The sequence below is a fragment of the Pseudomonas fluorescens genome (assembly GCF_902497785.1).
GTDB lineage: Bacteria > Pseudomonadota > Gammaproteobacteria > Pseudomonadales > Pseudomonadaceae > Aquipseudomonas > Aquipseudomonas fluorescens_BO.
Genome location: NZ_CABVHK010000018.1, coordinates 1 through 57671, shown reverse-complemented (window position 1 = coordinate 57671; position 57671 = coordinate 1). Strand labels below are relative to the sequence as shown.

The window sequence follows — 57671 nt, the reverse complement described above, 5'->3', positions numbered from 1 at the left end:
GCGTCATCGAGATTCCGGCGTTCTATCTGGATTTCAAGGCCTTCCGTGCCGGCGATCCGGACTACAAGAGCACCACCCGCGACGTCAAGAAGCTGCTGACCGAGTTGCAGAAAGACAAAGTCGACGGCGTAGTCATCGACCTGCGCAACAACGGCGGCGGCTCCTTGCAGGAAGCCACCGAGCTGACCAGCCTGTTCATCGACAAAGGCCCGACTGTGCTCGTGCGTAATGCCGACGGTCGCGTTGACGTGCTGGAAGATGAAAACCCGGGCGCTTTCTACAAAGGCCCGATGGCGTTGCTGGTCAACCGCTTGTCCGCCTCGGCTTCGGAGATTTTTGCCGGCGCCATGCAGGATTACCACCGTGCGCTGATTATCGGCGGCCAGACCTTCGGTAAAGGCACCGTGCAGACCATTCAGCCGCTGAACCACGGCGAATTGAAGCTGACGCTGGCCAAGTTCTACCGGGTTTCCGGCCAGAGCACCCAGCATCAAGGCGTACTGCCGGACATCGATTACCCGTCGATCATCGACACCAAGGAAATCGGTGAAAGTGCCCTGCCGGAAGCCATGCCGTGGGACACCATCCGCGCGGCCATCAAGCCTGCACTGGATCCGTTCAAACCGTACATCGCCCAGCTCAAATCCGAGCACGACGTACGCTCGGCCAAGGATGCGGAGTTCGTGTTCATTCGCGACAAACTAGCCCTGGCGCAGAAGCTGATGGCGGAAAAAACCGTCAGCCTCAATGAAGCTGATCGCCGTGCCCAGCACGCGGATATCGAAGCCAAGCAATTGGCCATGGAAAACCTGCGTCGCAAGGCCAAGGGCGAAGAGCCACTCAAAGAGCTGAAGAAAGAAGACGAAGACGCCCTCGCGGCCGAGCCGGACAAGACCAAACCGGAAGACGATGCCTACCTGAGCGAGACCGGGCGGATTCTGTTGGACTACCTGAAACTCAACACCGCAGTGGCCAAGCACTAGTTGGTCAAAAGCAAGATGATGGCAATTTAGTGCTGACGCTCCCCGGAGCGTCATCAAACAGTCATCATTCTGTCGTGAAATAAAGGGCGGGGAGCACCTCTATCCAAAGAGTGCTCCCCGTCCTTTTTTTTATCGCCAGAGAAAGCCATGACCACGACAGAACAGCTGAGTGCCTTGAGTTCCATATTGGCTCAAAGCGGTTTGCACAGCCTGTTCCAACCGATCATTTCCCTCTCTGAACGACGAATTATCGGCTACGAAGCCCTCAGTCGCGGCCCCTCGAACAGCCCCCTGCACTCTCCCATCGCGTTGTTCGCCGTCGCTCGCCAGACGGGTCGTTTGAACGAACTGGAAATCGCTTGCCGCGAAAGTGCTTGCCGGCGTTTCAACGAACAGCAATTGCCCGGCAAACTGTTTCTCAACGTCTCTCCGGAATCCCTGCTCGAAGCCGCTCACCAACCGGGGCGAACCCTGCAATTGCTGGAGGATTTCGGCATACCGCCGAGCCAGGTGGTGATCGAGCTGACCGAGCAGACGCCAACCGACGACTTCCAGCTGCTGCAAAACGCACTGCATCACTATCGGGCGATGGGGTTTTCCATTGCGCTGGATGATTTGGGGGCGGGCTATTCGAGTTTGCGACTGTGGTCCGAATTGCGCCCGGACTACGTGAAGATCGACCGCCACTTCATCGACGGTATCCACCAGGACGCGGTCAAGCGTGAGTTTGTCGGGTCCATCATGCAGATCGCCAAAGCCTCCCGGGCACAGGTAATTGCTGAAGGGATCGAGCTGAGCGAAGAACTTGCGGTGCTGACTGACATGGGCGTCGATCTGGTTCAGGGCTATTTGCTGTGCAGGCCCCAGGAACATCCGCCCAGGGATGCGCGTAACCTGATGCCCAAGCACGACACCGCTGCTGTGCCTCTGAACGAGGAAGGCAGTGACCTCAGCGCCTTGCTCAACGACCAACCGGCGATGCCTCGCGATACGCCGACCGCCACCGTTCTGGAAGCCTTTCGCCGCCAGGCCAACCTGAACTCGCTGGCGGTGCTCGACGAGCAGGGCCATCCCTGCGGCATCGTCCATCGGCACTCGCTCTCGGACGTACTGCTCAAGCCGTTTGCCACCGACCTGTTCGCCCGCAAGCCGATCAGTCGCTTGATGAGCGATGACTTCCTCGCGGTCGAAATGAGTCAGTCGCTGCAGCAAGTGAGCCGGCTGATCACCAGTCGCGCCCGACAGCGCATTGAAGAAGATTTCATCATTACGCTCAATGGCGGGTATCTGGGGTTGGGCCGGGTGATCGACGTGCTCAAACTGATTACCGAACTGAAGATCCAGCAAGCCCGCTACGCCAACCCACTGACCCTGTTGCCGGGCAACGTGCCGATCCAGCAATGCCTGACGCGGTTGCTGCAGCAGCGGCGAGAATCGGTGATTTGCTACGTGGACATCGACAGCTTCAAACCTTTCAACGATATCTATGGCTACGGCCGCGGAGACGAAGTCCTGCTGTGCCTGGCGCAATGCCTGAATGACCGCGTCGACCCGTCCCGCGACTTTGTCGGCCATATCGGCGGCGATGACTTCCTGCTGGTGCTCGGTCCGGAAGACTGGCGCAAACGGCTGAACCAGTTGCTCGACGACTTCCAGAGCCAGTGCCGGCGTTTCTACCGCAGCGAACACCTGGAAGCCGGCTGCTTCATCGCGCCGAACCGCCAGGGTGTACGACAGGAATTTCCCCTACTGTCGTTGTCTATCGGCGTGGTGCATTTGCATCCACAGGCATGTGAGCGACTCGACGCGAGCCAGTTGGCGGAGATGGCATCGCAAGCCAAGCACCACGCGAAAAATGTGCCTGGGTATAGCGTGCATGTGATTGATAGTCTGGCGGTGGCCGGGCAAGAGAGTGAATGGCTAGTGGGCCAGCGGTGATTGCGCTGACGGCTTCGCGAGCAGGCTCGCTCCCACAGGGTTTTGTGCCGAAAGTGGATATTGCGAACGGCACAAAAACCTGTGGGAGCGAGCCTGCTCGCGAAGCCGTCAGATCAATCACCGCCGAGCGGCCCGTCGCAGCCTTATTCCCGACATCACACAAACCCTGTGGCGAGGGAGCTTGCTCCCGGTGGGCTGCGAAGCAGCCCCAAAACGGGACGACTGCTTCGCAGCCGAGCGGGAGCGAGCTCCCTCGCCACAAAAGCCGGCCCGCGCTACTCGCGAGACCGATCCCGCAACCTCTCCCTCACCGTATCCAGCAAATCACAGCCATCGCGCAGCGGAACGGCACAGAGCAAGGCAAAATCACTGAGGAGTAAAAGTGAAGCTATCAACGGCCTTCCTACAGGCTTGGGTGGCAGCTATACGCGGGGTAGGAATATCGAGACCAGAGAACTCGACCACACCGAAGCGTGCCCGCGCACAGCCGCCGCAACTGACCTTACGGACGCGCATTGGCGGCCGCAAATACAGGTGTGGATGCCAAAGCGCCTCTCTAGTCTTGAAGGGTTCCTACACCCCTTCACCGAATTTTCAGTGACCACCAGAGACTATCGATTGAACTCACTTCGCACCAGTTCATGGAAACCGCTAAAACTTGAAGGAAACTTCCGACGACCTTGCCCAGAAATTTTGGTGCTGGTTATCAGCAAAAGCCATCAAATACCGTTATCCAGTTTTTTAGCGATATGACGCAACCATATATCGCCCGATTCCCACTCATTCCAATAGCAGTAGTAACAGCTCAACTCTCTCAGTAAGTACTCCCGCAATTCCATTTCGCCCTTTCGCTGTTCAAGCAGAAGATCAAGCTCGTGCCGGACTAAAGCTAGATCTTCCGGGTCGGATTCGACTAAAAATGCATCAATCACTTGTTCCGCTGCATCATGTTCGACAGTCCAATCCTGATGAAAGTAGGCGCCGAAAAAATCGTGTAGCTCGGGAAATTTTGTACTCATATCTCTGGAAATCCTGTTAACAAAAAATATCCCTCAGGACGTCGGGTATCCTTGACCAAAACCAGCAATACCTTCGCAGCCGGCTCATGGGCACTACGTCCTTTAGGGATACTGACGCCAACGGGGTACGGAAATACATGAGTCACGGTTGTCTTACCTTTTCCTCCTTTTAGAAATTTTTCGATTTTTGTTTTATTAGCCTCCAATGCTCTCGCAGATGCCGACTCAGCAGTAGCTCTGTCAGGAAATGTTGACGCAGCAGGAATATTTGGCTCAGCTTTTAACCTTTTAGCTAATTGTGTGTCAGTTCGCCCCACATGTTTCTTAATGAGGTGCCCGCCTTGGGCCTCATGCGCAGCTAACCCCCCGCCTGGAACAATCTCGCTATACGGTCCATCAGCATCCAAATCACCAGGGCATGGGCTGCAAGCCAACCCCAACGGATCAACCCACCCCGTAGGATTCAGCGCATACCGGTACTGATTCAGCCCACCCGCCAGTTTCACCGGGTCCGGCGTCAGATACCTTCCGACTTCCGGATCATAGTACCGATGCCGGTTGTAATGCAGACCACTCTCGGGGTCGAAGTATTGGCCCTGGAACCGCAGCGGTTGTTCGAGTTGCTCGCCCCCGCCGTGCGTTAGCAGTGTGACTTTGCCGTAGGCGTTGTACTTCGCCGACCAGACGATTTCGCCGCTGTAGTCTGTCAGTTCCTGCGGGGTGCCGAGGTGGTCGAGTTGGTAGTAAAACGGGCAGGCCTTGCGTGGGCCTTTGCCGTCGAGCAGGGCCAGTGGGCGGCAGGTGCCCGGTTCGTAGACGTAGCTGCGGTAGTGCTCGCGGCTGCTTTCGGCGACGAGGTGGTCGCCTTGCCAGAAGAATTGCGTGGTGTGGCCGTCGACGGTTTTGGCGATGCGCCGGCCGAAGGCGTCGTAGCGGTAGCGGGCGCAGCGGCCGTCCGGGGTGGTGACGCCGGTCAGTCGGTGCTGGCAGTCGTAGGCATATTCGGTGACGAGCGTAGGACCCGTGCCGCGACGTTCGCGGACAAGGTTGCCGAAGGCGTCGTAGTCGTAGTCGTAGTGGCGGTCGCCTTGGCTGAGCAGGCGGTTGCCTTTGACGGTCGCGAGTCCGGGGCGATCCTGCATCAGCAGGTTGCCGGCCGGGTCGTGGGCGAAGCTTTGCGGTGGCTCGTCGCGGCTGTGGCGCACGCGGGTCAGGCGGTTGAGCGGGTCGTAGTAATAGCTGCGCTGGCCGTGACGGCTGTCGGCGATGGTTACGAGGTTGCCGTTGATCGCGTAGGCGTAGTGGCGCAGGTACAGCGGTCGGGTTTGCTGGTTAATGGCGTGGGCTTGCAGGCGGCCCTGATCGTCGTAGTGGTACTGGCTGGTGGCCTGACCTTGCTGGCGTTGCTGCTCGCGGCCGAAGGTGAATTGGTGGCTGGTGAGCCGCGCGCCGTTGAGGTCGATGGCGCTCAGCGCGCCGCCCTTTTCGTGGTGGTAGTCGAGCTTGCTGCCGTCGGGGAGGCGCATCCGGTTGAGCTGGCCGCAGGCGTCGTAGCCATAACGCAGCGTGCCCCAACCCTGATGCTCGGTGATCAGCCGGCCCTGTGTGTCGTACTGGAATTCCAGCGGGTGATCGTGACCGTCATCGACGCTGATCAGTCGACCGAGGCTGTCGTAGCAGTATTCAACCTTGCTGCGGTCGGGCAGGGTTTTGACCAACAGGCGGCCGGCGCTGTCGCGCTCGTACAGCGTGACGAGTTGCGAGCCGTCAGCGCCGAACTCGGTTTTCTCCAGCAGATGGCCGTTGAGGTCGTAGGCATACGCCGTGCGTTGGCCATCGAATCCGCTTTCCTGTCGGATCAAGCCATTGGGCGTGTAGTCCAGCTGATATTTGTCGCCGGATTCGTTTTCGATTTCCGTGAGGAACAGCTGGGCGTTGTCGTAGCGGTATTTGAGCTGGGTGCCGTCCGGATTGATCCGGCGACTGACGAGGTGCAGATCATCGACGTACTCATAACGCGTGACGTGGCCCAGCTCATCGCGTTCGGCGGTAATGTTGCCGTAGGCGTTGTAGCTGAAGGCCCGGTTAGCGCCCGTAGGAAGCGTCGTCTGGACCAGTCGTCCAACGGCGTCCCAGGCGTAACGCGTGACCGCACCGTGTTCGTCCTGCCGGGTAGTCTGCCGACCCAGTGCATCGTAGGAAAACCGCCGCAGGCCGCCGTCCGGCAATGTCTCTTCGAGCAACTGCCCCAAGGCATTCCAGACAAAGGTGTGGCGGCTGTGATCCGGGTAGCGGATCGACAGCAGCCGACCTTGCGCGTCGTAGTGAGAGTGGGTGACATGGCCGTCAGGATCGGTCGCCTCGGTGACATCGCCCTGAGCATTGCGCTGATACTTCCAGATGGCCTTGCCGCGATACCGCGCATGCAGGAAACCATTGCGGTATTCGTAGGACGTCGGCTCGTCCTGCGGCGGAATCAGCGCGACCAGGCGTCCGACTTCGTCGTAGTGGTATTCGGTGACGGTACCGAGCGGATCCTGCTCGGCAATCAAGCGGCCTTTGTCGTCGTAAGCCTTGAGCTGTTCGCCGCCATCCAGCCCGACCTTGCGCACCAGCCTTGCGCGGTCGTCGTGCTGGTAAACCTCCTGGCTGCCGTCGAGGTTGTGGACGGTAACGCTGCCCTCGTCATCCCAGACATACCGCGCCTCCATCTGCGCAAACGACGCCCAGTGCCGGACGCATCGTGCAGCCTTGCCGGACCTTTCCCACGCCCAGAAGAAACTCGCCCCACCGGCGAGTTGCCGCTGGAGGATGACGTGTTGATCGTCGTAGTCGTAGCGTTCGCTTTCACCGGCGGCATTGCTGGCTTCGATCAGTCGGGCGCGTTCGTCGTAGCGGTAACTGACCAGCGTCTGTTCGGTGACCCAAGCTTGTTCCAACGTGTCCGCCGGAATAAAAACCTGATAATCGACGGCGACCAGATGACGGCGGTCGTAGCGCAAGCGCAAGGCGCGGCCGGCGCCGTTATCCAGGCGTTGGAGGCGCTCCTGACGGTCGTGAGTGATGCGCAGACGGTTGTCGTAGGCGTCGCTGATCGCGGTCAACCGACCGTTGATGAAGTGATAAAAACGCGTGTCGTCGCCCGCCTGGGCGAGGATCAACTCTTCAAGATCGTCGCCAAGGAAAATCGCCGCCCGCGACAGGCTGTTGTGGATCGCCGGTCGCTCGGCAGTGGGCAATGGGAAAGCGGTGCGGCGGTTTTCGTGGTCGATCCAGATGACCTGATCGCCGGCGATTTCCAGGCGATGCGCGAGGCTGTGGCTCCAGCCGTAACCGAGTCCGCCGTCTATTTCAGCAGCGCTGGTGCGATAGAGTCGGGTGAAATCAAACGGCAAAATGCCGTCCAAACAACCGTCGGTGAGGGTCAGCAGCTCTTCGCCGGTGACCATCGACACCGGGCATTTGTTGGTGGCAGTGTTGGCGGCGGAATCAGCGCTGTCACCGTTGGGATTGGTGGCCTGCTGTGAAGCGTCGTCGCGGTGTTCGGTTTGCTGGAGGGTGGTGTTGCGTTTGGCATCCCAAGTCAGCGTCACTGTTCCATTTTTAACACCGGCCGCAATACCGCGTGCGGCAACTTTTTTGTAGTCATCAACATATTTAGTGAGCGTACTGAGAAGGTTAAAAGTTGCCTCAACGAAACGCATTGCCAGATCTGCCAGCACCGCTCCGTACTTAAGTCCCCGAGTAGTCAAATACGCTTTGGCGACAGGTAAACCGACTACCGTGAAAGCCAGTGCCGAAGCAATCAAGATGTCGATCAGCACAGAGGCAATGATTTGACTGGTCGCCGACACCGAATTACCCGCAATCACACTCGGCGGTAAAGCCAACAGCCAGATTCCAGCGGCACGAAACAGCAGCCAAAGCGCAGCCTCATCGCTGGCCAGCAACATGGCTTTTTCCATCGCTGCGGGTGATTGCTCCGCCAGGTCGACTAACCGCTGCGCACTGCTACCCAGCAGATCCAAGTGATCGCGGGGATTCTTGAGAATGTCAAAAACAAGACCCAGACCATCCCAAACGTCAATGATCGCGGCCCAACCTCCAGCGAGCATTCCGTTACCCGCAGCGACGTAAGCCGACTGCGGCCACTGGGGTTTGAACCCTTGCCACTCGCTTCGCAGCCAGGCTTCGAGCTGTCCGGTCAGGCTGTCGTAAGACTTGAAAAGCTCATCAACTTCATCCGAAGACACCGCGCTGTGGACGTGTGCGCGGTAAGACTTGCCGGCAAGCCCCCTGAATCTGCCTTTGCCGTATTGATCGAGTGTGACCGTGGTTTTTTCACCGCCATCAACCTCAATCACATCAACGGCGATGTTCCCCAGCGGAATGTCGTACGTTGATTCGAACTTGCTCTCAATCTCCAGAATCCCGTTCTTCGGGCACTGCGAGACGCTGGAGAAATGGCCGTCGTTGATACCGACGACTGTGGTGGTATTCCCAAATTTGAACTGGCGCTCCATGTTCATCAACGACGGCATATCCATCGCGTGACTGACCCGGTCCGCCGATTGACTTAAAAACCCCCGAAGTTGCTCGCGATACAAATCCAGCGTGTCTTTGAAACCATCGAGCTCCCGCTCAATGCGGGCGATAGAATCCATCAACGCACCGTACGGCAAGAAGAAAGCTGAAAAATCCGGTCAATCATGAGCAATCCCTCGCGCAAAAATGGGCGCGCGAGACTTTGCGGGGAATCAATCGAGAAAGAAGTCAGGAAAGTAGGATGAAGCTGTAGGGCAATTCCCTAAACAGCGCCCTCTGAATGACGAACAGGCTAAAACGCAAACGTGGCGTGAGGTTTCCCTCACGCCACGTGTGTTTACCGCACAACTATGGGGTTATTGCGTGGAGTCGCGGGAGGCCAGCTCTTTAAGTTTGAGCTCAGCCAACGGATGCCCTGCCTTCTCTGCCATTTCCCAGAATCGCGCGGCTTCATCAGGGTCCGGCGCTTTGCTCGCTGTCCCGGCCAGACTGATCACGCCCACCTGATACGCCGCCTTGCCATCGCCCGCCAACGCCGCCAGGCGCAACAAACGCACACCTTCCTCACGCGCCCCAAGCCCGACGCCGCGAAAGGTCAGGATGTGGCCATAGAAGCTTTGAGCGCGGACATCACCCAGGTTGGCCATGCGCGCGAATTGGCCCTCTAGCCAATTCCAGCCTCGCGGCTGCCGGACAAACCAGGACCAGTGAAACAGCCGGCGGGCGAGCCAGTAACCGGCCCGCGCCTTGAGCTTGAGAAACACTCAGGCTTCCGCCGATTCGGGGTATTCGTATTCGAACACTCGCACCACTTCCGAGGCGTGCCACGACGCTGCGGCGACACCATCGGACGGGCCGGAGAACCGCCCCAGTCGCTCGACACATTCGAAAAAACCGGTGCGCGGCAGGCGGCTGGCGCCCTGGCTGATCACCAGCGAACTGCGCAAGGGTTGCTCAGCCTTGGCGTCCAGCGCGGCCAGATGTTCGAGGGCCGCGGTCAGGGTTTGCATAGCCGGAGTGGGCAACTGCAAACGCTCAAGCAGCGCGCGATAAGTCAGCAGGTGCCGCTGGCGGCGCGCCTGATCCAGCTCGCCCAACAACCCGTCCCAATGTTGACGACTGATGCGTACGCTCACGATTCATCCCTCCACCCTGGCACCGTCAATTCCCAGGCCAGGCTGCGGCGAATCGCAGCGTCGGGTTGACGCTCGCCACTTTCAATCAAGGCCAGATAAGACGGGCTGATGCCTACCGTGCGGGCCAGCGCCTCGATGGCGATGCCCTTCCCTTCGCGCAAACTGCGTAGTTGATCCAGCCCAGGGAGAACCTGATCTGGTGTCGCCGCATGACGCACTGTTGCTTCGCGCGGCGGTTTTTGCTCGATGCCTGCTGCTTTCAGTAGAGCCTGATACTGAGCCCACGGCAGAACCGCATATTCGGGCTCGCCTTCGCGTGTGATTATCTGAATATCCATGACTTCCCCGTAGGACAACGACACTTAGCGAGTCGGCACTTTTCCCTCGAAGTGTAATCCTAACAGCGGCCAAGGTCGCGGGGGTATGAATAAAGGAAAGGCCCTGAATCAGCTCAGGTTTTTTTCGGGCGCTGAAGCTGAAGTTGCGCGGGGGTATCCGGCAGGCGCTCGACCACCGCGAGCTTCTCCGGTAACTGCCGTTTGCGCCAGGCACGAAAGGCATTGAGTTCGTCATCAAGCACTTTCATCAGCCAGGCGAGCACGGCGATATCATCGAGCATGCCAAACATCGGAATGAAATCCGGAATCGCATCCACCGGACTCAGAAAGTACATCAGGCCCGCCACTACCGAGATCAGCGCTTTCGGGCTGATGGCCCGGTACTCACCGCGCCAGTAGGCCAGGCACAACGCCTGCAACAGACGCAGGTCGTCTTTGAGCTTGCCCAACCGGTTGCCTTGACTGGCCCCTTTACTGGCCACCGCGAAGAGCAAAGTCGGCAAACGACCGCGAGCAAGAAGGCGTCCGGCCAATGGCAGGAACCGAGCGAAATTCCAGGGTGCTTTCATCTTTCCTCCCGCTGAAATGTTATCCACACAAATTGTGGATAACCTTGTGAACAGAGCCTTATTTCACGGCTGAAAGGCCCGTTTCATAAGGGCCCGGCTCAGATCGGGCGTTTTTTACTCACATAAAAAAACCCAATATTTCATTGACTTGGCGCTCTCGCGCGGCTAGTGCAGGCGCCCTCAATGGCTATGACTGCGGCCTGCAGCATCGGTTCGCTTTGTTTACCCTCGTCGGACGCCAGATGCAACAACGCCCCGCATAAGCGAGGCGTTGTTGTCAGATCAGACGCAGATTACTTGGCAGCGTCGTCTTGCTTGGCAGGATCTTTGATTGCCAGCAGTTCCAGGTCGAACACCAGCACCGAGTTGGCTGGAATCGCCGGGCTAGGGCTTTGGGCACCGTAGGCGAGTTCGCTAGGAATGTACAGTTTGTACTTCTCGCCAACGTGCATCAGTTGCAGACCTTCGACCCAACCTGGAATCACACCGCTGACCGGCAAATCGATCGGGCTGCCACGCTCGACGGAGCTGTCGAAAACGGTGCCGTTGCTCAGGGTGCCGGTGTAGTGAACAGTCACTACGTCGGTCGGCTTGGGCTGCGCGCCATCGGCCTTTTTGACCACTTCGTATTGCAGGCCGGAAGCGGTGGTGGTGACACCGGTTTTCTTGGCGTTGTCTTCGAGGAATTTCTTGCCAGCGGAGGCCGACTCTTCACTCATTTTGGCCATGCGCTCTTCAGCACGCTTTTGCAGTGCGGCGAAGGCTTCGACCAGCTCTTCGTCTTTCAGCTTCTGTTCTTTCTTGCCGACGGCGTCTTCAATGCCTTGAGCGACGGCTTTGGAGTCAAGATCATCCATGCCTTCCTGAGCCAGGCTCTTGCCCATGTTCAGGCCGATCCCGTAGGAAGCTTTTTGCGCCGGGGTTTTCAGCTCTACGCTGGTTTGCGAGTCACAACCCGCAAGTACCAGGCCAACCAGGGCCACCGCCGCCGCCAACCGATGCTGTTTCATGCTATTTCCTTGTTCATGCGCCTAAAGGGCAATCGAGTAAAGCCGCGAGCTTATCAGGCGGCCACGACCAATGGCTACCGGCATGAGAGCAGGAAACTTCTGATAAGTTCAGGTGTTTTAACGCATTTCCGGGATCGGACGATGAAGCTTCTGTCATCTTCGTCCCACATGACAGGCAATCTGCGGCAAGGGAGCTTGCTCTCGCAGGGTCGCAAAGGGGCCCCTGTCACAGGGACGATGCGGTGTTCCGGCGAAGCCCTCGCCGCCCTCTTGAAGAAAAACTCCAGACGAAAAAAAGCCCGCATAAGCGGGCTTTCCGTGGTGACCTGGCGTTCAGCGTTCCAGGTTACCAAATATGGCGCAGCGGACGGGACTCGAACCCGCGACCCCCGGCGTGACAGGCCGGTATTCTAACCGACTGAACTACCGCTGCGCGTAGCGTTGAACGTAAATGGTGGGTGATGACGGGATCGAACCGCCGACATTCTGCTTGTAAGGCAGACGCTCTCCCAGCTGAGCTAATCACCCTTTACCTTCGTTGCGGGGCGCATTGTGCCACAGTTTTTCATAACATGTTGATTTAATTGATAAATATCTCAAAAAAATCTGAAAACCAATGAAACGATGCAACCTGCAGGAACTTCAGGCAGAAAAAAACCCGCGTGAGCGGGCTTTTCCGTGGTGACCTGGCGTTCAGCGTTCCAGGTTACCGAATATGGCGCAGCGGACGGGACTCGAACCCGCGACCCCCGGCGTGACAGGCCGGTATTCTAACCGACTGAACTACCGCTGCGCGTAACACTTGAAGCGAATGGTGGGTGATGACGGGATCGAACCGCCGACATTCTGCTTGTAAGGCAGACGCTCTCCCAGCTGAGCTAATCACCCTTCACTTTCGGTGTGGCGCGCATTCTACGGAGCGACCTCACCTCTGGCAAGCACTTTCTTAAATAATTTTTTCAGGCCTTCCAAAGGCTTAGAGAAGGGTTGGCCTATGGCGCCACGAAGAGAATAATGCCCCACTTTGTATAAAGGAGAGACTCGCCCCATGTGGTTCAAAAACCTGCTTATCTATCGCCTGACCCAAGATCTGCCTTTTGATGCCGAGGCGTTGGAAACTGCACTGGCCACCAAACTGGCGCGTCCCTGTGCAAGCCAGGAGTTGACCACCTACGGTTTCGTCGCGCCATTTGGCAAAGGCGAAGATGCACCTCTGGTGCACGTCAGCGGCGACTTCCTGCTGATCTCCGCTCGCAAGGAAGAGCGCATCTTGCCGGGCAGCGTTGTGCGTGACGCGGTCAAGGAAAAGGTCGACGAGATCGAAGCCGAACAAATGCGCAAGGTCTACAAAAAGGAACGCGACCAGATCAAGGATGAAATCATCCAGGCCTTCTTGCCTCGCGCCTTTATCCGTCGCTCGTCGACCTTCGCCGCCATTGCCCCGAAACAAGGTCTGATCCTGGTCAACTCGGCCAGCCCGAAACGTGCCGAAGACTTGCTGTCTACGCTGCGCGAAGTGATTGGCACGCTGCCGGTACGCCCGCTGACCGTAAAAATGTCCCCGACCGCGACCATGACCGAATGGGTCACCACTCAGAAAGCCGCGGACGATTTCTTCGTGCTGGACGAGTGCGAACTGCGCGACACCCACGAAGACGGCGGCATCGTGCGCTGCAAGCGTCAGGACCTGACCAGCGAAGAAATCCAGCTGCATTTGAGCACCGGCAAAGTGGTGACTCAACTGTCCCTGGCGTGGCAGGACAAACTGTCTTTCGTCCTCGACGACAAGATGGTGGTCAAGCGTCTGAAGTTTGAAGACCTGCTACAGGATCAGGCGGAACAGGACGGCGGCGAAGAAGCCCTCGGCCAGCTGGACGCCAGCTTTACCCTGATGATGCTGACCTTCGGCGATTTCCTGCCGGCGCTGGTTGAAGCGTTGGGCGGTGAAGAGCTGCCGCAAGGGATCTAAAGGCAGGTGATCTCTACTGTAGGAGCGAGCTCGCTCGCGATGAACTTGAGAGCGACGTGTTTCTCCAGACAGCAGCGCGCCATCCTTCACGTTTTTCGCGAGCGAGCTCGCTCCTACAGGTTTTTGTGGTGCTACTTAAAATAAGGATCAGGCCATGCGTGCACTGGCTGCATTAAGTCGCTTCGTCGGCAACACCTTCGCTTACTGGGTACTGATTTTCGCCGTCGTGGCATTCCTGCAACCGGCATGGTTCATCGGCCTGAAAGGCGCCATCGTACCGTTGCTGGGCCTAGTGATGTTCGGCATGGGCCTGACCCTCAAACTCGAAGACTTCGCCGAAGTCGCTCGCCACCCATGGCGTGTCGCGCTCGGCGTCATCGCCCAGTTCGTAATCATGCCTGGCATGGCCTGGTTGCTATGCCAGGTATTCAGCCTGCCACCGGAAATAGCTGTCGGGGTGATTCTGGTCGGCTGCTGCCCAAGTGGCACCTCATCCAACGTCATGACCTGGCTGGCGCGAGGGGACCTTGCCTTGGCGGTAGCCATCTCTGCCATCACCACGTTGCTCGCCCCTCTGCTGACCCCGGCGCTGATCTGGCTGCTCGCATCGGCCTGGCTGCCCGTCTCGTTCATGGACTTGTTCTGGTCGATTCTACAGATCGTTCTGCTACCCATCGTGCTGGGCTTAGTCGCGCAGCGCGTGCTGGGTGCCCGGGCTCGATACGCCGTCGAGGTTTTGCCACTGGTTTCGGTGGTGAGCATCGTGATCATCGTGGCAGCGGTGGTCGCCGCCAGTCAGGCGAAGATTGCCGAATCCGGGCTGCTGATCATGGCCGTGGTGATGCTGCATAACAGCTTTGGTTACCTGCTGGGCTATCTCACCGGACACCTGTTCAAATTACCACTGGCCCAGCGCAAAACCCTGGCCCTGGAAGTCGGGATGCAAAACTCCGGATTAGGCGCTGCGCTGGCCAGCGCGCACTTCTCACCGCTGGCGGCGGTGCCAAGTGCGTTGTTCAGCGTGTGGCACAACATTTCCGGGGCCTTGCTTTCGACGTATTTCCGCCGGATGAGCGAGAAAGAAGATCGGGAAACCGCGGCGCGGCAGGTCACTGACTGATTCGCCAACTTGATCGCCGGTTTAATGATGGGCACTATGTTGCGCAATGCGTGGACGACCTCGCTGCTCGTTCGAGCCATTAATCCGGGGACGACCCCGTCAATCGATGGAGGTCTCTCTTGTCCTGGATCATTCTGTTTTTTGCCGGCCTGTTTGAAGTGGGCTGGGCTGTCGGCCTGAAATACACCGACGGCTTCAGCCGCCCTCTCCCTACCGCATTGACCGTTGGCGCCATGATCATCAGCCTGGGTCTGCTCGGGCTTGCCATGAAGGAGTTGCCGCTGGGCACCGCCTACGCCATCTGGACAGGCGTGGGTGCAGTCGGCACGGTCATCGCCGGGATCATTCTGTTTGGTGAATCCATGGCGCTGTTCAGGCTCGCCAGTGTGGCGCTGATCATTGCCGGGCTGATTGGACTGAAAGTCAGCACCTGATTACCGGCAGTCGATACGAAAAAGCCCGCTCCCCTGGCGTTACCGGGGAAGCGGGCTTTTTTATGCGGTGAACAACGGATCAGCTTTCAGCCAGCGCCATGCGTTCACGCGCGACCGGGGCCTTTTCCGCATGCTCGAGCTGCATGCAGCGTTCCAGGAACAGGAACATGTAGTCGTAGCTTTTGCAAACGGCCTGACGCAGCTCCACCTGCAGGGATTTACTCGGGTTCATCCCCGCCAGCGTGCAGATGATTTCCAGTGCTTCCCATGGATGGGCATCGTCGTACTGGGCGTGCATCTTAAGCCACTTCATGGCGCGCTTGCGATCTTCCTCGGGGAACGCTGCCGCGTACACACCCGTGGAGCAAACCACCGCTGACCATTCGCCGGTCGCACCTTCAATGGCGTAGTTGGTAGCCGCGATGGCAACGATCAGCGAATCCGAGGAACTGGTGTGCCAGCACCAGTGGCTCAAGGCATGCAACTCCGGGGCGACCTGTTGCGCTTGCAGATCTTCCAGGCTCACGCCATGAGCACGGCTCCAATGCACCCAATAATCGGCGTGGTTCAATTCCACGCGGATGTTGCGCATCAACCAGCGACGCGCCATGTCCTCGCCGGGATGGCGGGCAAAGCGCGTCTTGGTCAGGTTTTGTGCCATATACAACGCGAACTGTTCGACCACTGGCCAGCCACCAATCAGGTACTGACGCATGGTCTTGGCACTAAGCTTGTTATCGCGCATGCGCCGATACAGTTCATGTTCGACAACCCGGCGTTTACTCTCGCTGCAATCCTGAATGAGCTGTTGAGCCCAGGCGGGATAACTTGCAGCTTCCATGAGGGGTCCGGTTCGGTTGAATGAGTCGATCACTGTCGGGTTCCTTTTGATTGTGATTGTAAGGATCAGCAAGAGATTTCAACGGAATGTGCCAGGCGCCTTGAATAACAAGGGTTGAGGCCTGGCAGGACGACTTTGCAAACTTTCGCAGGTAAACAGACTTGGCCGCTCAATGACATAGCCTTGAGCGTAATCCACCCCTATCTCCAGCAATGCCTGCTCAATCTGGGGTGTTTCAACAAACTCTGCAATCGTTCGCTTACCCATGACATGACCGATGTGATTGATCACTTCGACCATGGCTCGGTTAATCGGGTCGTCCAGCATATCCTTTACGAAACTCCCGTCGATCTTCAGGAAGTCTACAGGCAAATGTTTCAAGTAAGCGAACGAGGACATTCCGGCGCAAAAGTCGTCTAGCGAAAAATGGCAACCTAAGCCTTTGAGCTCATTAATAAATCTGATTGCACTGCCCAGATTGGAAATGGCGCTGGTTTCAGTGATTTCAAAACAAATCATTTCAGGAGGAATGGCATAAGTTATGAACTGTTCACGAAGGAAGTCCAGAAACGCTTCATCTCCGATAGTAGTGCCTGACAGATTAATCGCACACATCGCCAAAGGCCCTTTGCGCTTTTCAGCGATACATTGGGCAATGATCTTGAATACGTTCTGCACGACCCAGCGATCCAGCGACGTCATCAGCCCATAACGCTCTGCCGCAGGAATAAAGCTGTCGGGCAGAATCATGCGCCCGGCCTCGTCATGCAGGCGCAATAGAATTTCGATATGCCCGCCACCCGGGTCAACATGACCAATGGCCGCAATTTCCTGGGAGTACAGACAAAAGCGGTCTTCCTCTAGCGCCATGTGCAAGCGCTGCACCCACGCCATTTCGCCGAAGCGCAGGGACAGTTCCGAGTCATCGGCGTGATAGACCTGCACCCGGTTGCGGCCCTTTTCCTTGGCCATGTAGCAGGCCATATCGGCAGCGCGCAGGGATGTTTCAAGGGTGGTCGGCTGTTGGTTTACATGCACCAGCCCGATGCTCACGGTGGTCACGAACGGCCGCCCCTTCCAGACAAAGTGCAGGTTCTGCACGGTCTGACGCAGGCCTTCGGCGATTTTTTCCGAGGCTTCCGGCGAGCAATTCTCCAGCAGGATGCCAAATTCGTCACCGCCCAGCCGGGCCAGGGTATCGCCCTCGCGCAAACCCGATTGCAACAGCGCGCAGATATGGCGCAGCAACTCGTCACCCGCCGCGTGGCCGCAGGTATCGTTGACCAGTTTGAACTGATCCAGATCGAGGAACATCAGCGCGTGACGCCCCGGCTGCCGGGTCAGGTTGTGCAGGACCTGTTCGAGGCGATACTCGAACTCGCGGCGGTTGGCGAGGCCGGTCAAGGCGTCGTGAGTCGCCTGCCAGGACAGATTGGCGATGTATTGCCGCTCCTGGGTCATGTCGTGCAGGACCAGCACGGTGCCGCTGACTTTGCCGGCATTGCGGATCGGCGCGCCGACCAGCGTGACCGACACCGTGCTGCCATCCAGCCGCTGAATCAGTTTTGAATGTTCGCTGCCGCCGCTGAGCTGACCGCTCAAAATGTGCTCGATCAGCGTAAAGCCATCGGTCTGGGCGTTCTCGTCCAGCAGATTGAACAACGCGGCCAGGGGCAGGCCCGTCGCCTGTTCCGCTTTCCAGTGCGTCAACGCTTCCGCCGCTGGATTCATGTAGGCGATTGCGCCTTCGACGTCCGTAGTGATCACGCCATCGCCAATCGACTGCAGGGTAATTTGCGCCCGGTCTTTCTCCAACTGCAGCGCATCGGCAAAGGCGTGACGCTGCTTGAGCAATTTGTGCGTGCGCATCAGGGCCAGGACAATCAGGCCCAGCGCGGTGGCGAGGTTCGTCACCAGCAGCAGGCGCAGAATGACCCGCGAACCTTCGCCCAAGGCATCACTGAAGGCCTTCGCTGCCGGCGTCACTTCATCGTTGATGGCGAAAATCTGATTCTTCCAGCGTTTGATATCGCTCTCGGAGGCCTGGCTGGCCGAGATGCGCTGGTGCATGTCCCGAGCGACATCATCCAGACGCACCAGATACCCGTCGCCCACCGTCCACAGATCGATGGCTTTCTCGAGGTAAGTGAAGTGTCGGAAGTTAAGGTACAGCCAGATCAGGCTGGAGACGTCGTCGGGGTGGTTGCCGCCCTTGAGAATTGCCTGGCGAGCGGCGCCGATATCCGGCGGCTGTTGATCGAGTGCCAGCCGCAACTCATGACCACCCTGGGGGACGGCGATCGAATTGCGGTATTGGTTGAAAATCGTCTCATCGCGGCTGTCGGCGTAGAGATTGAGGTAATAGATGGCGTCTTTCTGGCCCTTTGACCAAAGACTTTCACCTGCCACGTAGCCCCGCACCGCCGACAAAACGTACAGGCTGACACCACCCAACAGGGCTTGAAACAGCACTACGGCGATAAATGGCCAGACGATGCCCAGCAACCGTGGCGTTCCGAGAGTCCGCGTTTGATTCATGAGGTCCCTATTTTTAGCACTGCTTGATCGTCGTCCGGACGAAATCGCTAAGGCTAGCCTAGGATGGGTTATCACTCTAGGCAAGCCAGGAAAGCTTGTACCCGAAACCAGCATAGTAACAGCGTCGCGTGGCGCAACCGGGTGATCGGGCACACACTTTTGAACAGACCTTGAGCCTGCTGCACCGTTCACTTTGCTTACGTGGGGAGGCGGACTTAGATCTGCTGCAAATGCCCATAGAGTTTGGCGTATAAACCACCCTCGGCGATCAATTGCTGATGGTCGCCGTCCTCGGCAATTTTCCCGCCGTCGAACACCAGCACCCGGTCTGCCTGCTTAACCGCAGACAACCGGTGCGCAATGATCAGCGTCGTGCGATTGCTCAGGAATCGCGCCAGCGCCTGGTGCAGGTTGTATTCGGTCGCCGCATCCAGCGCTGAAGTGGCCTCGTCGAGGATCACCACTTTCGGCTCGGCCAGCACCATCCGCGCAATGGCGAGGCGTTGGCGCTGGCCGCCGGACAAACGCACGCCGGAACGGCCGACGATGCTGTCGAGGCCGTTGGGCAGTTCGCTGACCGTCTGGTGCAACTGGGCAATTTCCAGCGCCGCCCAGCAGGCATCGTCACTGCGCTCACGGCCCATGGTCAGGTTGGCGCGAATGGTGTCGTTGAACAGCGCGGGATGCTGCAGGACCACGGCGACATTTTCCCGAACGGTCTCCAGCCCGATTTCCTCCTGGGTCGAACCGCCGAAGCGGATCGTCCCGGCGAGCGGCGTATACAACCCCAGCAGCAACTGCACCAGGGTACTTTTGCCACCGCCGCTGGCACCGACGATCGCGACTTTTTCACCGGGCGCAATCGACAGGTCCATCTGATTCAACACCAGTTCGTCACCGTAGCCGAAACTCAACCCCTGAACTTCGATGCCCACGGTTTCGCGACCGTTAAACGGGTCGATACCGCCCGGGTATTCGGGCTCGTCGGCGCGGGCCAGCAATTCGTTGATCCGCGACAGTGCACCACTGGCGGCGTAATAGGCGTATTGCAGGTTCAGCAACTGTTCCACCGGACCGATCATGAACCACAGGTAGCTGAACACCGCGAGCATCTGGCCGATGGACAGGTCGGAAAACAACACGGTGAGCATCGCCGCCGCACGAAAAATGTCGATACCGAACTGGAACAGCAAGCCGCTGGCACGGTTTGAGGCATCGGTTTTCCACTGCGAGGTCACCGCATAATCGCGGACCTCACGCGCCCGTTGGCCAAGACGACCGAGGAAAAAGCCCTGACGGTTGCCGGCGCGTACTTCCTGAATCGAGTCGAGGGTTTCGGTGAGTGCCTGGGTGAAGCGCGAGGTGCTGTCGTTCTCGAGTTTCTTCAGGTGCTTGACCCGCTTGCCGAGCAACACCGTGGCATAGATCACCAGCGGATTGAACAGCATGATCAGCAGCGCCAGCTTCCAGTGCATCCACATCAGAATGCTCGCAGTGCCGACCAGCGTGAGCATGGCGACGAGGAATCGGCTGAGGGTTTCGCCGACAAATTTGTCCACGGTGTCCAGGTCGGTGACCAGGTGCGTGGTCACCGTGCCGCTGCCCAGGCTTTCGTATTCACCCAGCGAGATGCGCTTGAGCCGTTCGATCAGTCGTGTGCGAATGCGGTACACGATGTCCTTGGCCAACGCCGCAAACAGCTTGGCCTGCACCACGTTGAACAACAACGCACCGCAGCGCAGCAACAAGGTCACCAGCAACATCAGGCCGATGTAACCCGCCGCTTTCTGCCAGTGCTCGGGCAGCGCGTGGTTCATGACCTTGAGCGCGGTGTCGCCGTTGCCCAGCAGCACTTCGTCCACCAGCAGCGGCAGCAACAAGGGAATCGGCACGCTGCACAAGGTCGCCAGCACGGCCACACCGTTGGCGATCCACAGGGCTTTTTTGTGATGCAGGGCCAGGCGACGGATTTCCGCCCAGCTCAGACGGTCGACACGGGGAGCGGTTGAGACGTCGTCCGGCAGGTCATGCACAGGCAGCGCGCTCCAGCCAGCGGCCGAGCAACGGTGAGAGGACACTCAGGGGCTGATAGCCATTGGTCAACAAGGCCAATTGGCCGTCACGTTCTGCCAGCAACGTGGGGAAACCGGCGATGCCGAGGTCCTGTACCCAGGTGAAATCGGCCGCCGTCGCGGCGTGCTGATCGGCGCGGTCGTACGCGGCGGCGAATTCGATGCGCGGCACACCGGCCTGCTCCGCCAGCTCGACGAGCACACTGGCGTGCGTCACATCGCGACCTTCAGCGTAAAACGCATGCTGAATCAAACCCAACAGTGTCCACGCGCAATCTGGTGCCAGGCTACGCGCAGTGACCAACGCCCGACAGGCGGGTTCGGTGTCGTAGACGAAGCCTTCAGGCAACGCGCCCTCGATTTTGAACGGTTGGCCGGTGGCCTCGGTGACCGCCTGCCAATGTTCAAGAATGTAGCGCCGGGTGGTCGGCTCCAGCGCCGATCCGCTGCCGGTGCGCAAACCGCCCACCACCAGATGCACCTCCACGCCCGCCGCCTGCGCCTGCTCGACCAGCGCGTTGGCCACCGGCGCAAAGCCCCAGCACCAGGAACACATCGGGTCCATCACATAGAGCAGGCGGCGCACTGACATGGTTCAAGCCTCGGAAGGAGTTTGCTTGTAGTTGTAGCCGATCGGGTGAGGCATGTTGCGCGCCTTGGCCAGTTCGATCTGCTTCTGCCGGTCGATGGCGCTGCGACGGGTCTTCTCGCTCAGCTTATCCCAGCAATGCGGGCAACTGATGCCGGCCACATAGTGCTCGGACGCGCGGTCTTCGACGCTCACCGGGGTGCGGCAGGCATGGCATTGATCGTAGTCGCCTTCGCTGAGGTCATGGCGCACGGTCACCCGGTTATCAAACACGAAGCAGTCGCCCTGCCACTTGGTCTCTTCCTGCGGCACCTCTTCGAGGTACTTGAGGATGCCGCCCTTGAGGTGATAGACCTCGTCGAAACCCTGGCTGAGCATGTAGCTCGAAGCCTTTTCGCATCGAATGCCGCCGGTGCAGAACATCGCGACTTTCTTGTGCACGGCCGGGTCGAAGTTGGCTTTGATGTAATCGGGGAATTCGCGAAAACTGGTGGTCTTCGGGTCGATGGCGCCTTCGAAGGTGCCGATCGAGACTTCGTAGTCGTTGCGGGTGTCGATCAACAGCACTTCGGGATCGCTGATCAGCGCGTTCCAGTTCTCCGGATCAACGTAGGTACCGACCTTTTTGTTCGGGTCCACGCCTTCGACGCCGAGGGTGACGATTTCTTTTTTGAGTTTGACTTTGGTGCGGTAGAACGGCTGCTCGTCGCAGTACGACTCTTTGTGGTCGATGTCGTCCATGCGCGGGTCGTTCTTGAGCCAGGCCATCAGCCCGTCGATGCCTTCACGGCTGCCGGAGACGGTGCCGTTGATGCCTTCTTCGGCGATCAGCAGCGTGCCTTTGATGCCGTTGTCGACCATCGCCTGCAGCAAGGGCTCGCGCAGGGCGACGTAATCTTCCAGGGTGACGAACTTATACAGTGCCGCCACGACAATCTGTTGTGTCATGGGTGATTCTCCAGGTGGCTACCCTCGTAAAGGGTGAACCGGATGCGAAAAAAAACGCGCCGGGTGAGCGGCGCGTTGCGGATTCTAGCAAAAAAGATCGCAGCCTGCGGCAGCTCCTACACGCATTCCAACGTAGGAGCTGCCGCAGGCTGCGATCTTTTGCTTTTAATGCGAGCTGCCGCCAGCACAGGTCGGCGAGGCCGGAGCCGCGTCGAGCTGTGCCCATTCTTCCGGCGTGTAGGTATGCAGCGCCAACGCATGGAACTCGCCCATCAGCTCGCCGAGCGTGCCGTAGACTTTCTGGTGGCGCTTGACGCGGTTAAGCCCTTCGAATTGCTGGCTGACCACCACGGCCTTGTAATGGGTTTGCAACCCACGACTGTGCATATGGCTTTCATCCAGCACTTGCAGGTGCTCAGGCTGTAACAGGCCCAGCGTCGATTCGATGCGTTGTTGCATGGTCATACCGAACTCCGCTTAAGGCTTTTTCTGGGCAGGAGCAGCGGCTTTAGCCTTTGGATCCAGCTCGTTGGTCATGTCAGCCAGCAGTTTGTTGACCACAGGCACCGCGCTTTCCAGCTTGGCTTGGGTCATCTGGGCCGATTGCTGGGTCAGCTGCGGCATTTTTTCCAGGACTTTCTTGCCCAGTGGCGACTGGTAGAACGCGACCAGGTCTTTGAGCTCGGATTCGCTGAAATTGGTGGTGTAGAGCTTGACCATGTCCGGCTTCAGTTTCTTCCAGCCAATGGCCTGGTCCAGAGCGGCGTTGGCTTTGGCCTGGTAGGTTTCCAGCAAGGCTTTCTTCGATTCAGGGGCTTTGGTCTGTTCAAAGCGTTGAGCGAACATTTGCTGCACTTGCATGTACACCGGAGTGCCCAATTTGTCAGCGTGCGCCAGGGTCAGGAAAGCCTCGGCACTGGCATTGTGGCTGGCGGTATCGGCAAAAACAGGGCCGCTGGCGCAAACCAGTGCAACCGCGGTACAGATGGCACGAAGACGAGTCATCGAGTTTCCTTTTCTAGCAGGCGAGGTAAAACCCCAAGGGCGTCCATTCTGCGCCTAAAAAACTGTGTCACTCAACCCCAAGCCTTGTCTGGCCTGAATTAGAGGGGTTGAATGGTCAAAATGCAGACCGATGGAACCACGGCCGGCGATGACGGCCTAAACTGCGCAATCAGACTGACAGGAGTGTGCACGATGAGCCGTATCGAAACCGACAGCCTTGGCCAGGTGGAAGTCCCGGATGAGGCCTACTGGGGTGCTCAGACGCAACGCTCGCTGATTAACTTCGCCATCGGCGAGGAACGCATGCCGCTGGCGGTACTGCATGCACTGGCGCTGATCAAGAAAGCGGCAGCGCGGGTCAATGATCGCAATGGCGACGTGCCCGCCGACATTGCCCGGCTGATCGAACAGGCCGCCGACGAAGTGCTCGACGGCAGCCATGACGACCAGTTCCCGCTGGTGGTCTGGCAGACCGGCAGCGGCACCCAGAGCAACATGAACGTCAACGAAGTGATCGCCGGGCGCGCCAACGAACTGGCCGGCAACCCGCGCGGCGGCAAGTCGCCGGTGCACCCCAACGATCACGTCAATCGCTCCCAGAGCTCCAATGACTGCTTCCCCACCGCCATGCACATCGCCGCCGCCCAGGCCGTGCAACAACAGTTGCTGCCGGCGATCAACGAATTGTCCGGCGGGTTGGCGGAGTTGTCCGCGCGGCACATGAAACTGGTGAAGACCGGTCGCACCCACATGATGGATGCCACGCCGATCACTTTCGGCCAGGAAATGTCGGCCTTTATCGCGCAACTGGATTACGCCGAACGGGCGATCCGCAGCGCGCTGCCAGCGGTTTGTGAACTGGCCCAGGGCGGCACCGCAGTCGGCACCGGGTTAAATTCGCCCCACGGTTTTGGCGAAGCAATCGCCGCCGAGTTGGCGGCGCTCTCCGGCCTGCCATTCGTCACGGCACCGAACAAGTTCGCCGCGTTGGCCGGGCATGAACCGCTGACCACCTTATCCGGCGCGCTGAAGACCCTGGCGGTGACCCTGATGAAAATCGCCAACGACCTGCGCCTGCTTGGCTCGGGCCCGCGCGCCGGTTTCGCCGAGGTCAAGCTGCCGGCCAACGAACCGGGCAGCTCGATCATGCCCGGCAAGGTCAACCCGACTCAGTGCGAAGCGCTGTCAATGCTCGCTTGCCAGGTCATGGGCAACGACGTCGCCATCGCGTTTGCGGCGAGTCAGGGGCACTTGCAACTGAACGTATTCAAACCGGTGATCATCCACAATTTGCTGCAATCGATCCGTTTGCTTGGCGATGGCTGCAGTAACTTCCAGCAGCATTGCATTGCCGGTCTGGAACCGGACGCGCAGAAAATGGCTGAACACCTGGAACGCGGGCTGATGCTGGTGACGGCGCTGAATCCGCATATTGGCTATGACAAGTCGGCGGAGATTGCCAAGAAGGCTTACGCCGAAGGCCTTACGCTGCGCGAGGCGGCGTTGCAGTTGGGGTACCTGACGGATGCGGAGTTTGATGCGTGGGTGAGGCCGGAGAATATGCTTGAGGCTGGGGCCAAGGGCTGAGATTTGTAGCGCCTGACAGTAAGCCATCGCGGGCAAGCCCGCTCCCACAGGTTTTGTGTCGATCCCGGATGTGGTGTTCGACACAAATCCTGTGGGAGCGTGGCTTGCCCGCGATGAACGATGACACAGTTTAACTGGCAGCCATCTTCATCCGCCGCGCCTTGAGCCCCGCCATCAACGACGGCCCCAACGCCACCAGCGCTGAACCCAGCACCACCAACACCGCCCCGCCATACCCCAGACCATTGATCGTCTCGGCATGCACATAATCTGGCCATAACCACGCTGCCACGGCCACCGCCGCCAACGTCACCAAGGGCGTGATCGCGAGCGTCGCGCTGACCCGTGAAGCTTCCCAATGGGCCAGGGCCTCGGCAAACGCGCCATAGGCGATCAGCGTGTTCATGCAGCACGCCAGCAACAGCCAGCCTTGCAGCGGACTCAGTTGCAGCGCTTCCAGCGGATGCACCCACGGCGTCAGCAGCAACCCGCAGAACAGGTAAATCACCATCATCACCTGCAACGAATTCCACACCGTCAGCAATTGCTTCTGCCCCAACGCGTAAAAGGTCCAGACCGTAGACGCCAGCAACACCAGGAGCACGCCGGCGGTGTAGTCAGTCAGCGAGGTGAGCAATTCGGTCAGGCGCTGGTTGAAAAACAGTCCGAAGCCGATCAGCAGCACCAGCAGGCCAATGCCCTGCCCTACGCTGAAGCGTTCCTTGAACACGAACAGACTGGCGATCAGCAACATGATCGGGCCCATCTGCACCACCAGTTGCGCGGTGCCAGGGCTCAGCAAGTTCAGGCCCATCAGATACAGCACGTAATTGCCCACCAGGCCCAGCACCGCCATCAGCACCAGCCAGCCACCGCGCGGGCCGAGGACCTTGCGACTTGGCAGTCGCCGGGTCGCGGCCAGGTAAATGAACAGGCAACTGCCGGACACCATCAAGCGGAACCAGGTCACCGTGACCGGGTCCATCACCAGCAGCACTTGCTTGAGTTTGATTGGCAGGATTCCCCACAACAACGCGGTCAACAAGGCCAGGAACAGACCGTAAACCCAGCGACCGGATGAAATGTGCATGCGTACCCCAAAGCCAGACAGCGAAAACCGTCATTCTAGGCCCCTCGATGGCTGGCACACAGGAACAGTTGCCGACCGGACGCAAATGAAACTGTACAGGTCGCAACATAAAATTGACCCTGTGCCGTTTATCGGGTGGCCAGGCGTCGTAAGCGGTTCATGCATAAGCTCATCGGATCCACAAACCCTCAGGACACCACCATGTACGGCATGCGCGCTCAGGACAAGGCCCCAGCTACCCGCTTTCGCTGTGCCCGACTGTGTCGGGTCAATGGCGAGTTGTATTTCAGTACTCGGGAAAACACGCTGGAGGGGCCGTTTGCAAACCCTGAGGTGGCGGCGCGGGAGATTGAGGCATATATCAAGCGGATGCGGGAGTTGAGCGCCGGTCGGTAGACCGAGGCGAGCCCTTCGCGAGCAGGCTCGCTCCCACAGGTGACCGCGTGCGATCAACATGTGGGAGCGAGCCTGCTCGCGAAGGCGATAGCACTATCACCACAGCTTTCTAAAGCTTAACGCACCGCTTCAAACAACCCGGTCGCACCCATTCCGCCGCCCACACACATGGTCACGATGCCGTAACGCAAATCCCGTCGCTGCAACTCCCGCACCAGATGCCCCACCTGACGCGAGCCGGTCATGCCGAACGGGTGGCCGATGGAAATCGAGCCGCCGTTGACGTTGTATTTGTCGTTATCAATGCCCAGCCGGTTGCGGCTGTACAGGCACTGCGAAGCGAACGCCTCGTTGAGTTCCCACAGATCAATGTCAGCAACCTGCAAACCCTTGGCCTTGAGCAGTTTCGGCACCGAGAACACCGGGCCGATGCCCATCTCGTCCGGCTCGCAACCCGCCACCGTGAACCCGCGGAAGAACGCCTTCGGCTTCAATCCCAGTTCCAGCGCTTTCTCCAGGCTCATGATCAATGTCATCGACGCACCGTCAGACAACTGCGACGAGTTGCCCGCCGTGACCGAACCGTCCTCGGCAAACACCGGTTTCAAGCCCGCCAGACTGTCCAGGGTGGTGTCCGGGCGATTGCAGTCGTCGCGATCAACGATGCCGTCGAGGATCTGCACCTGCCCCGTGGCCTTGTCTTCGACGCGATATTTCACCGCCATCGGCACGATTTCGTCATCGAACAACCCGGCCGCCTGCGCCTGAGCGGTGCGTTGCTGACTTTGCAGCGCGTACAGGTCTTGTTCTTCACGGCTGACGTTGTACCGGCGCGCAACGATTTCAGCCGTCTGACCCATGGGGAAGTAGATGCCTGGGACCTGCTCTTTCAGCAGCGGGTTGATCAGGTTGTCGGTGTTGACGCTTTTCATGGTCAGGCTGATGGATTCGACGCCCCCGGCGACGATGATCTCGCTGCAACCGGAAGCGATCTGGTTGGCGGCAATCGCAATCGCCTGCAAACCAGATGAACAGAAGCGATTGAGGGTCATGCCCGCAGTGCCGGTGCCCAGGCGTGACAGCACCGCCACGTTGCGCCCGATGTTGTAGCCCTGGGCGCCTTCGTTGGAGCCGGCGCCGACGATGCAATCCTCGACGCTGGCCGGATCGATGCCCGAGCGGGTCAGCAGTGCATTGACGCAGTGAGCCGCCATGTCGTCCGGACGGGTCTGGTTGAACTTGCCGCGAAAGGACTTGGCCAGGCCGGTCCGTACGCTGTCGACGATCACCACTTCACGCATGGCATACCTCATTTATTGTTGTCGGTTGAGAGTGGAACGAGCATAAATCCCCCCTTTGCGGACCGCGACAATCATTCATCTCGCGTATGCGTAACCATCGCCTCACTTCTTGTGCTTTTTCGCCTGCTTGTCGGACTTTTCGAACGCTTCTTCCAGGGCTTGGTTGAGGGTGCGCAAGACCTTGACCCGCGCCCAGCGCTTGTCATTGGCTTCGATCAGCGTCCAGGGGGAAATCTCCGTGCTGGTGCGGTCGACCATGTCACCGACCGCCCCCCGGTAGGCGTCCCACTTTTCCCGATTGCGCCAGTCGTCCTCGGTAATTTTGAAACGCTTGAAGGGGATCTGCTCGCGTTCCTCAAAGCGCTCCATTTGCGTCTGCTTGTCGATGGCCAGCCAGAACTTGACCACGATCACCCCGGCGTCGGTGATCTGCTCTTCGAAATCGTTGATCTCGCCGTAGGCACGCAGCCAGTCGGCCGGGCTGCAAAAACCCTCGATACGTTCGACCAGCACCCGGCCATACCAGGAACGGTCGAACACGGTGAATTTCCCCCGCGCCGGAAGGTGGCGCCAGAATCGCCACATGTACGGATGCGCCCGCTCTTCTTCGGTCGGCGCGGCGATTGGCACGATGCTGTATTGACGCGGGTCCAGCGCTGCGGCAACCCGCCGAATCGCGCCACCCTTGCCGGCGGCGTCGTTGCCTTCGAACACCGCGATCAAGGCGTGCCGGCGCATGCGTTTGTCGCGCATCAGCCCGGAGAGCCGCGCCTGTTCGGTGATCAGTTGCTCTTCGTAATCGTCCTTGGCGAGGCGCAGCGTCAGGTCGAGGCTGTCGAGCAGGTTCGCCTGATCGACGCTGGGGCCCAAGGGCGCGGCGCTGACTTTGTCCGGGTGAATCTTCGGTCGTTTCAAGGCGCCTTGCAGGCCTTCGAGCAGGATCTTGCCGACCGCCAGGCTGCGATAACGCGGGTCCATTCCGGCGATCACATGCCACGGCGCATAGTCGCGGCTGGTGCGGCGCAGAATGCGCTCGCCGTATTTCACGAACTTGTCGTAGGTCTGCGATTGTTGCCAGTCCAGCGGGCTGATGCGCCAGCTGTGCAGCGGGTCGTCGGCCAACGCCTTGAGGCGCGCCTTCATCTGTTTCTTGGAGAGGTGAAACCAGAACTTGAAGATCAGCGCGCCTTCGTCGCACAACATTTTCTCCAGTCGCTCGGCACCGTTGATGCTTTGATCGAGCCGCGGGTCCTTGATCACGCCATGCACCCGGGCCTGCAACATCTGGCTGTACCAGTTGCCAAAGAAAATGCCCATGCGTCCCTTGGCCGGCAGCATCCGCCAGTAGCGCCACGCCGGCGGCCGCGCCAGTTCTTCGTCGGTCTGCTGATCGAACGTGCGGACCTCGATCAGGCGCGGGTCCATCCATTCGTTGAGCAACTTCACCGTCTCGCCCTTCCCGGCGCCTTCGATGCCGTTGATCAAAACGATCACCGGGAAGCGTTTCTGCTGCTGCAGTTCGAACTGCGCTTCGAGCAAAGCCTCACGCAGCGCCGGCACTTCGGATTCATAGGTTTCTTTGTCGATGGCGTGATCGATTTCGGCAGATTCGAACATGGATGGCTCCCTTTCCAGATTGAGCAAGACTAGCGGAAGTTCAACGATTGCGGTGAGGTAAAGATGGCCAGAAGATCGCAGCCTTCGGCAGCTCCTACGGGGTGATGCGTACATCTGTAGGAGCTGCCGAAGGCTGCGATCTTTTGCCGTCTGCGCTATTTTGAAGACGCGCACCTTCCCCCGTCTTGCCATGGATCAAGCAGCGCCCCGGCGATCAGCTAGAATGGCCGCCTTGCCGTTGCCGAGCCTGCCATGAAACCTGTACTGCCCCACGCCCAGCTCGACTGGGACGACCAAGGTCTCCCGCGTTCGCGGGTGTTCGATGATGTGTATTTTTCCGACCTGTCCGGGCTGGACGAAACCCGCTACGTGTTCCTCGAACAGAACGCGCTGGGTGAACGTTTTGCGGCGTTGCCGTCGGGTGGGCGGCTGGTGATTGGCGAGACCGGATTCGGCACCGGGCTGAATTTTCTCTGTGCCTGGCAGTTGTTCGAGCAGCAGGCGGTGGCCGGTGCGCGGCTGCATTTCGTCAGCGTCGAAAAATACCCGCTGAGTGCACCTGACCTGCAACGCGCGCTGGCGCTCTGGCCGCAACTCAAGCCGTTTGCTGACCAGTTGCTGGCGCAGTATGTGGCGATCCATCCAGGCTTCCAGCGTTTGATACTGGACAACGGTCGTGTGACGTTGACCCTGCTGATCGGCGATGCACTGGAGCAGTTGCCGCAACTCGATGCGCAGATTGATGCCTGGTTTCTCGACGGTTTCGCCCCGGCGAAAAACCCCGACATGTGGACCGCCGAGCTGTTTGCCGAGCTCGCCCGGCTGGCGGCGCCCGGTTCGACCATCAGCACCTTTACCAGCACCGGCTGGGTGCGCCGCTTGCTGAATGCGGCGGGCTTTAAAATGAAACGCACGCCGGGCATCGGCCACAAATGGGAAATTCTGCGTGGTGTGTTCCTCGGCTGGCCTGCAGACGTTCCGGCGCCCCTCGCCGCCAAACCGTGGTTTGCGCGCCCGACGCCATTGACCGGCGAACGTCGCGCACTGGTCGTCGGCGCCGGCCTGGCCGGTTGCGCCACCGCTGCCAGCCTCGCGGCGCGGGGTTGGCAAGTCAGTCTGCTGGAACGTCACGATGCGCTGGCGCAGGAAGCGTCGGGCAATCCTCAGGGAGTGCTGTATCTCAAGTTGTCCGCTCACGGCACGGCGTTGTCGCAGTTGATTGTCAGCGGTTTCGGTCACACCCGGCGCTTGCTGGAGTCGTTGCAACGGGGCCTCGACTGGGACGATTGCGGCGTGCTGCAACTGGCGTTCAACGCCAAGGAAGCTGAGCGTCAGGCGCAGTTGGCGCAGGCGTTTCCCGCCGACTTGCTGCACACACTCGAGAAAGAACAGGCCGAAGCGCGAGCCGGCATCGACCTGCAATGGGGCGGGCTGTTTTACCCCGAAGGCGGATGGGTGCATCCGCCGGCGTTGTGCCAACGCCAGGCCGCGCATCCGGACATCGAGATAATGACCCATCACGATGTGGTTGAACTGCGCCGTGCAGAGGGGGGTTGGCAGGCTTGGGATGGCGAGACTTTACTGGCCTGTGCCCCGGTGGTGGTCTTGGCCGGCGCTGCCGAGATCAAGCGTTTCCCCTACAGCAGCGAGCTGCCGCTCAAACGCATTCGCGGACAGATCACCCGCCTGCCGCAAACACCGGACAGCCAGGCATTGCGCACGGTGGTCTGCGCCGAAGGCTATGTAGCGCCGGCACGCTTGGGTGAACACACCCTGGGCGCGAGTTTCGATTTCAACAACGATGACCTGACACCGACCGTCGCCGAGCACGCCGGCAATGTGCAGATGCTCGAAGAAATCTCCCGGGATCTGGTCCTGCGCCTGGGCGCCGACAACCTGCAACCCGACTCACTGGAGGGACGAGCCGCGTTCCGTTGCACCAGCCCGGATTACTTGCCGATTGTCGGCCCGTTGGCGGACACCCCGGCGTTTGCCGAGGCCTACCGCGCCTTGAGCAAGGATGCCCGGCAAGTACCGGACGCCCCCTGCCCTTGGCTGGATGGTTTATACGTCAACAGCGGCCACGGTTCGCGAGGGCTGATTACCGCGCCGTTGTCCGGTGAATTGCTGGCGGCCTGGCTGGATGACGAACCGCTGCCCTTGCCCAGAGCAGTGGCCGAGGCCTGTCATCCAAACCGCTTTGCGCTGCGTCAATTGATTCGAGGGGGTCAATCGAACGCAAAACACACCCCTAACGCGTCAGCCTGAATAAACGTTTTGGTCAGATCTGTGAAGAGATCTGCTTCAGCGATCTTCAGTTCATCGCCGATGGCGTCGGCCTCCGTCCTGTAGTGTTCGGCCAGCGTCTGCTCGGTTTCAGCAGGCATCTTGTCGCCATCAACGAGCGGCTTTTCGCCTTCAGCGGCCGGCTTCTTTCGCTGCTCGTGACGCTCGGTCGCCGCCTCCAGCCGCACGTGAAAAGGCGCAGCAAGCGCAGTGAATTTGCTGGCGAAGTGCTCACGCAAAAAATCTCTCCAGAACGTGCGCCCGCTGATGTAATTCGACAGTTCAGGCGAGAGTTCGGCGGCGGTGATTCTGGTGGTGGCGTTCGTCAGGTCTGCTTGCGTGACTTTGCCAAGATCTTGACGGTGCATGGCTTTGGGTTGCCCGACGAGCTTGAGCGATTCGGCCAGCTGGATGCGGTAGGCCAACTCGACCTGCACCGGATCAAGCGTTTTATCGGCCAAGGCCTTTTCCCCGGCAATTTTCGTCAGATAATCCAGGCGGAATGAACGCTTTCCCAGCTGTAACAGGAGAGCGGCCTTCTCATGGGCATTGGCGGCCTGCCGAACCACGGTATCGAGGTCCACCGCGACTTCAAGGTTACTGAAAATCGTCGCCGCCGCATCGTCGCAATTGGCTCTGACGGCCATTGCCAGCAGTTGATCGCGCAACGCCCCGTCAGTCTGAGTGGCGTCAATCACACTCCAGACTCGCCGGGTCATTTCTTCGTGCCAGTGGATGTTATCTTTCGTGCCTCCAATGTCCGCCAGCAATCGAAAAAACCCGATTGAATCCGGCTCGTTCTTCAGCGCCACCCATGTGCGATTACGACTGGCGTAGTTTTCTTCCGCCGATTTCGACATCCACAGGTCGCGAGCCCTTTGCTCAGTGAGCGCCACGGCTGACTTTGTTTTCAGCAGCCCCATCCCGATGCTCGTGCGGTCGTAGTACGCTTGCACCTTTGCAAGACTTACTGCGGCTAGCGTGTTACCGGTCAGGTCGATCGCTTCGACAAATTGCCGAGGCTTTTGAAACAGCCAGTCCGGCAGCACCTGGATCTGGTTGTTCCTCAGGTCTGCGATGTCCAGATGGGTTAAACGAGCAAGCCCGACGGGCAATTCCGTGGCATGGGTATCGCTCAGGAACAGTTCCTTGAGATCGAGCATTTTGCTCACATCCACCGTCGCACCCAACTGATTGCCGCTGAGCCCCAGCGTGCGCAGATTGCTCATCGCGGTGAGCTTGCGCAACGTGTGCTCGGTCAGCTGCAACTGATTACCGTCCAGTCTCAAGTGCTCAAGGTTGGGCATGAGCGACACTGCTTCGGGCAATCGTGTGAGTTGATTGTTGTCCAGTTCCAGGCTGACAAGGCCTTTGAACGGTCTAAGGAAATACGCCAGCTTATCGCCCGCCTCCATGTGCTTGATGGAGAGGTTGCGGACATGCGCGACATCCTGTTCGGACAGTGTAGGCAACTGACCCGACGGGTTGCGCTCGAGCGTGAGCGTGTCAACGGGCTTGCCTCGCGGCCAACGCGGATGCGCGACCCGACGCCAGCAGTTTTCGAGGACATTGGCCACCTGGCGTCGATTGACCCGGATATCGTTGAGTGGCCCCGGTAGCTTATTCATTTCCACTTCATCTTCGCGCCAGGTCCGCAGCACGCCGAGGAAGGTCTTTAATTGCCGCTCAAGCTCCCTGATTCGATTGACCCGCAAGGTCAAGGTGGTGCCGGCCTCGTCCAGAAACGACGACACCTGAAGATCAGTAAACTGCGGATAGAGTTTTCTGACCCTGCGAATCAAAGCCCTTGAATAAGAACCCGGCGCGGGAGGATCCGCCTGGACGCAGGCCGAGAGGTAGTTGGCTTTATCAATGCGCTCCCCCCTGAGCAGCCGACCGGTATGCTCCGGATCGCCGGCACCGGCCCTCGTCAACCGTGCTCGTAGCGTTGCAATGTCCAGCGCATCCTCGCCAGTCAAACCCATGCCGGTACGTCGGGTGGCCGGCAATGCATCGAGTATCGCCTGGGGCAACGTTTCACTCTTCAGCGTGGAAGACACCTTGCCCACGCTTCGGTTGACCTGATAACCCGAGGTCGTCTTGACGATGACGTCCGGCGACAGCGAATCAGCCGCGCCCACGCTGTCGAGCAAGGTGCCGGTCGCCGAGCCCTCGCGCAGTTCAAGTCGAGAGCCGTCATTCCAGCCTTGCACCCGGTCCATCAGCCCGAGTGCCAGTCTGTCGGAGTCGGCATTGGCCAGTTGCGGGAAGCGCAATCCGGTGAGCGCCCGGTCCCGCCGGATCGCGGCCCGGGCCTCGTTGACTTGCCGGGTGAGATCAATGCCGAGGAGCTTGCGCTCACGCAGAAAACTGCGATCCCGGCAAGAGGCATTCTCGAGCAGTTCCTGACACACGCGGGTGGGCAGGTCCGGGGCCTTTTCATGCAGCGCGGCGACATCACCCGTGGCAGTGCCGTCGTGGTTTTTATACAGCCAGTCGCGCAGCGGCTGGCGATTGCTCTTGAGGCTGGCCGCGATTTTCTTCGCCAACAGGTGCGATTTCGATTCCTTGATCGTGATCGTACTCCCGATCATGCCCTCGACTTCTTGCGGATAGAGGCCACTGATGACGGTATCGAGCAATTCTCCCGAATCCAGTTGTTTCTGACTGACGTGCACACTGTTGATGTCGTCGTTGTGCGGTGCTGTCTCGGGGAAGCGCGACAGCACCAGGTTTTTCTCGTCGCGCACTTCAATGAAACGATCCTCCGGCCAGCCCGGCAGCCTCGGCAGCGTGTGCAACTGCTCCTGGAGGAAGTCTGTGTTTTCCGTCTCTGCGCGCTCCATCGCCGCGATCATCTCGGTGATTGACTGGTCGAGGGTGTAGCGCTCCAGACAGTCGTTCAGTCGCTGCGGTAATTTGAGGTTGCTTTCATGCATATGGTGCAGCGTGTCGGTCGACAGCTCGGTGATGTCGGCAAAAGGTTCCAGGTCAACATCGAGATCGCTCAGGCGCGGACTCGCGCGTTCCAGCGCATAACCGGCATCGTGCCACTCGTGCGCATGCTCATGGACGTGCCGCCAGCCACCTTCGACGTTTTGCTCGACGGCCGGCTGGAATGCCTCCGTTCGCAGAGGATGATTGATGGTCCATGCCGACTCCGCCGACTTGCGCGCGACGCGATAAGGCGCCCCGTCCATGACGATTGAAGTGTGTCCGGCATGCCGGTAGAGCCCTTGTGAATCGGGCGTTACGTCGGCTGGCAGTGTCGAGGTTTGTTTATAGGGTTCCAGGTCGGGTTTCCATAACCTGGTGTTGCCATCCGCTCGCGTGACAGCCTCGAAACCATCGTAGAACGCCACCTGCTCTTTCACGCTTTTGCTGAGGGCTGATACAACTTTGCCACCCGCCGCAAAAGCCGCCATTTGCGCGACGTTTTCCACAACGGTGAGCAGATGGGTCAGCGCCTCGTTGCGCTCGCCGTGTGTCCAGTCAACGACACCTTCATACACCTCACTGACAATGTCGAAGGCGGCAGTCACCAGCATCAGCTGGCCGAGCACAGGGACGAAAAAAGCGGCCGCGTTCAACAGCAGGAGACCGCCGTCGAGCAACAGCTGAAGGGTCTTCTCCCTTTGTTGTTCATCGACGTCTGCGGTCGGGACCGCGAGAATCCGCGCATCCTTTTGAGTTTTGCTGACAAACGCGCTGTAGAGAAAGTAGGCCACGGAGGCATTGGCAGGCAGGGCCTTGAGCGTACCGACCACCTTGTCTTTGTCAAAGTGGCTAAAAAAATCGATCTTGTCGTTGCCGAAAAGGAACAGCTCGGTGAAGCGTTTTCTGTAGCTTGCGCTTTGCAGGTGCAACGCAAGATAAACCTTGAACTCATCGAGCGAGGCGTATTCATAAAAAGGACGCCGGGGTTCATTCGGCATGTAGACCAGACACTTGGCCTTCGTCTCGGTATCAATGGAAACCTTGCTGAATACCAGCGCGCCGACCAGGCAAATGTCATGAATCATCACGCCTTGCCAGATCAACGGTGCGTCATCAAGTAGCGCATCCTTGACCTGAGCCGCCGGAACATCCTGTTCGATGATCTTCAGCAAGGTCGTGTAAGCCGCGCGACTGATGTCTTTTTTCAAGTAGGCCATGTGGGCGGCGACTTGCATGTCCAGACGCTTCAACCGGAGGATGTCAGTGGCGGTCGCGGCAGCACCTGCCACCCCATTGCCGGTAGTGGTAGCCGGGGGCGCCAGGACTTCGAAAATGTGCCGCTGGTAGCGGTTACCCAGGTCGAGGTCGCGACAGAGCGCGGCGAATTTCGTGGGTGTTATCTCAGGTGCTGTCTGAGGGTGCGCGTTGATCTTGATCAGGGAGTCGCCGGGAATACCGCCGGACAGGGCTTGAGCGGAGGTGAAGTTTTCCATGGCCGCGTGCAACAGGCTGCTCGGCGTCGTGGTGATGTAGCTCTCGTAGCCGAACGGCAACACGCCGGTCCCTGCGGCAAATTTTTCAACGATGTCCAGGGTGTCCCTCTCGACATCGACGTCGACCTTCCATTTTTCCTTGAGCAACTTTGTCAGTTCCTCATTGCAGAACACATCCATCGGCTTGAGCGTTGCGAGGACCTCCGAGGCCTTGGTGTGGGCAAGTTGCGACTGTGCAAGGGCGGTGTTCAGCGCCTGAACCACACTCAGGTCGGCCGCGCTCAACCAGTCCGGAATGGACTTGTGCAGCACTTCGGCCTTGTCCAGATCTCCCGTGTGTTCCAGCAAGGCGGCCAGGCGGTCTGCGGATGTGAAGGGCTTGGCAGTACTCGTAGTTTTGGGGGCCAGCATGAGCAATATCCTTATTGCGTTATGAGGCGCTCAGTCTATGAAGCCCGGCCGGCAATTAATAATTCGAAAACCGCATCGAACAGCGGCGCATTCAAGCAGTTACTCCTATGCGTTCCATCATTAATTACCGCCTGCGCACTGTGCGTTTGTGCATGGCCTGAATATCAATCCATTGTGGGAGCGAGCCTGCTCGCGAAAAGCGACTGGACACTGCGTTCATTCAGAGACCACGCGCTATCGTTGACCTCCATCGCGAGCAGGCTCGCTCCCACAGGAAAACCCCGCTTATAACTTATCGATCTAAAACTCCCACTACCGAGGCGGGTCAGTTTCTGAGTACCCGCGTTTTTGGCGCGGTGCCGATAGACCCTCCCCAACGGAAAAACCGGTAAGGACTTTATGTGCGGATTAGCTGGCGAGTTACGCTTTGATCATCAACCTGCGGACCTTGCAGCCGTTGAACGAATCACCCATCACCTGGCACCACGCGGCCCTGACGCGTGGGGTTTTCACAGCCAGGGGCCGATTGCCCTGGGCCATCGCCGCCTGAAAATCATGGACTTGTCGGACGGCTCGGCGCAGCCGATGGTCGACAACCAGCTGGGGTTGTCCCTGGCCTTCAATGGCGCGATCTATAACTTTCCGGAATTGCGCACCGAGCTCGAAAACCTCGGGTATGCCTTCTATTCCGGCGGCGACACCGAAGTGCTGCTCAAGGGTTATCACGCCTGGGGCGAGGCACTGCTGCCAAAACTCAATGGCATGTTCGCCTTCGCCATCTGGGAACGCGACACCCAGTGCCTGTTCATCGCCCGCGACCGTCTCGGCGTGAAGCCGCTGTACCTGTCGCGTACCGGTCAGCGCCTGCGCTTTGCTTCCGCGCTGCCAGCGCTGCTCAAGGGTGGCGACATCAACCCGATCCTCGATCCGGTGGCGCTCAACCATTATCTGAATTTCCACGCCGTGGTCCCCGCGCCGCGCACCTTGCTGGCCGGCATTGAAAAACTGCCGCCCGCGACCTGGATGCGCATTGAAGCGGACGGCAGCACCGAGCAGAAAACCTGGTGGACCCTGCCCTACGGCCCACACGCCGACGAGATGAATCTGACACTCGAAGACTGGCGCGACCGCGTGCTCGACAGTACCCGTGACGCGGTTGCGATCCGTCAACGGGCGGCAGTGGATGTCGGCGTGCTGCTGTCGGGTGGCGTCGATTCGAGCTTGCTGGTCGGTCTGTTGCGGGAAGTCGGCGTGGAAAACCTCTCGACCTTCTCCATTGGTTTCCAGGATGCCGGCGGCGAGCGCGGTGACGAGTTTCAGTATTCGGATCTGATCGCCAAACATTACGGCACGCAGCACCATCAACTGCGCATCGACGAAAAAGAGATCATCGAGCAACTGCCCGCAGCGTTCCGTGCCATGAGCGAACCGATGGTCAGCCATGACTGCATCGCGTTCTATCTGTTGTCCCGCGAAGTGGCCAAGCATTGCAAAGTGGTGCAGAGCGGCCAGGGTGCGGACGAGCTGTTCGCCGGTTATCACTGGTATCCGCAAGTAGACGGCGCCGACGATCCCTACTCGGCTTATCGCGATGCATTTTTTGACCGCAGCTACGAGGATTACGCCGCCACCGTGCAGCCGAAATGGCTGACGGCAAATGACGCCGCCGGGGATTTTGTGAAGGAACACTTCGCACAGCCCGGGGCCGATGCGGCGGTGGACAAAGCGTTGCGGCTGGACAGCACGGTGATGCTGGTGGACGACCCGGTCAAGCGCGTCGACAACATGACCATGGCCTGGGGCCTGGAAGCGCGCACGCCGTTTCTGGATTATCGACTGGTGGAATTGTCGGCGCGGGTGCCGGGCAAATTCAAACTGCCGGACGGCGGCAAACAAGTGCTCAAAGAAGCCGCGCGCCTGGTGATTCCGAGCGAAGTCATCGACCGCAAAAAAGGCTACTTCCCGGTGCCGGGTCTCAAGCATCTGCAAGGCGACACGCTGAACTGGGTGCGTGAACTGCTCCTCGATCCCAGTCAGGATCGCGGCCTGTTCAACCCGGCCATGCTCGACCGCTTGCTGACCGATCCACAAGGCCAGTTGACCCCGTTGCGCGGCTCCAAGCTGTGGCAATTGGCAGCGCTGAACCTGTGGCTCAGTGAACAAGGAATCTGACCGATGAAACCTCACGCCACGGCGTACAGCCAACGCTTGCTGCGCGGTCAGACGCCTTCCTACGAACGCTTGCAGGCGCGGCTGGCCGAAGACGGCAGCGAACTGGGCGCCGCGCCGATTGCCCTGCATTGCGGCTGGGGCCGATTGCTGATCGGTCACACCTTTCCCGACCCGGCAAGCCTCGCCCGGGAGTTGCTCAACGAACAGCCGGGCGAGCGCGACATCGCGCTGTATGTCGCGGCGCCCCAACAAGTATTGGGACTGGAGCCGGCGCAGCTATTTCTCGACCCGTCCGACACCTTGCGTCTGTGGTTCAGCGATTATCGGCAGGCGACCCGGGTGTTTCGCGGCTTTCGCATTCGTCGGGCGCAAAGTGATGCGGATTGGCAGGCGATCAACCACCTTTATCAGGCGCGCGGCATGTTGCCGATCGACGCCAGTCTGCTGACCCCTCGGCACCTCGGCGGCCCGGTGTATTGGCTGGCCGAAGACGAAGACAGCGGCGCGATTATCGGCAGCGTCATGGGCCTCAATCATCACAAGGCGTTCAACGATCCGGAAAACGGCAGCAGCCTGTGGTGCCTGGCGGTCGATCCGCATTGTTCGCGGCCCGGCGTCGGCGAAGTGCTGGTGCGGCATTTGATCGAGCACTTCATGAGCCGTGGGTTGAGTTACCTCGACCTGTCGGTGCTGCACGACAACCGTCAGGCGAAAAGCCTTTACGCCAAGCTCGGCTTTCGCAACCTGTCGACCTTTGCGATCAAGCGCAAGAACGGGATCAATCAACCGCTGTTTCTTGGCCCCGGCCCCGAAGCCGAGTTCAATCCGTATGCGCGGATCATTGTCGATGAAGCGCATCGGCGCGGCATTGAAGTTCAGGTCGATGACGCCGAAGCCGGCCTGTTCACGCTGGTGCATGGCAGTCGGCGGGTCAGGTGTCGCGAGTCGTTGAGCGACCTGACCAGCGCCATCAGCATGACCTTGTGCCAGGACAAGAGCCTGACCCACAAGACATTGAAGAATGCCGGGCTGAATCTGCCGGCGCAGCAGCTGGCGGGTAACGCCGACGACAACCTGGCGTTTCTCGATGAGCATGAACGGGTGGTGGTCAAGCCGCTGGATGGCGAACAGGGTCAGGGCGTCGCGGTGGATTTGAAGACCATCGAAGAGGTCCAGCAAGCCATCGAAGCGGCCCGACAGTTCGACAGTCGGGTGCTGCTGGAAAGCTTCCACGAAGGTCTGGACCTGCGGATTCTGGTGATCGGTTTTGAAGTGGTCGCCGCTGCGATTCGCCGGCCCGCCGAGGTGGTGGGTGACGGGCAGCATTCGGTAAGGGCACTGATCGAAGCCCAGAGTCGGCGGCGGCAGGCGGCCACCGGCGGCGAAAGCAAGATTCCGCTCGACGCTGAAACCGAACGAACCCTTGAGGCCGCGGGCTACGACTACAGCAGCGTTCTGCCGGCGGGTGAGCATCTGTGCGTACGGCGTACGGCCAATCTGCACACCGGCGGTGTTCTGGAAGATGTCACGGCTATCCTGCATCCGACGTTGATCGATGCAGCGGTGCGCGCGGCGCGGGCGCTGGATATCCCGATGGTCGGGCTCGACCTGATGGTGCCGGCGGCGGATCAGCCGGAATATGTGTTTATCGAAGCCAATGAGCGTGCCGGCCTGGCCAACCATGAACCGCAGCCGACGGCTGAGCGGTTTGTGGATTTGCTGTTTCCGCACAGTCAGGCAGCCGCCCAGTAGATGGATGCTGCCTGAACGGACGCCATCGCTGGCAAGCCAGCTCCCACAGGTTGTGCGCGGTCCATGTGGGAGCTGGCTTGCCAGCGATGGCGGTCTCAAAGGCACCACAAATTCCTCCCCTCATCGAAACCATCGATGCTCTTCACTCATCAGGAGTTTCCATGACCAGCAAAATCCCCGAACCAGACCTCAACTACCTGCAAAAAGTCCTGCTGGAAATGCTCGCCATTCCGAGCCCGACCGGCTTCACCGACACCATCGTGCGTTACGTCGCCGAGCGCCTTGAAGAGCTTGGCATCCCGTTCGAGATGACCCGCCGTGGCACCATTCGCGCCACGCTCAAGGGCAAGAAAAACAGCCCCGACCGCGCTGTCTCCGCGCACCTCGACACCATCGGTGCGGCGGTTCGCGCAGTCAAAGACAACGGTCGCCTGACCCTGGCCCCTGTCGGCTGCTGGTCCAGCCGCTTCGCCGAGGGCAGTCGCGTCAGCCTGTTCACCGACAACGGCGTGATCCGCGGCAGCGTGTTGCCGCTGATGGCATCCGGGCATGCATTCAACACTGCCGTAGATGAAATGCCGATCAGCTGGGATCACATCGAACTGCGCCTCGACGCCTATTGCGCGACTCGCGCCGATTGCGATTCGCTGGGGATCAGCGTCGGCGATTTCGTCGCGTTCGACCCGTTGCCGGAGTTCACCGAAAGCGGCCACATCAGCGCCCGTCACCTCGACGACAAGGCCGGCGTTGCCGCACTGCTGGCCGCGCTCAAAGCGATCGTCGACAGCGGCGAAGAGTTGATGATCGACTGTCATCCGCTGTTCACCATCACCGAGGAAACCGGCAGCGGTGCCGCAGCGGCTTTGCCGTGGGACGTCAGCGAATTCGTCGGCATCGACATCGCGCCGGTTGCCCCCGGCCAGCACTCCAGCGAACACGCAGTGAGCGTGGCGATGCAGGATTCCGGCGGCCCCTATGACTATCACCTGTCGCGGCACTTGCTGCGGCTGGCCAGCGACAACGAGTTGCCGGTGCGCCGCGACCTGTTCCGCTATTACTTCAGCGATGCCCATTCGGCGGTCACCGCCGGCCACGATATTCGCACTGCCCTGCTCGCCTTCGGTTGCGACGCGACCCACGGTTACGAACGCACGCACATCGACAGCCTCGCCGCCCTCAGTCGATTGCTGGGCGCCTACATCCTCAGCCCGCCGGTGTTCGCCAGCGATGCCCAACCGGCCAAGGGTTCGCTGGACCGGTTCAGTCACCAGATCGAGCACGACACCCAGATGGAAAGCGATACCCGGGTGCCGTCGGTGGACAGTCTGGTGGGGCAGCGGTCGGATAGCTGATCCGGGATGTTGGGTTGTCCGGTCGATAGTCATCGCGGGCAAGCCCGCTCCCACAGGGGACGTGCCGATCAGAAATTTTGTGATCGACGTGATACCTGTGGGAGCGGGCTTGCCCGCGATGGCGGTGGATCGGCAACACATCAGCGAAGGCTAGCCGCAATCCATCATTCGCCGTAGCATCGCGCCATTGTTTCCCCGAGGTGCCTATGCTGATCCCCCACGACCAACTTGAAGTCGACACCCTGACCCGCCTGATCGAGGATTTCGTGACCCGTGACGGCACGGACAATGGCGATGACACGCCGCTGGAAACCCGCGTGTTGCGAGTTCGCCAGGCCTTGACCAAGGGCCAGGCGCTGATTGTCTTCGACCCGGAAAGCGAGCAGTGCCAGTTGATGCTCAAACATGATGTGCCCAAGCATCTATTCGACTGAAACGCTCAACGCTCCTTGGTTTTCGCCAGTTTGACCTGGATGCGGTCATAGACTTCGGCCCGGTGCACGTTGACGCTGCGCGGCGCTTCGACGCCGAAGCGCACGGTGTTGCCATTGACGGCCACAATACGCACCGAAATCTCGTCACCGATGGAAATCATTTCGCCCACAACGCGGCTGAGTACAAGCATGGCAATCGTCCTTCAGGGTTATCGAGCCCTGAAGATGCCCGGCGCGCGGCTGGCGTTCAATGCGATGAAGGCAAATCAGTCCCGCCCTACAGCTCGGCGCGAACGTATCTTTCGGAAACGTCTGACAAACAGTGAAAGAACGCTCAGGAAGCGGAAAACCGCGGGCCGAACAGGATGACGCTCGCGCCCATCACACAGAGCGCCACGCCGATCCAGTCCGAGCCCAACGGACGAATTCGTTCGACCACTGCCAGCCAGCCAATCGATGCAACGATGTAGATGCCACCGTACGCGGCATAAGCGCGCCCGGCGTAGGTCGCTTCAACACGGGTCAGCAGCAGCGCGAACAGGGTCAGGCTGAGCAGTGCCGGCACGACCCACCAGACGCTTTTGCCCTGGCGTAACCACATCCAGAAGGCAAAACAGCCGGCGATTTCAAATAGCGCGGCCAGGAAGAACCACAGGTAATTGAGCATTCAAAACGTCTCGCGAGGATGACCGATGGCGGCCACCCTATCGACGGCGTTACCCGCGAGCAAGATCAGCCTGCGTTTTGTTTGGCCTTGGCGCGCATTTTATCGGCCATGGCAATCATTTCATCGTAGAGCAGTTGCGGATTCTTTTGCTTGAGCGCCCAGGCCATGCGCCCTTGTTCGTGGGGCAGGATCATGAATTCACCTGCGGCAACGTGCTGATAGATGTAGTCGGCAATGTCGGCCGCCGTGATCGGAGAGCTTTCCAGCAATTTACCGACCTGGGCTTTCATCGCCGGTGTCGGGCCACGGAAAGAGTCGAGCAAATTGGTCTGGAAGAATGACGGACACACCACATGCACGCCGACTTCCTGCTGCGCCAGTTCAATCAACAGGCTTTCGGACAGTGCCACAACACCTGCCTTGGCCACGTTGTAGTTGCTCATCGCCGGACCTTGCATCAACGCCGCCATCGACGCGATGTTGATGATCTTGCCTTTGCTTTTTTCCAGCAGCGGCAGGAACGCCTTGCAGCCTTTGACCACGCCCATCAGGTTGATCGCGATTTGCCAGTCCCAGTCTTCCAGCGACAGTTCGCTGAAGAACCCGCCCGAGGCGACGCCGGCGTTGTTGACGATGACATCGATGCCACCGAGTTTGACTTCACAGGCCTGAGCGAAGGCCGTCAGCTGACTGTAATCGCGCACGTCGCAACGCTGGATAAAACCATCGCCGCCCGCCTCGCGAACCATTTTCAGCGTCTCTTGCAAACCGGGTTCGCTGACATCCGACAAGGCCAGTTGCCAGCCTTCACGCGCCCAGCGCAGCGCGATTTCGCGACCCAGGCCCGAGCCCGCGCCAGTGATCATCATGCGATTTTGCATAGCAAACAGCCTTGTTGTTCCGGGGAAGATGCATCGAGTGTAGCGAAGGACGATGCCCGACCCACGCTCCATCAGATTGCTGAATGGCCCAAGCAAACCCTGGAAGCGCCCGAACCAACTAGCAGTGCAAAAAAGAAATAAGCCTTTCTCCGAAAAACATTAAAAAAACTTGGAATTTTTTTTCATATGCAACAGTCGGACTTTGTAAGCAGCTTGGGTTTATGGCATTCCAGCTGACCGTTTAACGCCAGGTAACTCCAGAACACTTCCAACAAGGAAATAGACATGGGCACAATTCTAATCATTATTCTGATCCTCCTGCTGGTAGGCGGCCTGCCGGTCTTCCCACACTCCAGAAGTTGGGGTTATGGTCCGTCGGGTATCATCGGCGTGGTGTTGGTGGTGCTGTTGATCCTGCTGTTACTCGGCAAGATATAAAGAGCTGACAGGCAAAAAAAAGAGGCCCTTGATAAGGGCCTCTTTTTTATTGCGCCGAAAACTTAGTCCGGCTTGCCGTCAACCACACCGGCGGTGTTGTCGATCAGGCTCTTGGTCGCTGTCTGGATGAACGACTCAAGTTTTTGCTGGAGAGCCGCTTCATCAGCCGATGCCGGAATCAGCTCACCTTTCGGGGTGGCGCCGAATTCGTATCGGTACAGCTTCGCCGGCATATCCTTGGGCAACACCAGCACACGATCGGCCGTCAGCAACGCGACGGTCTGATCGCTGCCGGACGGTTTGATCACGCCGAAACCTTTGTCGCCTTCCGGCAGGTTCAGCAAGTCACGACCCCAGCATTGGTGAAGCACGTCGCCACCGATGCGACCCATGATGGTCGGCACGATGTCGATCTGGGTGCCTACGGTGTGGTCGAGCTGGCCGAACTTCTCCTGAACGCCCGGCCCGATCAGCAACATCGGAACGTTGAAGCGGCCCAGGTCCATTTCAGTGATCTGCTGTTCGTTGCCAAAACCGTGGTCGCCGACGACCACGAACAGGGTTTCGTTGAAGTACGGCTCCTTGCGCGCCTTCTCGAAGAACTGACCCAGCGCCCAGTCGGAGTAACGCATGGCGGTCAAGTGTTCGTTGAGGCTGCCACGGTCGGTCACGCGCTCGACCGGCAACGGCGTCGGCAAGGCGTATGGCGTGTGGTTGGACAAGGTTTGCAGCAAGGCATAAAACGGTTTTTTGTCCTTGCCGTCGCGCGCCTTCAATTCTTCCAGGCCACGGTTGAACATGTCCTGGTCGGACACGCCCCAGGTCGGGTCGGAAAATACCGGGTTCACAAAATCGTTACGCCCGATGAAGTTGGTCATGCCCTGGTTGCTGAAGAAGCCCGACTGGTTGTCCCAGGCAAAGTCGCCGTTGTAGACATACACATCGTCATAGTCACGGGCGCTGAGCAATTGCGGCAGGCCCGACAGCTTGTGGCTGCCTTCCGGGGTCTGCATCAGGTACTCGAAACCCGGCAGGTTCGGGAAGCAAGCCATGGTGGCGAACATGCCCTGGTGGGTGTGCGTGCCGTTGGAGAAGAAGCGGTCGAACAGCAGGCCTTCTTTCGACAGTTTGTCGAAGTACGGCGTGACATCGCCCGGACGTCCCAGCGCGCCGACCGAGTGGCCGGCGAAGCTTTCCATCAGGATCACCACGACGTTCTTGATCGGCAAGGTCTTGTCGGTGTTCGGCGTGTAAGTGCGGCGAACGGCAGCCGTTTCAGCGTCGACCAGTTTGTCGTTCGGCGTCAGCAGAATGTCGCGCACGTTCTGCCGAGCTTGCGACTGCTCGATCGTGGCTTTCCAGATGTTGTCGCGGTCTTCGGACATCCGGCTCTTGGCCGCCGCGACCAGGGACAGGGTGCCGTTGAGGCCCAACTGGTTGGCGAAGTTCGAGTCGGTGGTGTAGACGTCACCCCAGCGCAATGGCGGGCCTTGGCGCAGCGTGCCACGGGCCGCGACCACGCAGATCAGCAGGCACACCACGAACACCGCGATGCGTGCGTACCACGGCGCGATCTTGCGCGTGCCGATCGTGCCGCCGCTGAACGGGCCGCGAGGCCGGGTTGCACGGTCAGCGCCCTTGAACGCCAGTGTCAGGATCACGGTGCCCACGGCCCAGGCCAGCAGGTAGCGAACCACCGGAAAACCGTACCAGAGCATGCTCATCACAGTTTTCGGGTCTTCTTTCACGTATTGGAACACCAGGCCGTTGAGGCGCTGGTGGAACTCGCGGTAGAAGTCCATCTCCATCAGGCCGAGAAACAGCGCGATGCTTGATGCAAGGGTCAGCCAGAGACGGAAGAACCCGCGGGCAGCCATGGCCCGGGCACTGAACAGCGCCAGGACCAGCGGAATGCTCAGGTAGACCACCAGACGCAGGTCGAAACGCAGGCCGTTGGCGAACGCTTCGAAAAAGGTCGAGGCCGGGGTGTCGAGGATCATTTCGCGGTTGTAGACCAGCAGCGCAACGCGCAGCAGGCTGAACATGACCATCATGACCAGGGCACACAGCAGCGTGTAGGCCAGATGCGATTTGACGGTCGGTTGCAGCAGGCGACTTGAAGCTCGCTGCTGATTCAGGGCGTCCGGGATTGCCATGTCGTTTTAGGACCCATTGGAAGTTGAAGTTTCAAAAATGGAGCGGCGCCCTGCCCTCTGTTGGCCACTACCTGGCCCCGGGGCTTGCGCGGTGCGCAAATGTTGCACGATCACTCACAGCATTGCCATTTATTACTGGCGGACCAGCGGGAGCGAATTGTCTTGGACACATTGTGAAAATATTGTGCAACGTGCATTTGGAAACACAATTAAACATTCATTGTGTGTTGATGAAGATTAAGTGCCAACAAAATCCCCCTGTGGGAGCGAGCCTGCTCGCGAAGGCGTCGTGACTATCAACACTGATGCTGACTGACACAACGCCCTCGCGAGCAGGCTCGCTCCCACAAGTGCTCATTGCAAGTCGAAGATATGCAACCAGCTGCCATTACTTCTCGGCACGTTCCTTCAGCGCTTTCAACGTATTGAACGGCGCATCCACCACGAACTTGTTGGCAACCATCGATGGTACGCTGCCGCCCGGTTCGGTGTGAACCTGATAGGTCACTTCAACCTGATCGCCCTTGGGCACCATCTTCCAGAAGCCCTCGACCTTGGCCACCCGCACAAAACCTTTTTCTTCGGGAATGTACGTCGGCACGCCTTCGAGTTTGCGCGTCAGGCTGCCGTCGGCGCCTTGCGTGGTGGTGATGTGCAACACCGAATCACGCGCGGTCACTGGCCATGGGGTATTGAACTGAGTGTAGGTCCAGCTCTGATCGCCTTCGTGCTTGAGCAGCTTCTGCATTTTGCACTCGTGAATCCAGGTGCAGGCGCCTGCCACATCTTCCTGAAGCGCACGCAATTTGGCCATGCTGGTTTTCATCAGGGTGACGCCCTGATAGGCCTTGTAGTCAGAGCCGGCCACTTCGCTCAGCGACACCTTGATGCCGTCTTCATTCTTGGCCACCTTCCAGTCTTCAGCCTGAACGGCAGCAGTCGCCAACAAAACCGTCAAACCACACAACACAGCCATACGATGCAGCGAACCCATAGTCTTATTCCTTATTGTTGAAGTTCCATGCTTGAACACATCACGCTGCCGTCATCTGCTCCCACCAACCCAGCAACCTGATCGCTTCATCACTGCTGGTGCCGCAGACTTCGGCGTCGGCTTCAAACGCCGAACACACGGCCGGACGTCCAGGTTGGCCGAAAATGTTGCACAGGTTCTCGACAGAGAGTTGCACGCAACGTTCTCCCGCCGCTTTGCCTTCGGGCATGCCGGGAATCGGTGAACTGATGGACGGGGCAATGCAACAGGCGCCACAGCCCTCACGGCATTTCATGACGACAAGCTCCTCGCGACGGGCGATGTATTAAAGGACGGGGCACAGGGTAAACGCTGCAACGGTTGTTTTAAATGACCTGAGGGCGGGTTTTTACCCTCAATCGAAGGTGACTGACCAGTCTCCGACAAAGCGTCTGGTCTGCGGGTCACAGAGAGGGAGAAATCACCGTTTGAACTCGAATTCCAGCGCAGCGCCTTCGACTTCCCGGCGTTCCTCGTTGCGCAGTTGCAGTTGCATTTCGTTGCTGATCAGCCGTCCGTTGAGCTGAAAGGGCGAACTGCCGGCCTTGTCGCCGAACATTTGCGGCAACACCGCGTCGCGCCTGGGCAACGGCACAGTACCGATCGGTTTCAACTCTTCGGCCATGTCCTCAGGCAGGCTTAAATCCAGGTCTGCCGAAGGCAATCTGGTTTTCACGACCTCACTGGCGGGTTTGGACTTGGAGGCAATCGGTGGCCGTTTTTTGACCTTGGCGGCAGTCTTTTTGACCGGCGCCGTTTTTTTGCCCGTCGCGGCTTTTTTTACCGTTGCGGCTTTTTTCGAGGGGGCGCTCGCTGCGGATTTTTCCTGAGCGGAAGCCGCCATGATGCCTTCGCTATGAAAGCTCAATAACAGGCAGATCGATAGGCAGGCGACGGGAAAAATAGCTTTCATGAACCCAACGGCGCTAACGGCAGAGGGCCGTATGCTCGCCTGTTGCACGCCACAAGACAAGCGCGGGCAGGAATAACCTGCCCACACCGTCAAAAACCGCCGGCCGTCTCGTGACAAAGCTGGGTGGCCAGCATGCCCAGCGTCATCAGCGCACGCTCGGCTTCACGGTTCCAGGGGATCCCGCAGTTCAGCCGAATGCAGTGATTGAATTGCTCGGTATTACTGAAAATCAGCCCCGGCGCAATGCTGATCCCTTGCTGCAAGGCACGCACATGCAGTTCCTGCGTATTCACCCGCCCCGGCAGACTCACCCATAAAATGAAGCCGCCGGTCGGGCGGGTCATCTGCGTCCCTTCCGGAAAGTGCTGCTGCACCGCCAACTGGAAGGCGCTGAGGTTTTTGCGGTATTCCTGACGGATGTAGCGCAAGTGCCGGTCGTAACCACCGTTTTCCAGATAGGCTGCAATGCCCATCTGCGTGACGCTGCACGCCGAATGCGTACTGAATGTCTGCAAGCGCTGGATTTCCTGCTGGTACTTGCCGGCAATCATCCAGCCAATGCGCACCCCCGGTGACAGGGTCTTGGAGAAACTCGAACAGTAGATCACCCGATCCAGCCGGTCGTAAGCCTTGAGCGCCTTGGTCCGGCCTTGCTCGAACATCAGTTCGCCGTAGATATCGTCTTCGACCACCTGGATATCGAAATCCGACGCCAGGCGCAGCAATTGTTTCTGCCGCTCTTCGGGCATGGTGCCGCCCAGTGGATTGCTCAGGCGCGTGGTCAGCACCAGCGCCTTGATCGACCACTGATTGGCCGCCAGTTGCAGGGCTTCCAGGCTCATGCCGGTAGACGGATCGCTGGGAATTTCGATGACTTTCAGGCCCAACAGGTCGGCCAGTTGCAGCAAGCCGTAATAGGTCGGCGACTCGGCGGCAATCAAGTCACCTGGCCGGGTCAACACACGCAGCGACATCTGCAGCGCATCGACGCAGCCGTGGGTGATCACCACTTCGGACGGATCAACCACCACACCGGCATCGCGCATGCGGATTGCCACTTGCCGACGCAGCGGCTCGAATCCCGGGCTGAACATGTAGCTGAAGGCGCGCGGGCTATGGAAGCGGGTGACTTTGGCCAGTTGCTGATGCAACGCCCGAACCGGTAAATAATCAACGCTCGGCACTGCCGCGCCCAAGGGAAACACACCTTCGCGCCGGGACTCGACCAACACTTGTTGAATGATGCTGCTGCGGGTGACCAGACCGGGACGCTCGACTCGGGCGATGTCCGGCGTCGGCGCTGTCAGGGCCGGCGTCTGGTGCACGTAATAACCCGACTGCGGCCGCGCGCGGATCAACCCCTGATCTTCGAGATTGGCGTATGCCTGCAACACCGTCGCATGGCTGACATTAAGCTGCGAGCTCATCTTGCGTACCGAAGGCACGCGCTCTCCCGGTTGATAGACACCACGGCGGATGTCTTCGGCCAGTTGCTGAGCAATACGTTGGTAGAGCAAGAGATTGGTCATGACGCAGCACTCGATTTCACGGGCATTTTATTCTTGTGTGAAACAATACCGGAACAGTTTAGAAGTGTACGGGGACAGTTGCCACAATAGTCGACGGTACAGTGCAGTGTCAGCAAAATCTGTACTGCTTTGCGAAGCTATTTGCAGGCGCAAAAAAACCCGGCGCTGACTGGCAAGGCCGGGTTGCAGAAGCTGTGTAGGAGCTGTGTAGGAGCTGTCGAGTGAAACGAGGCTGCGATCTTTTCGCTTTAATTGTTTAAAAAAAAGATCAAAAGATCGCAGCCTCGTTTCTCTCGACAGCTCCTACAGGGTTCGAGCGTCAGCCATTAGCGGGCGGCGCCGAGCTGGCCTTTTTCGTCGGAGAACACGATTTCGACCCGACGGTTCTGCGCCCTGCCCCGTTCGGAGGCGTTCGCGTCCACGGGGTATTCGTCGCCATACCCTTCGACCTGAATGCGTTTGTCGTCAATCCCCAGGTCCATCAACACGTCCGCGACCGATTGCGCGCGGTCACGGGACAGCTTGAGGTTCTCCTGCTTGCCGCCGGTACTGTCGGCGTAACCTTCAATCCGCACCACACGCTTGGGGTTGAGTTGCAGGAATTGCACGATTTTCAATACCACACGGTTGGCCGAGTTTTTCAGTTCCGCTTCGCCGGTGTCGAACAGCACATCGCCCAGGGTCATCACCAGACCGCGATCGGTCTGGATGGTCGCCAACGCAACAATCTGTTCTTCGAGCCACTTGCCCTGCTGCTGCACGCTGAGCAATTTGGACTCGCGCAACGCCAGTTGCAGGCGTTGGCGCTCCAGTTCGAGCTTCGCCGCGCGCTCCTCATTGAGCACTTGATTGGTGTGCTCACGCGCAATTTCGCTGTAGCGCTGGCTCAGGTAGGCGTAATGCACCACATCCGAACCGCTGCCCCAGTAGCTGGACAGGCGGTCGGCGCGAGCCAGGGATTCACCGGCGCGGATCACGTCTTTCGGGGCGATTCGCAGTACGTTGGAATCTTCCTTGACCTTCTGGAAGTTGGCACCCGCTTCTTGCAACACGGCTTCACTGCGCTGACCGGCGCAGCCATACAGGCTCGCGCAGCCGACGAGAATCAAGCTGCCGATCGCTTGGGATTTGAGACTCATTGGGCATCCCCCACTTGCTTGCGCAATCGAGTGATGCGGGTGTTGAGCAGATTCAACTGCTCTTCACTTTTGAGCGTGAGCACTTTGGCTTCCGCCAGACGCGCATCCAGCTCGGCCTGCTCGGCGCGCATGCGCGCATGCTTGTAGGACTGATCAGTCATGTCGCCCTGGGCACGGCTGAACTTGTCTTCGGCCAGTTTCATTTCCGGCACTTCGTCGGCGGTGGCGCCCACGGCTTTGGCCTGGATCAGTGCCTGTTCGGTCAGGCGAATTTGTTCATTCGGCGCCGGATCGGCTGCACAACCCGCCAGAGCCAGAACGGCCAGGGCAGCGAAAAGAGGTCGAATACTCACTAAAAATCCCTACTGTTTTGGGGTACTGGCGGGTGGTTGCTGTTGCCGTTGAGAAAGTTGTGCTTTCCAGCGTTCGATATTGCGCAACAGCACGGCTTCCGTCAGTCCGGACGCGGGCAATTCTGTCATCTTTTTAGCCAGCTGTCCGCGCAACCACGGATCGTTGCAGGCCGAGTTATGAGAAACCGCGAGGAACAGGCCGGGTTTATCGACTGGTTGGGGACGCGCGACAAGGTCATTGGCCATGCTTAACGTCTGTGCAGCCGCCATGCCCGAATAGCGTCCAGCAAGAACGAATTCAACTTCCCCCAACAGCAACTTCTGAAAGGCCTGGGTCAGGTTCGGGGGGCGCAAGAGGGTCAACTGCTGCTCGGCAAATGTGCCGAATTCCGGGGTCATTCGAGACTTTTCCGACAGCGCGCCGGGATGACCGTGCAGGTCCTGCGCTTCGGTGTAGACCAACGGCGAGTCTTTTCGGGTAAAGACCAGGTAGTCGTTTTCCAGCAATGGTGGATGAATGTAATCCAGGCTTTCCAGCTCGCTGACGGTCAATGGCGCATCCGCCAGCATGTCCATGCGCCCGCTGCGCACTTCTTCCAGCGCCTGGGAGCGTTTTCCGGCGTACAGCATTTCGACCTTGATGCCTAACTGCCCGGCCACGTGCTGCAACAGATCGGCACTGGCGCCGATCAGGTGTTTTGGATTTTGCGGGTCTTGCCACAGGTAGGGCGGTGCGTCCGGGCTGCCGGTGACAATCAGGCGCTCGCACTTGCCCGCAGCGATGGCTAGCGAAGGCAGCACCGAAAGACCCAGCAGCAATGACCAACCGAACATTCGTCGCACGACACTCTCCCTCTCAAATCCGGTTATCGCCCGTAGGAGCTGCCGAGTGAAACGAGGCTGCGATCTTTTTGCTCTCGCGTGTAAAAACAAAGTCAAAAGATCGCAGCCTCGTTTCACTCGACCGCTCCTACGGATGAGCAAAAAAAAAGCCCGACCAAAAGGTCGGGCTCTTTATAGGTCAAGCAGCTGGATTAGACCAGCTTCTCGAACTCAGGGATGGCTTCGAACAAGTCCGCCACCAGGCCGTAATCGGCCACCTGGAAGATCGGCGCTTCTTCGTCCTTGTTGATCGCAACGATCACTTTGGAGTCTTTCATGCCGGCCAGGTGCTGGATCGCGCCGGAGATACCGACGGCGATGTACAGCTGTGGAGCAACGATTTTGCCGGTTTGACCGACCTGCATGTCGTTCGGTACAAAACCTGCGTCGACCGCGGCGCGGGAAGCACCGACGGCAGCGCCCAGCTTGTCGGCCAAGGCGTACAGGTGTTTGAAGTTGTCGCCATTCTGCATGCCGCGACCGCCGGAAACGACGATTTTGGCAGCGGTCAGTTCCGGACGATCGGACTTGGCCAGTTCTTCACCAACGAAGCTCGAAGTGCCAGCGTCGTGAGCAGCCGCAACCGCTTCAACGGCAGCCGAACCACCTTCAGCAGCAACCGGGTCGAAACCGGTGGCACGCACAGTGATCACTTTGATTGCAGCAGTCGATTGCACGGTAGCGATGGCGTTACCGGCGTAGATCGGGCGCTTGAAGGTGTCAGCGCTTTCGACCGAGATGATCTCGGAGATCTGGTCAACGTCCAGCTGAGCGGCAACGCGCGGCAGGATGTTTTTGCCGTTGGAAGTGGCGGCAGCCAGGATGTGGCTGTAGCCAGCGCCCAGCTCAGCCACCAGCGGCGCGACGTTTTCCGGCAGTTGGTGAGCGTAGGCGGCGTTGTCGGCCACCAGCACTTTAGCCACGCCAGCGATTTTCGCAGCGGCTTCAGCCACGGCGCCAACGTTCTGGCCGGCAACCAGCACGTGGATGTCGCCGCCGATTTTGGCAGCAGCAGCCACTGTGTTCAGGGTGGCCGGGGCCACTACTTTGTTGTCGTGTTCAGCGATTACCAAGATAGTCATGATTAGATTACCTTCGCTTCGTTTTTCAGTTTCTCGACCAGTTCAGCCACCGACTTGACCTTGATACCCGCGCTGCGTGCAGCTGGCGCTTCGACTTTCACGGTCTTGTTGGTGGAGGCGGTGGAAACGCCCAAAGCGTCCGGAGTCAGCACTTCGAGAGGCTTCTTCTTGGCTTTCATGATGTTTGGCAGGGACGCATAACGCGGCTCGTTCAAACGCAGGTCGGTGGTGACGATGGCTGGCAGCTTCAGGGAAACTGTCTGCGCGCCGCCGTCGATTTCGCGGGTCACGGCAACGCTGTCGCCAGACACTTCGACTTTCGAAGCGAAGGTGCCCTGACCGTAGCCGCTCAATGCTGCGAGCATCTGGCCAGTCTGGTTGTTGTCGCTGTCGATGGCCTGTTTGCCAAGGATCACCAGCTGAGGCTGTTCCTTGTCGACAACAGCCTTGAGCAGCTTGGCAACAGCCAGGGAAGTCAGATCTTCAGCGGATTCGACGAGGATGGCGCGGTCGGCACCCAGAGCCAGCGCGGTGCGCAGTTGCTCTTGAGCCGTGGTCGGGCCGATGGAGACGACGACGATTTCAGTCGCAACACCTTTTTCTTTCAGGCGTACGGCTTCTTCCACGGCGATTTCGCAGAACGGGTTCATCGACATCTTCACGTTAGCGAGGTCGACGCCGGAATTGTCCGCCTTGACGCGAACCTTGACGTTGTAATCCACAACGCGTTTGACAGCTACAAGAACCTTCATGGATTCCTCGATACTCTCCGGTGAAAAGAAAGTCGCCTAGGCGAACCTGGCGGTTTGATGCTCATCGGCGCAAGGGCACCTCTAAAAACGCTGGCATGAGGGTCAAGTGACCAACGCTCGGGATGCTGATGACCGTTGGTCAGTGGTGACCGACAAGTCATTCAATATCGCGGCGTGTAAACTGCGCGCCAAACCCGCGCGACGCATCACCTTGTACGGCCATCGCCCTGTCTTTAGAGGTGCTCTTGATACCAACAGTCAGCCTACGGCGAGCGCAAAACCGACCGTATATTGACCGGAACGCCTATTCCGGTCAATACGGCAAAATGGCCACTCATAAGCCGCGTGACTTTGATTTCTCTGGGTTTGAGCCGATTCAAACAAACGTTTGTATTGGACGCTGAGAGTGGTGTAGATATAATGCGCCACCCAGAGAGAAAGGTGGCTCATCGATTGTCCACTTCCCCGCTCGCGCAGGGATTCATGGATGCGACACCAAACCTCCAATTAGAAAAAAAACTGTTGAGCCTTGAGTAGGAGATAACCTGTGGAACGCGAATACATGGAATTCGACGTGGTCATCGTCGGTGCCGGCCCCGCTGGTCTTTCCGCTGCCTGCCGATTGAAGCAGAAGGCCGCCGAAGCCGGTAAGGAAATCAGCGTCTGCGTGGTCGAAAAAGGCTCCGAAGTCGGCGCACATATTCTCTCCGGTGCGATTTTCGAACCCCGCGCCCTCAACGAATTGTTCCCGGACTGGAAAGAACTCGGCGCGCCGCTGAACACGCCGGTCAGCCGCGATGACATTTTCGTCCTGAAAAATGCCGACAGCGCGCAGAAAATCCCCGACTTCTTTGTGCCCAAGACCATGCACAACGAAGGCAACTACATTATCTCCCTGGGCAACCTGTGCCGCTGGCTGGCCCAGCAGGCCGAGAACCTGGGCGTGGAAATCTACCCGGGCTTTGCCGCTCAGGAAGCGCTGTTCGACGAGAACGGCGTGGTTCGCGGGATCATCACCGGTGATCTGGGCGTTGATCGCGAAGGCCATCCGAAAGAAGGCCTGTACACCCCGGGCATGGAACTGCGTGGCAAGTACACGCTGTTCGCCGAAGGTTGCCGCGGTCACATCGGCAAGCAACTGATCAAGCGTTTCAACCTCGACAGCGAAGCCGACGCCCAGCACTACGGCATCGGTCTAAAAGAAATCTGGGAAGTCGACCCGGCCAAACATCAGCCAGGTCTGGTCGTCCACACCGCCGGCTGGCCGATGGACATCATGGGCTCCGAGAACACCGGCGGCTCCTTCCTTTATCACCTGGAAAACAATCAGGTGGTTGTCGGCCTGATCGTCGATCTGTCCTACAGCAACACTTTCCTGTCGCCGTTCGATGAGTTCCAGCGCCTCAAGCATCACCCGGTGCTCAAGCAATACCTGGAAGGCGGCAAGCGCATCAGCTACGGCGCCCGCGCCATCTGCAAGGGCGGCCTGAACTCGCTGCCGAAAATGGTCTTCAAGGGCGGCGCGCTGATCGGTTGCGACCTCGGCACCCTGAATTTTGCCAAGATCAAAGGCAGCCACACCGCGATGAAGTCCGGCATGCTCGCCGCTGAATCCGTGGCCGAGGCGTTGTTCGCCGAGAAAGACGGCACCGAAGAGCTGACCACATACGTCGACGCCTTCAAGAAGAGCTGGCTCTACGACGAACTGTTCGCCAGCCGCAACTTCGGCCCGGCGATCCACAAGTTCGGCGCGATCGTCGGCGGTGGTTTCAATTGGCTGGACCAGAACATCTTCGGCGGCAAACTGCCGTTCACCCTGCACGACAACAAGCCGGATTACGCGTGCCTCAAGCTCGCAGCCGACTGCAAGAAGATCGACTATCCGAAACCGGACGGCAAGATCAGCTTCGACAAACTCAGCTCGGTGTTCATCTCCGGTACCAACCACGAAGAAGAACAACCGTGCCACTTGAAGCTGACCGACCCGAGCATCCCGATCAGCAAAAACCTGCCGCTGTACGATGAACCTGCCCAGCGCTACTGCCCGGCCGGTGTGTACGAAGTGGTGACCAAGGAAGACGGCGAGAAGCGCTTCCAGATCAACGCCCAGAACTGTGTTCACTGCAAGACCTGCGACATCAAGGACCCTGCACAGAACATCACCTGGGTGGCGCCGGAAGGTGCTGGCGGCCCGACTTACCCGAACATGTAAGCTGAACGCCTGAGCATCAAGGCTCCCGATTGGGGGCCTTTTTGTTGCCTGCGATTCAAGCCACCACCACGAATCCCCTGTGGGAGCGAGCCTGCTCGCGAATGCGGTGCTAAACCTTCAAGCCCAGCTCCGCCGACAGCCGAACCGTGACCCCTTTGATCAGGGGGATCAGCTCGGCCATTTTTTCCAGCGGCATGTAGGGCACGGTGCTGGCGATGCTGATGCCGGCGACGATGCGCTTGCTGGCATCACGGATCGGCGCCGCCACACAACGAATCGACGGCTCGTTGTCTTCCAGATCGAAAGCGTAGCCACCTGCCACATACTCAATCATGCGCTGCTGAAACTGCTCCCACGATTGCTCTGGGTGCTGCGGCCAGAACAGATTTTTCCCACCCGCCGGCAAGCTGACTTCGTACAGACGCTGCCATTCTTGCTGCGTGTCATCCAGCATCAACGCCTTGCCGATCCCGGTGCGCGCCAACGGCATGCGGTGGCCAACCCGCGAACGCATTTCCGGACCATTGCGCCCCGGATTCTTGTGCAGGTACAGCACCTCGTCTCCCTCGCGAATCGCCAGGTGAATGGTGTCGCCAGTCAACGCCGACAACTCATCCAGATACGGTCCGGCCAGGGTCACCAGCGGCAATTCCTCGCGAGCCTGAAAACCCAGCTCGATCAATTTGGGCCCCAACAGATAACCAACTTGCGGCACCACCCGCAGATAACGCTCGTCCACCAGACAACTGGCCAGCCGATGGGTGGTGCTGCGCGTGGTGCCGATCAGCCGGGCGATTTCCTTCAAGTCGCGCGCGCCACTGGCCACGGCCTGAACCACACCCAAACCGCGAAGCAGGGTCTGGGTGCCGGTCGGCGCGGCGTCCTTGGCGATTTTTGGGGTGTCTTCCTGCATATCCAGCCTTTACCGTTGAGCGAGTGAACGGGCGGCATTATGGTCGCCCGATGGCTACGACGACAACTTGATACGCTCGACTTTTCCGACCAGGAGGATGTAGGAAAGCGCACCGATCAATGCCAGAACCGAGATGTAGGTGATCGCCGGCGCGAACGAATCACCGGTGGCGAGGAAACCGATGACAATCGGCGTGGTAATGGCCGACAGGTTGCCGATGAAGTTGAACACCCCGCCCGTCAATCCCAACAGTCGTGCCGGCGCCAGGGTTGAAACCAGCGACCAGGTGATCGACGCCAGTCCGTTGCCGAAGAACGCCAACGCCAGGAACGCAATCACCAGTGGCGTCGACTCGACGAAGTTGGCACCGATGATCGAGGTGGAGATCAGCAGGCCGCCGATGATCGGCAGCTTACGGGCGAAGCCCACGGTGTAGCCGCGACGGATCAGGAAGTCGGAGAAAAACCCGGAACACAGCACGCCGACAAAGGCCGCCAGAAACGGCAACGACGCCAGCAGGCCGGACTTGATGAAGTCCATGCCGCGATATTTCACCAGGTAGGTCGGGAACCACGTCAGGAAAAACCACAGCGTCGAATTGAGGCAGAACTGCCCGAGGTAGATGCCCCACAACTTGCGTTTGGTCAGCACGATGCCAAGGTCGGCCCAGCTGAATTTCGCCTTGACCTTCGCCTGCTCGGCCTGGATATCCACCAGCCCGCCGCCCTCACGGATCAGCTCGATCTCGGCGTCATTGGCGCCTTTGAAATCCCGGGGTTCGCGGTACACCGCGTACCAGATCACCGCCCAGAGAATGCCCACTGCACCGGTGCTGACGA

The 57671-nt window shown here is 59.2% G+C and carries 47 protein-coding genes and 4 tRNA genes (1 of these 51 running past the window's edge); 14 read left to right on the top strand and 37 right to left on the bottom strand.

The window, feature by feature from the left end; translation table 11 throughout:
* Positions 1 to 983: the final stretch of a carboxy terminal-processing peptidase gene (locus F8N62_RS24490; protein ID WP_191632433.1), read on the top strand. It extends 1099 nt beyond the left edge of the window; only the last 983 of its 2082 coding nucleotides appear in the window; its start codon lies beyond the left edge, outside the window; the stop codon is at positions 981 to 983.
* Between the two features lie 147 nt (positions 984 to 1130).
* Entirely contained in the window at positions 1131 to 2921 is a 1791-nt protein-coding gene (locus tag F8N62_RS24485; protein ID WP_150713082.1) for a bifunctional diguanylate cyclase/phosphodiesterase, read from the top strand.
* A gap of 719 nt (positions 2922 to 3640) precedes the next feature.
* Here F8N62_RS24485 and F8N62_RS24480 read toward each other — a convergent pair.
* From F8N62_RS24480 to F8N62_RS24430, 11 genes are all read right to left on the bottom strand, one after another.
* The gene (locus tag F8N62_RS24480) at positions 3641 to 3940 is read right to left on the bottom strand and encodes a contact-dependent growth inhibition system immunity protein (RefSeq protein ID WP_150713081.1); all 300 of its coding nucleotides are present in this window, start codon (positions 3938 to 3940) and stop codon (positions 3641 to 3643) included.
* The gene (locus F8N62_RS24475) at positions 3937 to 8604 is read right to left on the bottom strand and encodes an RNase A-like domain-containing protein (RefSeq protein ID WP_150713080.1); all 4668 of its coding nucleotides are present in this window, start codon (positions 8602 to 8604) and stop codon (positions 3937 to 3939) included. Before F8N62_RS24475 ends, F8N62_RS24480 begins: the two co-directional genes overlap by 4 nt.
* Before the next feature lie 237 nt (positions 8605 to 8841).
* Positions 8842 to 9249, bottom strand: coding sequence for a sel1 repeat family protein (locus F8N62_RS24470; RefSeq protein WP_150713079.1), 408 nt, complete (start codon positions 9247 to 9249; stop codon positions 8842 to 8844).
* Complete coding sequence (locus F8N62_RS24465; protein WP_003223109.1) at positions 9250 to 9621, bottom strand: hypothetical protein; 372 nt, start codon at positions 9619 to 9621, stop codon at positions 9250 to 9252.
* Positions 9618 to 9959, bottom strand: a complete 342-nt coding sequence (locus tag F8N62_RS24460; RefSeq protein WP_150713078.1) for a helix-turn-helix domain-containing protein — start codon at positions 9957 to 9959, stop codon at positions 9618 to 9620. Before F8N62_RS24460 ends, F8N62_RS24465 begins: the two co-directional genes overlap by 4 nt.
* A gap of 113 nt (positions 9960 to 10072) precedes the next feature.
* A complete protein-coding gene (locus F8N62_RS24455) occupies positions 10073 to 10528 on the bottom strand; it encodes a YkvA family protein (protein ID WP_150713077.1) in 456 nt (151 codons plus the stop codon).
* A gap of 293 nt (positions 10529 to 10821) precedes the next feature.
* Complete coding sequence (locus tag F8N62_RS24450) at positions 10822 to 11538, bottom strand: FKBP-type peptidyl-prolyl cis-trans isomerase (protein WP_150713076.1); 717 nt, start codon at positions 11536 to 11538, stop codon at positions 10822 to 10824.
* A gap of 356 nt (positions 11539 to 11894) precedes the next feature.
* Positions 11895 to 11971: transfer RNA gene (locus F8N62_RS24445), tRNA-Asp, on the bottom strand.
* Between the two features lie 19 nt (positions 11972 to 11990).
* Positions 11991 to 12066 (bottom strand) — tRNA-Val (locus F8N62_RS24440).
* A gap of 188 nt (positions 12067 to 12254) precedes the next feature.
* Positions 12255 to 12331, bottom strand: a tRNA-Asp gene (locus F8N62_RS24435).
* Positions 12332 to 12350: 19 nt separating this feature from the next.
* A tRNA-Val gene (locus F8N62_RS24430) sits at positions 12351 to 12426 on the bottom strand.
* 160 nt (positions 12427 to 12586) lie between these two features.
* Between F8N62_RS24430 and rdgC the strand changes: the two genes are divergently transcribed.
* The 3 genes from rdgC to sugE all read left to right on the top strand — a co-directional run bounded on the left by rdgC (position 12587) and on the right by sugE (position 15061).
* Positions 12587 to 13507 (top strand): recombination-associated protein RdgC, encoded by a 921-nt coding sequence (gene rdgC / locus F8N62_RS24425; RefSeq protein ID WP_150713075.1) that lies wholly within the window; start codon positions 12587 to 12589, stop codon positions 13505 to 13507.
* Positions 13508 to 13661: 154 nt separating this feature from the next.
* The gene (locus F8N62_RS24420) at positions 13662 to 14627 is read left to right on the top strand and encodes a bile acid:sodium symporter family protein (protein ID WP_150713074.1); all 966 of its coding nucleotides are present in this window, start codon (positions 13662 to 13664) and stop codon (positions 14625 to 14627) included.
* Positions 14628 to 14746: 119 nt separating this feature from the next.
* The gene (sugE, locus tag F8N62_RS24415; protein ID WP_150713073.1) at positions 14747 to 15061 is read left to right on the top strand and encodes a quaternary ammonium compound efflux SMR transporter SugE; all 315 of its coding nucleotides are present in this window, start codon (positions 14747 to 14749) and stop codon (positions 15059 to 15061) included.
* Positions 15062 to 15140: 79 nt separating this feature from the next.
* On the opposite strand, the gene F8N62_RS24410 is transcribed toward sugE, so the two are convergent.
* The 7 genes from F8N62_RS24410 to F8N62_RS24380 all read right to left on the bottom strand — a co-directional run bounded on the left by F8N62_RS24410 (position 15141) and on the right by F8N62_RS24380 (position 23054).
* Positions 15141 to 15902: a TenA family transcriptional regulator gene (locus tag F8N62_RS24410; RefSeq protein ID WP_412071983.1), complete on the bottom strand. Its 762-nt coding sequence runs from the start codon at positions 15900 to 15902 to the stop codon at positions 15141 to 15143.
* Positions 15903 to 15980: 78 nt separating this feature from the next.
* Positions 15981 to 18440, bottom strand: coding sequence for an EAL domain-containing protein (locus F8N62_RS24405; RefSeq protein WP_150713071.1), 2460 nt, complete (start codon positions 18438 to 18440; stop codon positions 15981 to 15983).
* A 215-nt stretch (positions 18441 to 18655) separates the two neighbouring features.
* Positions 18656 to 20473, bottom strand: coding sequence for an ABC transporter ATP-binding protein (locus tag F8N62_RS24400; protein ID WP_150713070.1), 1818 nt, complete (start codon positions 20471 to 20473; stop codon positions 18656 to 18658).
* Positions 20466 to 21104: a DsbA family protein gene (locus F8N62_RS24395; RefSeq protein WP_150713069.1), complete on the bottom strand. Its 639-nt coding sequence runs from the start codon at positions 21102 to 21104 to the stop codon at positions 20466 to 20468. The genes F8N62_RS24400 and F8N62_RS24395 overlap by 8 nt, the downstream gene beginning before the upstream one ends.
* Positions 21105 to 21107: 3 nt before the next feature.
* Positions 21108 to 22049, bottom strand: a complete 942-nt coding sequence (locus tag F8N62_RS24390) for a rhodanese-related sulfurtransferase (RefSeq protein ID WP_150713068.1) — start codon at positions 22047 to 22049, stop codon at positions 21108 to 21110.
* Positions 22050 to 22214: 165 nt separating this feature from the next.
* Entirely contained in the window at positions 22215 to 22514 is a 300-nt protein-coding gene (locus F8N62_RS24385; protein ID WP_150713067.1) for a BolA family protein, read from the bottom strand.
* 12 nt (positions 22515 to 22526) lie between these two features.
* Positions 22527 to 23054, bottom strand: a complete 528-nt coding sequence (locus tag F8N62_RS24380) for a DUF2059 domain-containing protein (RefSeq protein ID WP_150713066.1) — start codon at positions 23052 to 23054, stop codon at positions 22527 to 22529.
* Between the two features lie 192 nt (positions 23055 to 23246).
* Between F8N62_RS24380 and F8N62_RS24375 the strand changes: the two genes are divergently transcribed.
* The gene (locus F8N62_RS24375; protein ID WP_150713065.1) at positions 23247 to 24641 is read left to right on the top strand and encodes a class II fumarate hydratase; all 1395 of its coding nucleotides are present in this window, start codon (positions 23247 to 23249) and stop codon (positions 24639 to 24641) included.
* Between the two features lie 130 nt (positions 24642 to 24771).
* Here the strand turns inward: F8N62_RS24375 and F8N62_RS24370 are convergent, their stop codons facing one another.
* Complete coding sequence (locus F8N62_RS24370) at positions 24772 to 25731, bottom strand: DMT family transporter (protein WP_150713064.1); 960 nt, start codon at positions 25729 to 25731, stop codon at positions 24772 to 24774.
* A 201-nt stretch (positions 25732 to 25932) separates the two neighbouring features.
* Between F8N62_RS24370 and F8N62_RS31970 the strand changes: the two genes are divergently transcribed.
* A complete protein-coding gene (locus tag F8N62_RS31970; RefSeq protein WP_150713063.1) occupies positions 25933 to 26127 on the top strand; it encodes a DUF6316 family protein in 195 nt (64 codons plus the stop codon).
* A 116-nt stretch (positions 26128 to 26243) separates the two neighbouring features.
* Here the strand turns inward: F8N62_RS31970 and F8N62_RS24360 are convergent, their stop codons facing one another.
* The gene (locus F8N62_RS24360; RefSeq protein ID WP_150713062.1) at positions 26244 to 27428 is read right to left on the bottom strand and encodes a thiolase family protein; all 1185 of its coding nucleotides are present in this window, start codon (positions 27426 to 27428) and stop codon (positions 26244 to 26246) included.
* A 102-nt stretch (positions 27429 to 27530) separates the two neighbouring features.
* A complete protein-coding gene (gene pap / locus F8N62_RS24355) occupies positions 27531 to 29045 on the bottom strand; it encodes a polyphosphate:AMP phosphotransferase (RefSeq protein WP_150713061.1) in 1515 nt (504 codons plus the stop codon).
* 252 nt (positions 29046 to 29297) lie between these two features.
* Between pap and mnmC the strand changes: the two genes are divergently transcribed.
* The gene (gene mnmC, locus F8N62_RS24350; protein ID WP_150713060.1) at positions 29298 to 31313 is read left to right on the top strand and encodes a bifunctional tRNA (5-methylaminomethyl-2-thiouridine)(34)-methyltransferase MnmD/FAD-dependent 5-carboxymethylaminomethyl-2-thiouridine(34) oxidoreductase MnmC; all 2016 of its coding nucleotides are present in this window, start codon (positions 29298 to 29300) and stop codon (positions 31311 to 31313) included.
* Here mnmC and F8N62_RS24345 read toward each other — a convergent pair.
* Positions 31274 to 36025 carry an NEL-type E3 ubiquitin ligase domain-containing protein gene (locus F8N62_RS24345; RefSeq protein WP_224791408.1) on the bottom strand — a complete coding sequence of 1584 codons (4752 nt, stop codon included), beginning with the start codon at positions 36023 to 36025 and terminating at the stop codon, positions 31274 to 31276. The genes mnmC and F8N62_RS24345 overlap by 40 nt on opposite strands.
* 546 nt (positions 36026 to 36571) lie before the next feature.
* Here F8N62_RS24345 and F8N62_RS24340 point away from each other — a divergent pair.
* The 4 genes from F8N62_RS24340 to F8N62_RS24325 all read left to right on the top strand — a co-directional run bounded on the left by F8N62_RS24340 (position 36572) and on the right by F8N62_RS24325 (position 41882).
* Entirely contained in the window at positions 36572 to 38344 is a 1773-nt protein-coding gene (locus F8N62_RS24340) for an N-acetylglutaminylglutamine amidotransferase (RefSeq protein WP_150713058.1), read from the top strand.
* A gap of 3 nt (positions 38345 to 38347) precedes the next feature.
* Positions 38348 to 40096, top strand: a complete 1749-nt coding sequence (gene ngg, locus F8N62_RS24335) for an N-acetylglutaminylglutamine synthetase (protein WP_150713057.1) — start codon at positions 38348 to 38350, stop codon at positions 40094 to 40096.
* Between the two features lie 161 nt (positions 40097 to 40257).
* Positions 40258 to 41448, top strand: a complete 1191-nt coding sequence (locus tag F8N62_RS24330) for an osmoprotectant NAGGN system M42 family peptidase (RefSeq protein WP_150713056.1) — start codon at positions 40258 to 40260, stop codon at positions 41446 to 41448.
* Between the two features lie 206 nt (positions 41449 to 41654).
* Complete coding sequence (locus F8N62_RS24325; protein ID WP_003199186.1) at positions 41655 to 41882, top strand: YheU family protein; 228 nt, start codon at positions 41655 to 41657, stop codon at positions 41880 to 41882.
* A gap of 5 nt (positions 41883 to 41887) precedes the next feature.
* Here the strand turns inward: F8N62_RS24325 and csrA are convergent, their stop codons facing one another.
* The 3 genes from csrA to F8N62_RS24310 form a co-directional block, all read right to left on the bottom strand.
* On the bottom strand, positions 41888 to 42073 hold the full coding sequence (csrA, locus tag F8N62_RS24320) for a carbon storage regulator CsrA (RefSeq protein WP_150713055.1): 186 nt from the start codon (positions 42071 to 42073) through the stop codon (positions 41888 to 41890).
* Between the two features lie 143 nt (positions 42074 to 42216).
* The gene (locus F8N62_RS24315; RefSeq protein WP_150713054.1) at positions 42217 to 42549 is read right to left on the bottom strand and encodes a YnfA family protein; all 333 of its coding nucleotides are present in this window, start codon (positions 42547 to 42549) and stop codon (positions 42217 to 42219) included.
* A 65-nt stretch (positions 42550 to 42614) separates the two neighbouring features.
* Complete coding sequence (locus tag F8N62_RS24310; RefSeq protein ID WP_150713053.1) at positions 42615 to 43430, bottom strand: SDR family oxidoreductase; 816 nt, start codon at positions 43428 to 43430, stop codon at positions 42615 to 42617.
* Positions 43431 to 43709: 279 nt separating this feature from the next.
* Between F8N62_RS24310 and F8N62_RS24305 the strand changes: the two genes are divergently transcribed.
* Complete coding sequence (locus tag F8N62_RS24305) at positions 43710 to 43868, top strand: DUF3309 family protein (protein WP_174602692.1); 159 nt, start codon at positions 43710 to 43712, stop codon at positions 43866 to 43868.
* A 62-nt stretch (positions 43869 to 43930) separates the two neighbouring features.
* Here F8N62_RS24305 and F8N62_RS24300 read toward each other — a convergent pair whose 3' ends face one another.
* From F8N62_RS24300 to F8N62_RS24255, 10 genes are all read right to left on the bottom strand, one after another.
* Positions 43931 to 46024 carry an LTA synthase family protein gene (locus F8N62_RS24300; RefSeq protein ID WP_150713052.1) on the bottom strand — a complete coding sequence of 698 codons (2094 nt, stop codon included), beginning with the start codon at positions 46022 to 46024 and terminating at the stop codon, positions 43931 to 43933.
* Positions 46025 to 46412: 388 nt separating this feature from the next.
* Complete coding sequence (locus tag F8N62_RS24295; RefSeq protein ID WP_150713051.1) at positions 46413 to 47018, bottom strand: START domain-containing protein; 606 nt, start codon at positions 47016 to 47018, stop codon at positions 46413 to 46415.
* 40 nt (positions 47019 to 47058) lie between these two features.
* The gene (locus F8N62_RS24290; protein ID WP_150713050.1) at positions 47059 to 47313 is read right to left on the bottom strand and encodes a YkgJ family cysteine cluster protein; all 255 of its coding nucleotides are present in this window, start codon (positions 47311 to 47313) and stop codon (positions 47059 to 47061) included.
* Between the two features lie 165 nt (positions 47314 to 47478).
* A complete protein-coding gene (locus F8N62_RS24285; protein WP_150713049.1) occupies positions 47479 to 47970 on the bottom strand; it encodes a translation initiation factor 2 in 492 nt (163 codons plus the stop codon).
* Positions 47971 to 48059: 89 nt separating this feature from the next.
* Positions 48060 to 49499, bottom strand: coding sequence for a PLP-dependent aminotransferase family protein (locus tag F8N62_RS24280; protein ID WP_150713048.1), 1440 nt, complete (start codon positions 49497 to 49499; stop codon positions 48060 to 48062).
* A gap of 326 nt (positions 49500 to 49825) precedes the next feature.
* Positions 49826 to 50638 (bottom strand): OmpA family protein, encoded by an 813-nt coding sequence (locus tag F8N62_RS24275; protein WP_150713047.1) that lies wholly within the window; start codon positions 50636 to 50638, stop codon positions 49826 to 49828.
* The gene (locus F8N62_RS24270; protein WP_150713046.1) at positions 50635 to 50991 is read right to left on the bottom strand and encodes a DUF4398 domain-containing protein; all 357 of its coding nucleotides are present in this window, start codon (positions 50989 to 50991) and stop codon (positions 50635 to 50637) included. Before F8N62_RS24270 ends, F8N62_RS24275 begins: the two co-directional genes overlap by 4 nt.
* 9 nt (positions 50992 to 51000) lie before the next feature.
* Positions 51001 to 51825, bottom strand: a complete 825-nt coding sequence (locus F8N62_RS24265; RefSeq protein ID WP_150713164.1) for a substrate-binding periplasmic protein — start codon at positions 51823 to 51825, stop codon at positions 51001 to 51003.
* A gap of 200 nt (positions 51826 to 52025) precedes the next feature.
* Positions 52026 to 52955: an electron transfer flavoprotein subunit alpha/FixB family protein gene (locus F8N62_RS24260; RefSeq protein ID WP_150713045.1), complete on the bottom strand. Its 930-nt coding sequence runs from the start codon at positions 52953 to 52955 to the stop codon at positions 52026 to 52028.
* A gap of 2 nt (positions 52956 to 52957) precedes the next feature.
* Positions 52958 to 53707 carry an electron transfer flavoprotein subunit beta/FixA family protein gene (locus F8N62_RS24255; RefSeq protein WP_028620627.1) on the bottom strand — a complete coding sequence of 250 codons (750 nt, stop codon included), beginning with the start codon at positions 53705 to 53707 and terminating at the stop codon, positions 52958 to 52960.
* Between the two features lie 547 nt (positions 53708 to 54254).
* Between F8N62_RS24255 and F8N62_RS24250 the strand changes: the two genes are divergently transcribed.
* Entirely contained in the window at positions 54255 to 55919 is a 1665-nt protein-coding gene (locus F8N62_RS24250; RefSeq protein WP_150713044.1) for an electron transfer flavoprotein-ubiquinone oxidoreductase, read from the top strand.
* A 109-nt stretch (positions 55920 to 56028) separates the two neighbouring features.
* Here the strand turns inward: F8N62_RS24250 and F8N62_RS24245 are convergent, their stop codons facing one another.
* Positions 56029 to 56832 (bottom strand): IclR family transcriptional regulator, encoded by an 804-nt coding sequence (locus F8N62_RS24245; RefSeq protein WP_150713043.1) that lies wholly within the window; start codon positions 56830 to 56832, stop codon positions 56029 to 56031.
* Positions 56833 to 56886: 54 nt separating this feature from the next.
* Positions 56887 to 57671, bottom strand: a 785-nt coding sequence (locus tag F8N62_RS24240; RefSeq protein ID WP_150713042.1) for an MFS transporter, incomplete at its 5' end; no start/stop codon positions are given.

Coding starts and splice junctions, on each gene's coding strand:
- rdgC (WP_150713075.1), top strand. CDS start 12,587: ATGTGGTTCAAAAACCTGCTTATCTATCGCCTGACCCAAGATCTGCCT.
- F8N62_RS24300 (WP_150713052.1), bottom strand. CDS start 46,024: ATGGCAATCCCGGACGCCCTGAATCAGCAGCGAGCTTCAAGTCGCCTG.
- F8N62_RS24455 (WP_150713077.1), bottom strand. CDS start 10,528: ATGAAAGCACCCTGGAATTTCGCTCGGTTCCTGCCATTGGCCGGACGC.
- F8N62_RS24340 (WP_150713058.1), top strand. CDS start 36,572: ATGTGCGGATTAGCTGGCGAGTTACGCTTTGATCATCAACCTGCGGAC.
- F8N62_RS24285 (WP_150713049.1), bottom strand. CDS start 47,970: ATGAAAGCTATTTTTCCCGTCGCCTGCCTATCGATCTGCCTGTTATTG.
- mnmC (WP_150713060.1), top strand. CDS start 29,298: ATGAAACCTGTACTGCCCCACGCCCAGCTCGACTGGGACGACCAAGGT.
- F8N62_RS24280 (WP_150713048.1), bottom strand. CDS start 49,499: ATGACCAATCTCTTGCTCTACCAACGTATTGCTCAGCAACTGGCCGAA.
- F8N62_RS24405 (WP_150713071.1), bottom strand. CDS start 18,440: ATGAATCAAACGCGGACTCTCGGAACGCCACGGTTGCTGGGCATCGTC.
- F8N62_RS24395 (WP_150713069.1), bottom strand. CDS start 21,104: ATGTCAGTGCGCCGCCTGCTCTATGTGATGGACCCGATGTGTTCCTGG.
- F8N62_RS24375 (WP_150713065.1), top strand. CDS start 23,247: ATGAGCCGTATCGAAACCGACAGCCTTGGCCAGGTGGAAGTCCCGGAT.
- F8N62_RS24255 (WP_028620627.1), bottom strand. CDS start 53,707: ATGAAGGTTCTTGTAGCTGTCAAACGCGTTGTGGATTACAACGTCAAG.
- F8N62_RS24265 (WP_150713164.1), bottom strand. CDS start 51,825: ATGTTCGGTTGGTCATTGCTGCTGGGTCTTTCGGTGCTGCCTTCGCTA.
- F8N62_RS24275 (WP_150713047.1), bottom strand. CDS start 50,638: ATGAGTCTCAAATCCCAAGCGATCGGCAGCTTGATTCTCGTCGGCTGC.
- pap (WP_150713061.1), bottom strand. CDS start 29,045: ATGTTCGAATCTGCCGAAATCGATCACGCCATCGACAAAGAAACCTAT.
- F8N62_RS24370 (WP_150713064.1), bottom strand. CDS start 25,731: ATGCACATTTCATCCGGTCGCTGGGTTTACGGTCTGTTCCTGGCCTTG.
- csrA (WP_150713055.1), bottom strand. CDS start 42,073: ATGCTTGTACTCAGCCGCGTTGTGGGCGAAATGATTTCCATCGGTGAC.
- F8N62_RS24310 (WP_150713053.1), bottom strand. CDS start 43,430: ATGCAAAATCGCATGATGATCACTGGCGCGGGCTCGGGCCTGGGTCGC.
- F8N62_RS24480 (WP_150713081.1), bottom strand. CDS start 3,940: ATGAGTACAAAATTTCCCGAGCTACACGATTTTTTCGGCGCCTACTTT.
- F8N62_RS24410 (WP_412071983.1), bottom strand. CDS start 15,902: ATGGAAGCTGCAAGTTATCCCGCCTGGGCTCAACAGCTCATTCAGGAT.
- F8N62_RS24330 (WP_150713056.1), top strand. CDS start 40,258: ATGACCAGCAAAATCCCCGAACCAGACCTCAACTACCTGCAAAAAGTC.
- F8N62_RS24380 (WP_150713066.1), bottom strand. CDS start 23,054: ATGACTCGTCTTCGTGCCATCTGTACCGCGGTTGCACTGGTTTGCGCC.
- ngg (WP_150713057.1), top strand. CDS start 38,348: ATGAAACCTCACGCCACGGCGTACAGCCAACGCTTGCTGCGCGGTCAG.
- F8N62_RS24390 (WP_150713068.1), bottom strand. CDS start 22,049: ATGACACAACAGATTGTCGTGGCGGCACTGTATAAGTTCGTCACCCTG.
- F8N62_RS24295 (WP_150713051.1), bottom strand. CDS start 47,018: ATGGGTTCGCTGCATCGTATGGCTGTGTTGTGTGGTTTGACGGTTTTG.
- F8N62_RS24260 (WP_150713045.1), bottom strand. CDS start 52,955: ATGACTATCTTGGTAATCGCTGAACACGACAACAAAGTAGTGGCCCCG.
- F8N62_RS24360 (WP_150713062.1), bottom strand. CDS start 27,428: ATGCGTGAAGTGGTGATCGTCGACAGCGTACGGACCGGCCTGGCCAAG.
- F8N62_RS24460 (WP_150713078.1), bottom strand. CDS start 9,959: ATGGATATTCAGATAATCACACGCGAAGGCGAGCCCGAATATGCGGTT.
- F8N62_RS24325 (WP_003199186.1), top strand. CDS start 41,655: ATGCTGATCCCCCACGACCAACTTGAAGTCGACACCCTGACCCGCCTG.
- F8N62_RS24475 (WP_150713080.1), bottom strand. CDS start 8,604: ATGGATTCTATCGCCCGCATTGAGCGGGAGCTCGATGGTTTCAAAGAC.
- F8N62_RS24245 (WP_150713043.1), bottom strand. CDS start 56,832: ATGCAGGAAGACACCCCAAAAATCGCCAAGGACGCCGCGCCGACCGGC.
- F8N62_RS24315 (WP_150713054.1), bottom strand. CDS start 42,549: ATGCTCAATTACCTGTGGTTCTTCCTGGCCGCGCTATTTGAAATCGCC.
- F8N62_RS31970 (WP_150713063.1), top strand. CDS start 25,933: ATGTACGGCATGCGCGCTCAGGACAAGGCCCCAGCTACCCGCTTTCGC.
- F8N62_RS24450 (WP_150713076.1), bottom strand. CDS start 11,538: ATGAAACAGCATCGGTTGGCGGCGGCGGTGGCCCTGGTTGGCCTGGTA.
- F8N62_RS24420 (WP_150713074.1), top strand. CDS start 13,662: ATGCGTGCACTGGCTGCATTAAGTCGCTTCGTCGGCAACACCTTCGCT.
- F8N62_RS24485 (WP_150713082.1), top strand. CDS start 1,131: ATGACCACGACAGAACAGCTGAGTGCCTTGAGTTCCATATTGGCTCAA.
- F8N62_RS24290 (WP_150713050.1), bottom strand. CDS start 47,313: ATGAAATGCCGTGAGGGCTGTGGCGCCTGTTGCATTGCCCCGTCCATC.
- F8N62_RS24385 (WP_150713067.1), bottom strand. CDS start 22,514: ATGACCATGCAACAACGCATCGAATCGACGCTGGGCCTGTTACAGCCT.